54 protein-coding genes are annotated in these 56392 nt (G+C 62.1%); 18 read left to right on the top strand and 36 right to left on the bottom strand.

Translation table 11 applies throughout. The annotated features are described in order from the left end of the window. Window positions 1-345 precede the first annotated feature (345 nt). Window positions 346-2421, bottom strand: coding sequence for a TonB-dependent receptor (locus ACIQCS_RS21485; RefSeq protein WP_401531732.1), 2076 nt, complete (start codon window positions 2419-2421; stop codon window positions 346-348). A gap of 108 nt (window positions 2422-2529) precedes the next feature. On the opposite strand from ACIQCS_RS21485, the gene ACIQCS_RS21480 reads away from it, so the two are divergent. Both ACIQCS_RS21480 and ACIQCS_RS21475 read left to right on the top strand, forming a co-directional pair. Further along, window positions 2530-2757 carry a hypothetical protein gene (locus ACIQCS_RS21480; protein WP_401531731.1) on the top strand — a complete coding sequence of 76 codons (228 nt, stop codon included), beginning with the start codon at window positions 2530-2532 and terminating at the stop codon, window positions 2755-2757. A gap of 218 nt (window positions 2758-2975) precedes the next feature. Continuing rightward, window positions 2976-3326, top strand: a complete 351-nt coding sequence (locus tag ACIQCS_RS21475; protein ID WP_401531729.1) for a hypothetical protein — start codon at window positions 2976-2978, stop codon at window positions 3324-3326. Window positions 3327-3328: 2 nt separating this feature from the next. Here the strand turns inward: ACIQCS_RS21475 and ACIQCS_RS21470 are convergent, their stop codons facing one another. From ACIQCS_RS21470 to ACIQCS_RS21460, 3 genes are all read right to left on the bottom strand, one after another. Beyond that, a complete protein-coding gene (locus ACIQCS_RS21470; RefSeq protein WP_401531727.1) occupies window positions 3329-7066 on the bottom strand; it encodes a conjugal transfer protein TraG N-terminal domain-containing protein in 3738 nt (1245 codons plus the stop codon). Between the two features lie 8 nt (window positions 7067-7074). Then, window positions 7075-8499, bottom strand: a complete 1425-nt coding sequence (locus ACIQCS_RS21465) for a conjugal transfer protein TraH (protein ID WP_401531725.1) — start codon at window positions 8497-8499, stop codon at window positions 7075-7077. A gap of 400 nt (window positions 8500-8899) precedes the next feature. After that, the gene (locus tag ACIQCS_RS21460; RefSeq protein WP_401531790.1) at window positions 8900-9496 is read right to left on the bottom strand and encodes a hypothetical protein; all 597 of its coding nucleotides are present in this window, start codon (window positions 9494-9496) and stop codon (window positions 8900-8902) included. Window positions 9497-9560: 64 nt separating this feature from the next. Here ACIQCS_RS21460 and ACIQCS_RS21455 point away from each other — a divergent pair, with 64 nt between their 5' ends. After that, window positions 9561-9812: an AbrB/MazE/SpoVT family DNA-binding domain-containing protein gene (locus ACIQCS_RS21455; RefSeq protein WP_401531723.1), complete on the top strand. Its 252-nt coding sequence runs from the start codon at window positions 9561-9563 to the stop codon at window positions 9810-9812. A 64-nt stretch (window positions 9813-9876) separates the two neighbouring features. Here ACIQCS_RS21455 and ACIQCS_RS21450 read toward each other — a convergent pair whose 3' ends face one another. From ACIQCS_RS21450 to ACIQCS_RS21370, 17 genes are all read right to left on the bottom strand, one after another. Next, window positions 9877-10764 (bottom strand): conjugal transfer protein TraF, encoded by an 888-nt coding sequence (locus tag ACIQCS_RS21450; protein ID WP_401531722.1) that lies wholly within the window; start codon window positions 10762-10764, stop codon window positions 9877-9879. Beyond that, on the bottom strand, window positions 10761-11357 hold the full coding sequence (locus ACIQCS_RS21445; protein ID WP_401531720.1) for a S26 family signal peptidase: 597 nt from the start codon (window positions 11355-11357) through the stop codon (window positions 10761-10763). The genes ACIQCS_RS21450 and ACIQCS_RS21445 overlap by 4 nt, the downstream gene beginning before the upstream one ends. Further along, on the bottom strand, window positions 11329-12207 hold the full coding sequence (locus ACIQCS_RS21440) for a type-F conjugative transfer system pilin assembly protein TrbC (RefSeq protein ID WP_401531718.1): 879 nt from the start codon (window positions 12205-12207) through the stop codon (window positions 11329-11331). The genes ACIQCS_RS21445 and ACIQCS_RS21440 overlap by 29 nt, the downstream gene beginning before the upstream one ends. Further along, complete coding sequence (traN, locus tag ACIQCS_RS21435; protein ID WP_401531788.1) at window positions 12179-13267, bottom strand: conjugal transfer protein TraN; 1089 nt, start codon at window positions 13265-13267, stop codon at window positions 12179-12181. Before traN ends, ACIQCS_RS21440 begins: the two co-directional genes overlap by 29 nt. Further along, window positions 13267-15522, bottom strand: coding sequence for a hypothetical protein (locus tag ACIQCS_RS21430; protein WP_401531716.1), 2256 nt, complete (start codon window positions 15520-15522; stop codon window positions 13267-13269). Before ACIQCS_RS21430 ends, traN begins: the two co-directional genes overlap by 1 nt. A gap of 308 nt (window positions 15523-15830) precedes the next feature. After that, on the bottom strand, window positions 15831-16799 hold the full coding sequence (locus ACIQCS_RS21425) for a TraU family protein (RefSeq protein ID WP_401531715.1): 969 nt from the start codon (window positions 16797-16799) through the stop codon (window positions 15831-15833). A 38-nt stretch (window positions 16800-16837) separates the two neighbouring features. Next, the gene (locus ACIQCS_RS21420) at window positions 16838-17431 is read right to left on the bottom strand and encodes a conjugal transfer protein TraW (RefSeq protein ID WP_401531786.1); all 594 of its coding nucleotides are present in this window, start codon (window positions 17429-17431) and stop codon (window positions 16838-16840) included. Between the two features lie 267 nt (window positions 17432-17698). After that, window positions 17699-18142: a hypothetical protein gene (locus tag ACIQCS_RS21415; protein WP_401531713.1), complete on the bottom strand. Its 444-nt coding sequence runs from the start codon at window positions 18140-18142 to the stop codon at window positions 17699-17701. Then, on the bottom strand, window positions 18139-18462 hold the full coding sequence (locus ACIQCS_RS21410) for a hypothetical protein (protein ID WP_401531712.1): 324 nt from the start codon (window positions 18460-18462) through the stop codon (window positions 18139-18141). Before ACIQCS_RS21410 ends, ACIQCS_RS21415 begins: the two co-directional genes overlap by 4 nt. Further along, window positions 18459-20990 carry a TraC family protein gene (locus ACIQCS_RS21405; protein ID WP_401531710.1) on the bottom strand — a complete coding sequence of 844 codons (2532 nt, stop codon included), beginning with the start codon at window positions 20988-20990 and terminating at the stop codon, window positions 18459-18461. Before ACIQCS_RS21405 ends, ACIQCS_RS21410 begins: the two co-directional genes overlap by 4 nt. Next, window positions 20987-21787 carry a TraV family lipoprotein gene (locus ACIQCS_RS21400; protein ID WP_401531708.1) on the bottom strand — a complete coding sequence of 267 codons (801 nt, stop codon included), beginning with the start codon at window positions 21785-21787 and terminating at the stop codon, window positions 20987-20989. Before ACIQCS_RS21400 ends, ACIQCS_RS21405 begins: the two co-directional genes overlap by 4 nt. Further along, a complete protein-coding gene (locus ACIQCS_RS21395; RefSeq protein WP_401531706.1) occupies window positions 21787-23100 on the bottom strand; it encodes a TraB/VirB10 family protein in 1314 nt (437 codons plus the stop codon). The genes ACIQCS_RS21400 and ACIQCS_RS21395 overlap by 1 nt, the downstream gene beginning before the upstream one ends. Next, window positions 23100-23876, bottom strand: coding sequence for a type-F conjugative transfer system secretin TraK (locus ACIQCS_RS21390; RefSeq protein ID WP_401531704.1), 777 nt, complete (start codon window positions 23874-23876; stop codon window positions 23100-23102). Before ACIQCS_RS21390 ends, ACIQCS_RS21395 begins: the two co-directional genes overlap by 1 nt. Next, window positions 23860-24489 carry a TraE/TraK family type IV conjugative transfer system protein gene (locus tag ACIQCS_RS21385; protein ID WP_401531702.1) on the bottom strand — a complete coding sequence of 210 codons (630 nt, stop codon included), beginning with the start codon at window positions 24487-24489 and terminating at the stop codon, window positions 23860-23862. The genes ACIQCS_RS21390 and ACIQCS_RS21385 overlap by 17 nt, the downstream gene beginning before the upstream one ends. 11 nt (window positions 24490-24500) lie before the next feature. Beyond that, entirely contained in the window at window positions 24501-24767 is a 267-nt protein-coding gene (gene traL / locus ACIQCS_RS21380; protein WP_401531700.1) for a type IV conjugative transfer system protein TraL, read from the bottom strand. A 132-nt stretch (window positions 24768-24899) separates the two neighbouring features. Further along, window positions 24900-25214, bottom strand: coding sequence for a hypothetical protein (locus ACIQCS_RS21375; protein WP_401531698.1), 315 nt, complete (start codon window positions 25212-25214; stop codon window positions 24900-24902). 136 nt (window positions 25215-25350) lie between these two features. Continuing rightward, the gene (locus ACIQCS_RS21370) at window positions 25351-26178 is read right to left on the bottom strand and encodes a DsbC family protein (protein WP_401531696.1); all 828 of its coding nucleotides are present in this window, start codon (window positions 26176-26178) and stop codon (window positions 25351-25353) included. A 340-nt stretch (window positions 26179-26518) separates the two neighbouring features. Here ACIQCS_RS21370 and ACIQCS_RS21365 point away from each other — a divergent pair, with 340 nt between their 5' ends. The 6 genes from ACIQCS_RS21365 to ACIQCS_RS21340 all read left to right on the top strand — a co-directional run bounded on the left by ACIQCS_RS21365 (window position 26519) and on the right by ACIQCS_RS21340 (window position 31017). Continuing rightward, a complete protein-coding gene (locus ACIQCS_RS21365; RefSeq protein ID WP_401531694.1) occupies window positions 26519-26953 on the top strand; it encodes a hypothetical protein in 435 nt (144 codons plus the stop codon). 154 nt (window positions 26954-27107) lie between these two features. Beyond that, window positions 27108-27518: a transcriptional regulator gene (locus ACIQCS_RS21360; RefSeq protein WP_401531693.1), complete on the top strand. Its 411-nt coding sequence runs from the start codon at window positions 27108-27110 to the stop codon at window positions 27516-27518. Window positions 27519-27531: 13 nt separating this feature from the next. Next, window positions 27532-28146: a GntR family transcriptional regulator gene (locus tag ACIQCS_RS21355; RefSeq protein ID WP_401531691.1), complete on the top strand. Its 615-nt coding sequence runs from the start codon at window positions 27532-27534 to the stop codon at window positions 28144-28146. A 178-nt stretch (window positions 28147-28324) separates the two neighbouring features. Further along, on the top strand, window positions 28325-28462 hold the full coding sequence (locus ACIQCS_RS21350; RefSeq protein WP_401531689.1) for a benenodin family lasso peptide: 138 nt from the start codon (window positions 28325-28327) through the stop codon (window positions 28460-28462). A 117-nt stretch (window positions 28463-28579) separates the two neighbouring features. Beyond that, window positions 28580-29257: a lasso peptide biosynthesis B2 protein gene (locus tag ACIQCS_RS21345; protein WP_401531687.1), complete on the top strand. Its 678-nt coding sequence runs from the start codon at window positions 28580-28582 to the stop codon at window positions 29255-29257. Beyond that, window positions 29254-31017, top strand: a complete 1764-nt coding sequence (locus ACIQCS_RS21340; RefSeq protein ID WP_401531685.1) for an asparagine synthase-related protein — start codon at window positions 29254-29256, stop codon at window positions 31015-31017. Before ACIQCS_RS21345 ends, ACIQCS_RS21340 begins: the two co-directional genes overlap by 4 nt. Window positions 31018-31055: 38 nt before the next feature. On the opposite strand, the gene ACIQCS_RS21335 is transcribed toward ACIQCS_RS21340, so the two are convergent. The 12 genes from ACIQCS_RS21335 to ACIQCS_RS21280 form a co-directional block, all read right to left on the bottom strand. Beyond that, window positions 31056-33119, bottom strand: coding sequence for an Atxe2 family lasso peptide isopeptidase (locus ACIQCS_RS21335; protein WP_401531684.1), 2064 nt, complete (start codon window positions 33117-33119; stop codon window positions 31056-31058). Further along, window positions 33119-35674: a TonB-dependent receptor domain-containing protein gene (locus tag ACIQCS_RS21330; protein ID WP_401531682.1), complete on the bottom strand. Its 2556-nt coding sequence runs from the start codon at window positions 35672-35674 to the stop codon at window positions 33119-33121. The genes ACIQCS_RS21335 and ACIQCS_RS21330 overlap by 1 nt, the downstream gene beginning before the upstream one ends. A gap of 73 nt (window positions 35675-35747) precedes the next feature. Continuing rightward, the gene (locus ACIQCS_RS21325; protein ID WP_401531680.1) at window positions 35748-36818 is read right to left on the bottom strand and encodes a FecR family protein; all 1071 of its coding nucleotides are present in this window, start codon (window positions 36816-36818) and stop codon (window positions 35748-35750) included. After that, window positions 36815-37357, bottom strand: a complete 543-nt coding sequence (locus ACIQCS_RS21320) for an RNA polymerase sigma factor (RefSeq protein ID WP_401531784.1) — start codon at window positions 37355-37357, stop codon at window positions 36815-36817. Before ACIQCS_RS21320 ends, ACIQCS_RS21325 begins: the two co-directional genes overlap by 4 nt. 269 nt (window positions 37358-37626) lie before the next feature. Beyond that, complete coding sequence (locus tag ACIQCS_RS21315) at window positions 37627-38574, bottom strand: nucleotidyltransferase domain-containing protein (protein ID WP_401531678.1); 948 nt, start codon at window positions 38572-38574, stop codon at window positions 37627-37629. 45 nt (window positions 38575-38619) lie between these two features. After that, window positions 38620-39021 carry a type II toxin-antitoxin system VapC family toxin gene (locus tag ACIQCS_RS21310; RefSeq protein ID WP_401531677.1) on the bottom strand — a complete coding sequence of 134 codons (402 nt, stop codon included), beginning with the start codon at window positions 39019-39021 and terminating at the stop codon, window positions 38620-38622. Then, window positions 39014-39670, bottom strand: a complete 657-nt coding sequence (locus tag ACIQCS_RS21305; protein ID WP_401531675.1) for an AbrB/MazE/SpoVT family DNA-binding domain-containing protein — start codon at window positions 39668-39670, stop codon at window positions 39014-39016. The genes ACIQCS_RS21310 and ACIQCS_RS21305 overlap by 8 nt, the downstream gene beginning before the upstream one ends. 98 nt (window positions 39671-39768) lie before the next feature. Continuing rightward, entirely contained in the window at window positions 39769-40437 is a 669-nt protein-coding gene (locus ACIQCS_RS21300; protein WP_401531673.1) for a RadC family protein, read from the bottom strand. Then, window positions 40341-40811, bottom strand: coding sequence for a hypothetical protein (locus ACIQCS_RS21295; protein ID WP_401531671.1), 471 nt, complete (start codon window positions 40809-40811; stop codon window positions 40341-40343). Before ACIQCS_RS21295 ends, ACIQCS_RS21300 begins: the two co-directional genes overlap by 97 nt. 55 nt (window positions 40812-40866) lie before the next feature. Next, window positions 40867-41211 carry a hypothetical protein gene (locus ACIQCS_RS21290; protein WP_401531669.1) on the bottom strand — a complete coding sequence of 115 codons (345 nt, stop codon included), beginning with the start codon at window positions 41209-41211 and terminating at the stop codon, window positions 40867-40869. 488 nt (window positions 41212-41699) lie between these two features. After that, the gene (locus ACIQCS_RS21285; RefSeq protein WP_401531667.1) at window positions 41700-42263 is read right to left on the bottom strand and encodes a helix-turn-helix transcriptional regulator; all 564 of its coding nucleotides are present in this window, start codon (window positions 42261-42263) and stop codon (window positions 41700-41702) included. Between the two features lie 804 nt (window positions 42264-43067). Beyond that, window positions 43068-43664: a DUF3592 domain-containing protein gene (locus ACIQCS_RS21280; RefSeq protein ID WP_401531665.1), complete on the bottom strand. Its 597-nt coding sequence runs from the start codon at window positions 43662-43664 to the stop codon at window positions 43068-43070. On the opposite strand from ACIQCS_RS21280, the gene ACIQCS_RS21275 reads away from it, so the two are divergent. Beyond that, a complete protein-coding gene (locus tag ACIQCS_RS21275; RefSeq protein ID WP_401531663.1) occupies window positions 43654-43971 on the top strand; it encodes a hypothetical protein in 318 nt (105 codons plus the stop codon). The two genes, ACIQCS_RS21280 and ACIQCS_RS21275, sit on opposite strands and share 11 nt — an antisense overlap. A gap of 123 nt (window positions 43972-44094) precedes the next feature. Here the strand turns inward: ACIQCS_RS21275 and ACIQCS_RS21270 are convergent, their stop codons facing one another. Together ACIQCS_RS21270 and ACIQCS_RS21265 are read right to left on the bottom strand one after the other, a co-directional pair. After that, window positions 44095-44700 (bottom strand): OB-fold nucleic acid binding domain-containing protein, encoded by a 606-nt coding sequence (locus ACIQCS_RS21270; protein WP_401531661.1) that lies wholly within the window; start codon window positions 44698-44700, stop codon window positions 44095-44097. Window positions 44701-44917: 217 nt separating this feature from the next. Next, a complete protein-coding gene (locus tag ACIQCS_RS21265; RefSeq protein WP_401531659.1) occupies window positions 44918-45193 on the bottom strand; it encodes an HU family DNA-binding protein in 276 nt (91 codons plus the stop codon). 293 nt (window positions 45194-45486) lie between these two features. Here ACIQCS_RS21265 and ACIQCS_RS21260 point away from each other — a divergent pair, with 293 nt between their 5' ends. Both ACIQCS_RS21260 and ACIQCS_RS21255 read left to right on the top strand, forming a co-directional pair. Further along, window positions 45487-46404, top strand: a complete 918-nt coding sequence (locus tag ACIQCS_RS21260) for a toprim domain-containing protein (RefSeq protein ID WP_401531658.1) — start codon at window positions 45487-45489, stop codon at window positions 46402-46404. Between the two features lie 42 nt (window positions 46405-46446). Next, entirely contained in the window at window positions 46447-48465 is a 2019-nt protein-coding gene (locus ACIQCS_RS21255) for a ParB/RepB/Spo0J family partition protein (RefSeq protein WP_401531656.1), read from the top strand. 176 nt (window positions 48466-48641) lie between these two features. On the opposite strand, the gene ACIQCS_RS21250 is transcribed toward ACIQCS_RS21255, so the two are convergent. Continuing rightward, entirely contained in the window at window positions 48642-49490 is an 849-nt protein-coding gene (locus ACIQCS_RS21250) for a MucR family transcriptional regulator (RefSeq protein ID WP_401531654.1), read from the bottom strand. 180 nt (window positions 49491-49670) lie between these two features. Here ACIQCS_RS21250 and ACIQCS_RS21245 point away from each other — a divergent pair, with 180 nt between their 5' ends. From ACIQCS_RS21245 to ACIQCS_RS21220, 6 genes are all read left to right on the top strand, one after another. Then, on the top strand, window positions 49671-50252 hold the full coding sequence (locus ACIQCS_RS21245) for a hypothetical protein (protein ID WP_401531652.1): 582 nt from the start codon (window positions 49671-49673) through the stop codon (window positions 50250-50252). Between the two features lie 75 nt (window positions 50253-50327). Continuing rightward, window positions 50328-51524, top strand: coding sequence for a DUF932 domain-containing protein (locus tag ACIQCS_RS21240; RefSeq protein ID WP_401531650.1), 1197 nt, complete (start codon window positions 50328-50330; stop codon window positions 51522-51524). Window positions 51525-51803: 279 nt separating this feature from the next. Next, window positions 51804-52304: a sigma factor-like helix-turn-helix DNA-binding protein gene (locus tag ACIQCS_RS21235; RefSeq protein ID WP_401531648.1), complete on the top strand. Its 501-nt coding sequence runs from the start codon at window positions 51804-51806 to the stop codon at window positions 52302-52304. A 288-nt stretch (window positions 52305-52592) separates the two neighbouring features. After that, entirely contained in the window at window positions 52593-53411 is an 819-nt protein-coding gene (locus ACIQCS_RS21230) for a hypothetical protein (RefSeq protein ID WP_401531646.1), read from the top strand. 600 nt (window positions 53412-54011) lie between these two features. Next, on the top strand, window positions 54012-55478 hold the full coding sequence (locus tag ACIQCS_RS21225) for a hypothetical protein (RefSeq protein ID WP_401531644.1): 1467 nt from the start codon (window positions 54012-54014) through the stop codon (window positions 55476-55478). A 1-nt stretch (window position 55479) separates the two neighbouring features. After that, entirely contained in the window at window positions 55480-56337 is an 858-nt protein-coding gene (locus ACIQCS_RS21220) for a hypothetical protein (RefSeq protein ID WP_401531642.1), read from the top strand. The last annotated feature ends 55 nt before the right edge of the window (window positions 56338-56392 follow it).

Raw genomic sequence — 56392 nt, 5'->3', positions numbered from 1 at the left:
AGAGGGAATGGATGCGGGCTCGCGATGATGTGGGAACCGAGGGAGTTCCCGCGATGAAAATCGATCTGCGCCGTATCAACCACAATACAAAATTGATGGAAGAGTCATGGCCATGGGCCTAAAATGTCCAGCCTGGCGCTGCCTGTGTCACTAACCTTGAAATGCCCCCTCACTGGTGGAACGCTCAACCTACTGTGCGTCCCGTAAAGCTTGCTACATCGCAATAGCGGATCTTGCTGACGGTCTGATAAACGAGCCTGGTCAGAAGGCGATTGCGGCCGGCTGGATAGCGGCGTGTTGCCGCACGAGCTTGGCACAGACGACGCGATCTGAATAAAGGCGGATCTAAAATCCCGCCCGCAGCGTCAGCCGGGCGTTGATCGGCGCTCCAGTCGAAATGTTGTTGTTGTCGTACGCGTCCGAGAAATATCGCGTGTTCGCCACATTCTCGACGTTGAGTTGGACCTGGGTATGGCCTGACACGCGGTAGAATAACGCCGCATCGACCCGGGTATAGGCCGGGAGCAGCGTGGTGGTGGGTTCGGTGCGGATCGCGGCCCACTGGGTCGACTGGTGGACCATGCCGGCGCCTAGTCCGAAGCGAGGGGTTGCCTGCCAGCGCGCCCAGACCGAGGCGCGAGCGCGCGGCGTTTGCGCGAGACGGACTGCTTCGTTGCCACGCAGACGGGCGTCGAGCCAGGTGTAACTCGCGCTGACGTTCAGTGTTGGAAGCAACTGCCCGGTCACCTCTGTCTCAACTCCCTCCGTACGGGTCCCGCCGACGTTTAGCAGCAGGAGCGGATTGTTCGGAGCGGGCGTGGTCGCGTTGGTGCGATCAAGGCGGAAGGCGGCCACCGACGCGATCAGCGCGGGAGTGGGCTGCCACTTCGCGCCGACTTCGTAATTTTGGTAGGATTCGGGGGCGAGGTTGCGCTCGTCGGCAATCAAACCCTCGACGAACTGGTCGCCCGAGCGTGGCTGGAACGAGCGTGCATATGATCCGTAAAAACTGATCCTATTTGTCGGCTTGAGCACGATGCCCAGGCGCGGCGACAGCTTGCTGTCGGTGCGCGCGAACGGGCGGGCCGGGGAGGCGGTGAGATCGCGCCCGCTGAACGCGAACCGATCCCAGCGCACCCCCGCGATCACGTCGAGCCAGCGCGCGGGGCTGATCTGATCCTGCGCATAAAGCGAAAAGAAGTTGACCTGAGTACGCAAGTCGAACGCGACTTCGTCGAGCGCTACCGCCAAGGGGGTTGGTGCCAACACCGACACCGAGCCAGGCGTGACGGTCCCATCCACCTCGCGGCCAGCGCTCCTCTGCGAGCCATATTCCGCGCCGACCAGCAGCGTGTGCGACGCGCCGAATAGGCGTCCCTTGGCAACGATGTTCGACTGGCCGATCCAATTTCGACGGAGCGTCGCATTCGCATAAGCCGCGAGCGCGACCGTGCCGGCGGGGGAAGTCGCCGGGGCGTCCGGGTACACGTTGGCGTAGGATTTATCATATGCCGCGTAGCGCGCGGTGCTTGACCAGGTGATGCCGGGCGCTAGCTCGCCGTCGAGCCGGGCTGTCGCGATGTCGGCGGTAACGCGGGCGGAATTAAACCCGGGCAGGCCGAAGAAAGTACCGCGCCCGCCCGGAAGCGGCCTGTTTGCACCGTCCGGAACCCCGATCGAGGGCACGCCACGATCGGCTACGCGCGCGTCCTCGACATGCTCGTAGGCGAGCCCCACCCGCCAGGCTGGGCCGATTTGGGCCAGCAGTTGCGGGTTTACCGCCCAACGGTCACCGCCGAAATAGGCGCGATGATTTTGGAGACGCTCGTAGAACGCATCGACCCGCGCTGCCGCCGTGCGGCCGAGCGGCAAGTTGAGCCCCATGCCTACGTCGGCACCACCAAAACTGCTCACCCCCGCCTGGACCGCTCCCTGTGTCAGCCCGAGTTCGGGACGGACGGTCACACGGTTGATGACCCCGCCACCGCCGCCACGGCCAAACAACAGCGCATTGGCACCTTTGAGCACCTCGACCCGGGAGAGGTTGTAGAGCGGGCGGAAATATTCGACGTCGTCGCGGACGCCGTCGAGAAAAAAGCTCGCGGTCGTCACCTGTCCGCGGATCGCAATCTGGTCTGTATTGCCCTCGCCCTGGCCGATGGTGACGCCAGGCACGTAGCGCAGCACATCGGCAAGGCTGCGTAACGCGCCGTCGGCTATGCGCTCGGCGGTGACCACGCTCACCGCCTGAGGGGTGTCTTTGAGTCGAGTATCTGTCTTAAGCGCGGCGGCGGCGTCAACCTGGTAGAGTCCGTCCCGTTGGCCGGTCACGACGACCAGATCCTGCTCGCCTTTGTCGGTGGCGAGCGCGGTTAGCGGCAGCGCGCCCACAAAGACAAGCAGGAGACGGGGATGGAGCAACGGATGGACCTTTCAAGCTAGGCCAGTGACAGGCACTGCGCGGCACTGTGCTATCGCGAGTGATTAGCAACTGCAAGTGTTATGGCGTCGCGCCGGTGGTCGCATCGCATGCAGGTCGAAGCGCGGCACGTACCAGCCGGATCGTCCATCGCGCGTTCCGACCGCGCTAAAACGGCAGCGGCAATGTCCCCAATTCTCGACCATTGGTTGGATGGGTCCCAAAAACCACAGATCGACGGAAATGGCCGCGCACTTGCGATGGTCATCGGGCTCCGTATTCCCGGGGCCGAGGTGTTCAACCGCCTGCGCTATATCGCGAAGATGGGTGCGCGGTAACGGTGGATACCGAATGATCTGCCGCGGTGAATGGCGGTAAATCGGCAAACACGACGCAGGCTTGCGGCTGGCAGCTTACGTCTGCGACAAATGACCGGGATTCCACTAACTTAAACTTTGTGCTACAGGCGCATCAGAGCAATTAGGTTGCCAAGATTATGTTGGAGGAAGCAGCGCAGAGTACGGGACCGGCTGAGACGATGTCATCCCCGAGAGCGATGGATTGGCTGTGGCGGCCGTGGTACGCGAAACTCTGGTGGGCTCTGACGCTGCTTTACTGGCTCGGCCTCGAAGGCCTGATGCTGCTGCCCGCCGACCACCCGATTTTTCGCTGGTTTGGTCTGATCGAATTCCTAGTCCTGATCTTCAATCCGCTGACGGTGTTGGGCGTGCTTGGCCATGGCTATATGCGCGCCAAAGTTGCCTGCGGCGATTGGGAATATACATCGGGTATGACGACTCAACTCGCGGAGTGGAAAAGGCGCGAGCAACTCGATGCGGAGACCAACCCGGCCGACGTGCGATCTGGTGTGCGTCACTTACGCCACCTTGGGTTGATCAAAGACTGAAGCTACCGATCTCGTCGTTCTTTGAAGGTGGGATCACCGTCACCAAGGCCATGATCTCGATCGGCCCTTAATCGCCCGGTGTTCAAGATCGACGATTGCTCCGCAGAGACGATGGGAGCCGTGATCTGAACCGTCCCGCGGCCGGAATCTGCCTGTTCAAGATATCGGTTTCGCAGTCCGCCGTTCCCAAGCACGCTTGAGCTAAGTTCATTTGTAAATGCTTGCTCAGGCCTCGCCGAACGTGCGGCTACCCTTTCGGCCGAGGCGATTGCCTCGCGAACATTGTAGTTCACGATGTCGATCGACGAATTTGCGGTTACCGCCCATGATCCACGATCACTCGCATTGAGCCCAACACCGCCTGCCAGATTCCCCGATGCTCCTCGCCGTGATTGTCCTTGGCTGTTGCCGCCAGCACTTGATCCACCGCGCGAGACACCGGCACTCAAATCGGCTGAGATACTTTGGCTGTTCGCGGTTTGGTGCTCGGCTGACCGAGACAGCGATTTGCTCCAGCCGGTCTGCGCGATGATGGCGGTGACATCACGTTCCAGAGTGTCCGCGACCTGCGGCTTCAGACGCCAATTGCCCCGTCGATCCATCTCGAACCCGCCACGCAGCCAGTTGGCCATCGCGGCATGCCCTTCTGCCCCTCCGCCAAGAAAATGCTCGATCGTGTCCGGGCCCGCCTGCTTGCCGGCCTCGAACCGCGTACTGGTGTCGTTCCGCGCCGACCGGCTGAACCCGGTGCTGCTGGAGACCAGCAGATCATTGTGCGCGAAGCTCAGCCGGGCGTGCCCGCCATTGGCGACCGCGCCGAGCTGGCTTTCGTTGATGAGGCCGCCCCGCCACATATCGGCGGCGAGGCGCGGCGTGAGGTTGAGGCTGACATCGCCATTCTGATCCATCGCGATCTGTCGCTTTGACATGGTGATGCCGTGGGTCTGCAGCAGCGACTGAATGCGGGAAAGCCGCTCATTGTCGACGATGCGGGTGAGCCGCTGATTGCGCGCGCGATCAGCGACACCGGCGTTGCCACCTTCTGCGAGGTCGATCTGATTGCCGGCGGTGCCGGCGAGCGCGCGGATGAAGGAATCGAGCCGGGCGGCCTCGCGTACCGGCACACCCGCTGCCGCGGCACCTTCGGCGAAGCCGGCATTGTCGGCTTGCCGTCGCTGTTCGCCGATCCGCGCGGCGCTGCGCGCCCCATCGGAGCCTACCTCGCGCTGCGCATCGAGCTTGCCTGAGCGCTCGGCAAAATCATACCCAGCGGTCTCGCGGGTGCGCCCATAGATGCTGGTCCCTTCGCGAGATGCCTCAGCCGTGGCGCCGTCGGCGATGCCGAGCTGCACGGCGGCGCTGTAGCTTTCCATCGCGAGCAGGACCTGGGCCTCGTTGCGCCCGGTTGAACGCGCGAGCCGGCTGATGGCGCTGGATCGCGCTTCGCCGGACAAGGTGTTGATGAAGCCGATCCGGCGACTGGTTTCTTCGACCGATAGCCCGAGCATCTGTGCCGCCTGCCGCTGGCCGTGATTATGGCCGGTGCGGCGCGCCTGTTCGGTTGCGACATTGCCGCGTTCGACCGCGGCGACATGGCTCCCCGCAAAATCGCGCCGGCCTTCCATCGAGCCGACCTGAGTCTCGGCGGCGGTCAAGTCATTGCGCAGCATCTGTTCCTGGCTGAACGCATTGGCGGTGAGCTTGGCGAAGATCGGGTCGGCGCCAGCCTGGGCGATCAGGGTCGACGCCTTGAGCGCCGCATCTTTCGCGTCATAGCCGCCGCGCGCAAAATGCCGTTCGGCGCCCGATTGCATCATGTCATAGGCGCGCTGATCGCCGAACGCCTTCCACTGCACCATATTCTGGGCGAACGCCGCGAACGCGCGCTCGCCTGTCTGGCCTTCGCCAAAATAGCCGGTACCGAGGGCGCGAAGCGCATCCTGCTGCGCGTAGCTGTGGATTGCGCTGGTTGCGGCGTTGGCGCGGACTGCACTCACGGTGGCGGGATTGCTGAGGTCGCGACCGGCGAGGGCAGGAGCAAGACCGCCGAGGTCGCGCGCAGCGTCGGCACGGCCAAGTCCGAACGCAGCCGTGCCGGTTGCCCCGCCGCCATATTCGCCGAGCACCGCGCCCGAAGAAGCAAAGACCCGGTCGAGACCGAACGTACTGCGCTCGCCAAAATCGCCGAAGCTGTTCGCCGACGCCCGGCGGGCGAGCGTGCCGCCCGCCGATGCCTGCGCTTCGAGTGCGGAGGCATAACCTTCGCCGGTCGAGACGGTCGCCGCGGCCGAGCTCCCTTGACCCTGAACGCCGAGCGATCCGGAGGTGAAGGCAGTGAACACATTGCCACTGAACCGGAACACCGTGAACACGAACGCCCCGGCTAGCCCTGCGCCAGCGGTCCGGAACGAGCCGAAGATCCCGAGCGCCTTCATCGCCGCCGAGGGCGCGAGCATCCAGGTGCTCGCTGCGACATGGGTCGAGCGCAGTTCGCTCAGCACATCCATCGCGCGTCCGAGGGTCAGCTGGTAGATACCGGCGTCGATCACCCCCCAGAGTGCGACGAACACGAACAGCCCGAGCGCGAAGCTTGCGACCCTCAGGTTGATCGGGGTGAGGATGAACAGGAAGGCGATCGGCATCATCATCAGCATGATCGCGAACACCGCGGCGCGGATCGTCGGCATCCATTCATTGGCGGTCGAGAGCGTCGCAAGACCATTGGCGCCGATCGCGCGATTGGCCATCACGCGCGCCGCGGTCGCAGGCGAATCCTCGAACAATATGTCGCCAACCGTCTGCCCCAGCAGCAGCTGCGTCAGGAACTTCTGCCGGCTCATGTCGGTCTCAAGCATCATCCCGCCGAGCGCGTCGATCTGCTGTCGGCAGCGGTTCAGCTGGTCGGGCTTGGTGACGTCGAACCCGGTGCGTGCGCAGACCTGGTTACTATAGGCGTCGAACCGCGCAGGATCGGAAAGCTGGCCTGCGATATAGCCCCAGGCGTCGGTGCAGCTCATTGACGAGCCGGCCTTGTCGGTCGCGGTATAGACGGTGGAGAAGGTCGCCGGACCCGCCATTGCCGCGAACGCTGTGGCGAGGTCGTTCGAAGTGCGGAACAGCATATCGTCGTCGACGCCATATGCGGGCGATACCCGTGCGACCGGATAGCATTGCCGGACATAATCGCGGATCGTCGCGTCGAGAAAGGCATCGACGATCGGACTGCGCGGCGAGACGGCGTTGAGGAACAGGTCGAACGCGTGACCGCCGGCGCCGAACTCGAGTTTCGCGTTAGGATCGGTCGTATTGTCGTCGATCGTCTCGGCGAGTGCGCGTTCCATGAGGTTGGTGGTGCCGGCGACCAGCACGATCAGGTTGGGGACCCCGCCGACCGGCTGATAGGCATTGCGCACCCGGTCATAGACATGGACCGTACCGGTGGTCGCGATCATCCCTGCGAATAGCCCGATCCCGACCAGCATCTGGAACCCGAAGGCAACAAGGCCCATGCCCTGGCCGCGGACCGCGGCGAGTACCGTGCCGAACCCGATGCCGGCGACCGCAATGATCACCACTAGCGTTTCGTAGCGCGGATCGCCGAAGATCATCGCGACGAGCCGAAACGCATCGACCGTCTCGGAAAAGCCGTCCCAGGTGTGAAAGCTTGCATCGATCGCCAGCGCCGGGGTTGCGGCAACGAGGCTCGCGAGGGCGAGGGTTGCTTTGAGAAATCTCGGCATAACCCGCGTCACCGGTTGCGGCTGGCATCGGCGCCGGAAGCGTCGCGCGCGTCCCGGTCGCGCTGGCGGATGACGCCGGCATAGGTGACCGAGAGGTTCGCGGTTGAGAGCGCCGCCATATAGGATTGACGCATCTGCGCGCGCTGGCGCAGTACCTCGTCGCGCAGCTCACGGAGCTGCTCGATACCCTTGGTGAGGATGCGGGTCTGGCAGATGTTGGCATTGCCAGCGTCGACCGCGCCGGCACTGGTTGCGCCGCGTTCGGCATTTTGCAGTGCGAAATCGATCGAGCGGGTGAGGTCGTTGAGCATCTGATAGGCGAGAGTCAACGCGACGAGCTCGTCGGTGTCCGCGATCACGCTTCCGCTGACACCCTGACGCACGCCCCATTCGAGGAGGCGATAGACGGGAAGGGTTCGCACATTGGCGACGAACTGCTTTTCTTCCGGCGTCAGCGCGGCGCGCGTGCGGATCTTGGCCGAGATCGCCTCCATCCGCTCGCGCGCCAGGATCAGCGCGCCGCGTCCGCTCCCGTTGACCGAGCAATCGGCGCCCGTCGGCGGCAGGTTGAGCGCGCGTGTCGGCACCTTGCCGGTCAGGAAATCATCCGGGCTCTCGGTATCTTGCCTGGGACAGGCCGGGATCGCCGAGAAGATCGGGACCTTGTCATTCTGGTCCCAGCGCATGTAGATATCGCCAACCCGCGCGCGCATGACCCCGGTCCAGTCGCTCGCGCCCACCCGAGCGGCGGCATGCTGGAGCAATGAGCCCGTACGGAAGATGTCGGTGACCTCGGCGGGGCAATTGGCGAGGGCGTCCTTCAGATCCTCGGTCGGGTTGCCCTTGTTGGCCTGGATCTTTTCGCGGCTCTGTTGCCAGCTCTTGGCGAAGCCCTCGCGGACCGACTTGTAACCCGTCATCTCCTCGACGATCCCCGACATATTGTCGTCGCCCTTCGCGATCTGGACGAGGCGATTGGCGAGGCGGCAGTCATTGACCTGGATCGAATTGAGGAAGTTGGTCGCCGCCTCCATCTTCGAGATGATGTTGCCCATTTTCTCGTCGAGCGTTTCGAGGAGATACTGGAAGGCGACGGCTGGTGCCGCCTGGAGGATCGTCTCGAGCTTCTGGACCAGATAGTCGGGGTCGAGGAACGACATGCCACCAAGGAACATGTCGATCCCGCCGCACCCGGCTTTCACCTTGGGCAGGGTGATCGACATGAGATAGTCGTTGTGGACGTCGACCCGGCCCGACATGCCGCCCGCGGTCACATAACCGCGCGTCTGATCCTCGAAGCTTCCGGGCGAGGTATAGGTGACATTGTCGAACCAGCTTTCCGCCCAGCCTTGCGCATGCGCGGGACTGGCGATGGTGCAGGCGGCGACAATCAGGCTAGCGGCAAGGCTCAGGCGCGTGGGGAAGGGGGACATTCGGGGCTTCCTTGTGTTGAGGAAGACAGGAAGGCGCCCCAACCGCGCTTAGCTGTCTCGGTAAAGCTTTGAAAAAGTTTGAGATAGCGATCGATCGCGCTGGGTCGAAGGCTGATTTCAGCCCACCTCGTTCCGCAGATAACCGTGCAAATCGGGGATAGGACTCCATATTTGCAAGGATAAATGACCGCCGCATCGAGGCCGAACTGGCAGAGCTGATCGGTGAAACGCCGGCCGTCGCATCGCTGGGACAGAGGCAAGCCGATGAGACGACGCTTGCCTTGCGTATCGCGAAGATACGGCGCTCGCTTTACGTCGTTCCCGAGTCCGAAGCGGATCATGCGCGGAGTTCCCCGGCTCGGGGCAGCATGAGCAGTCGGAAAAGAAGACCGGAACCGGCTCATCTGCGTGCGAGACCGGATTTCGAGATCATGCGCCTGGGCGGGCTATCGACGATCCCTGTAAATTTGGACATGGCCCGCACGCCGACCGCGGCGCGTACGCCGGTCAACATCTTGGCGGCGAGATAGGCATTGCGGGCGATATTGACGTCGTGGTCAGTCCCGATGGCGATCGGCACTATCCGGTTGGGGTCAGAGGTCGATCGCACCCAAGCAACCGGATTACCGACCCATGGGAGACCCAGCCGGCCGGAGCGCAGCATTGCTTCGTCATTGCCGATCGTCCGTACCTGCCAACCATAGTGCGCTTTGAAGGCGAAGAGCCTGGTCCAGAGATCAGCGCAGGGCGCGCAGCCCGGCGCGGTGCTCATTTCGATCACATAGAGCGGCGCCTGTGCTTTTAGGGTCGGCTCAAAGTCGGGCGGGAACTCGCGTGTTTGCGTCACGCGGACAAGCCATGATTTGACTTCGGCTGCGGTGGCTACGGGATGGATTGCGGCTCGCGCGGCAATATCGCGCGTGACTAATTGGGCCGATGCTGAAGAGAGCGAACCACTGGCGACGAAGAGGAGCGCTGCCTCGACCGACAACGCCATACGCCGTACCAATGGTAACATCAGGACGGAGCGACTTATGCCGGGGAAAGAAAGGGAGGCGAGATTGCCGGTCGTCACCGTGGACGCCGAAGGAAGCATTACGCTCGATGAAAGCGTGCTCACGCATCTCGGCGCCGTCCCCGGATCGAGGCTTATTGCCTGTAAATTACCCGACGGCGCGATTGAACTTCGTGTGGATCGCCGAAGTGGCAAAATCTCCAAGGTGTTCGGCATCCTGAAACGCGAGGGCCAACGGCCTGTTTCGATTGAGGAGATGAATGAGGCGATCGAGGCGGGATGGGCCGGAGAAGTATGAGCGTCGCCTGCCGCAATTTCGTATCCGGCAGGAAGGCGACCGCGCCTGATTGCGTTGCATTTGCTCATCGCCGAGCCTCAGTGCCTGAAACCCGGCTTTCGCCTGTCGTTCTTGGATCCACGGATGACACCGGGCCATTGGCGAGCGCATCGAAAAAGCCATCCTCTTCGCCCGCCCCGGTCAGCCATTGCTCGGGGCGGATGTCGCCGCTGAGGAGTTTCGCTGCCTGATAGGCGGCCTGGGCGAGATTGGGATAGGTCTCGACCCCGGCGGCGATCACCATGCGCTGGGCCGAGTTCCGACGGATCACCATGATCGTCGGGGTCACCTCGACCCCGAACCGGCTCCCGAGATCAGGCCGACGATCGAGATCGATCTGGCTTGTCTGCCAGCCCATTTCGTCCTGGAACCGCTGAACGATCGGCCATTGGACGCGGCAATAACCGCACGTCGTCCGGCCAAACATGACGAGCGCAAATTCGCTGCTGCGCGCGCGCAGATATTGCCGGCGAACCTCGTCCTTATGGGCTCCCAGCACATCGCGCGCCTCGCCGATCATGGGATTTGCGGCCTTTGCGTTGAGCTCGGGATGAAGCAGCAGCGCAAGCTGCGTCACGCCGGCGAACGCGCGCGCCTTGCGCCGGGCAAAATCCTGCAGCCGCCAGAAATCGGCTACCGCATCGACCGTTAGCACCGTCGCGGCATAATCGCGCTGCTGGGTAATGAGCTTGGCGATGCGCGGCGGCGACCAGGTTGCGAGCACCGCCATCGGCGGGATCTCGGGTTTTGCAACGACCTCCTTGTCATCGTCGGGCGCTGGCGGGGCAGGGGGTGGTTCATACCACCAATAACCGCGCGCTTCGCGCGCGGCGGGTGGCGTGGTTTGCGCCGAGGTTGCTGCCGGGTTGATGCCAGCGATCACGGCAGCACCGACCAGGGCAAGGCGCCTCACAGCAATTTCTCCGCACGGGTGAGGCGCTCGATCGCGACCGGGCCGTAATAGCGGCTGTCGAAGCCGTCGGGATGCGACGAGCCGACGAAGATCGTGCCCGGTTTGATCAGCGCGGTGTCGGGCCGCCAGTGTGAGAGCGTCCGCCCATCGGCGGTTCGCGCCTTGCTGACCCCAAGCAAATGGCCGTTGCAATAATAATATCCGTCGAGCCCGCCCGCCGCGCGCGAGGGCTTCTCGACCATCGCGATCCGGTCGCCCGGCATGCACAAGGCATATTTCGTGACGCCGACCGGTCTCGGCCCGGCGATCGGATGCGACAGCGAGAAGGAGACCAAGTCGCCGCGGAAGATTGGACCGGGCGCGCGGTGGATCACCCAGGCGTCAATCGAAGGCGTCATCACCAGTGTCGCCTGGGGCATCGCCCACCAGGCAAAAAGACCGATCGGCAGTACGATGCCATAGGCCTTGAAAAGCTGTGCGGGCCGCGGCGGTTGCCCGAGGCCACTTGCGCCGAGCGCGACGGCCGCGCGGAGCGGCAGATCCTTCGCCTCGAGCGCAGCGCGCTTAGCGAGGTGCCAGACGAGCGAGAGCATCGCGCACATCCTCCTTTCCCCCGAGGCGGGCAAACTCTTCGAGCAGGCCGGAAAGCGCGGCATCGCCATAGATGACATGTGCGCTCGGCGGACTTTGGTCGTCGCGCTCGCAATAAGGCTGGGTGGGATCGCCCGGGATCATTGCGAGAGCAGGCACGCGCGTCACCCCATGCAGGCGGAAGACCAGCGGATCGACGATGATCTGGACATCGTGCATCGCGCAGGCCGGACCCTCGCAGCCAGGGGCGATGCGCAGGATCTGAGCCGAGAGCTTGGCCATCGGCGCGACCCTGCTCATGCCGCCCGGCATGCCACGGAACGCCATGACCCCATGGACGCGTTCGAGCTGCGTGGCATAGGTACGGAGGGTCGCGATCGGCATTGCCGATGACACCATCAACAACGGCATGCGGGAGCGAGTTACCGGCGCCGGCGCGGCGGCGGCCAGCGCGGCTGCTTCCGGTGCTTCGAGCCCGAGCGCTTGCGCGATCCGGGCGCTGGCCGCGCTGCGCTCCTTTATCAGTGCGGCGCGCGCAGCCTTGATATCAGCGCCGGCGCGCTTCTCCACGTCAGCGTCGACCGTACGGCGGGCGAGGCCATTGAAGGCGCGGCGCTGCATGATGGCGTCGGGCGCTGCCGGAAGTCTGGGCGAGTTGACCGGCGCGCGCCTGGCCTTTGTCAGCGCCTGTTTCATGCGCTCCATCGCGGCATCGCCTTCGGACTGGATCCTGGCCTTCGCGCCGGGAGTGGCGGATGGAGGTATGTCCTGAGCGCTGGCGGTCGTGGCCGGCAGCACCAGCGTCACCGCGACGAGCGCGCGACTAATGGTTGATCGTCTGCTGATACGCATCGATCTTGCCCTTCATGTCGGTCTGGATTTGCGTCTGGGCGCGCGTCTCGATCTCGGCATAATATTCCGAGAGATCCATTTTCGAGAAATCGAGCGCTTGGAATTCTTCGGCCGTAAAGCCACGGCAATAGGGGTTTTTCGGGGTGCCCCAGCCCTTGGCATTGAACGATTTGATCTGGGGCCGGCCCTGTTCCTGGATGATCCGCCCGAGCTTCGTATTGAAGCAGCAATGGCCCCTGGCCTTCTGGAGGCAGATCCCGAGGACGCTCGCAGTGCAATAGCTCCCGACCTCATGGCACATGCCCGAACCGCGGAGCATGCCGACCTCCATATCCTCCTGGTCGCAGCCCTGCAGCAGCACCTCGATCATGAAATTGACCGCAAGGCTGATCGCGATCGAGGTGGGATCGATGCCGGCGATCATCGCGTGCGCGCCGGAACTGGCGGCCTGGCTCGCGGTCGCGCCCGCCTTGAACGCGGTATAAGCGGCCTTCATGCCGGTGAAGACGCCGCGTGCGACCGCGATCTTGGTCGAGATGGAGGTGAGCGAGCCACCCATCCCATCTTTGACGATCTTGCCCTTGTCCTTGCAGCAATTGGAGAAGGTGGTGAACAGCCCAGCCGGGCGGCAGCGCGCGCCGTGCCCGGCGAAGATCTCGATCTGCCCGAGGCAATTTCCTTCGGCGTCGACCGGGCCATCGGGCAGCACGCCCGGATCGTTGACTGGCGGTGCTTCGACAATCGGATGGCTCGACGTATCGATGCAGGCGTTGGCGGAGCAGGTCGCCGGGCCGCCTGACGCAGGCGCCGCACAGGCATATTGGGGCCCAAGCGGGCATTGCATCGCGCCGGCGGCGTCGGCGATACAGGCGGTCTCGCCGATCGGGCAGGCATAGCCGCCGGTTGCGGTCAGATGGCAGTTCGCGGTCTCCCCCGTGTCAGCGGCATCGCCATTGCCGTTGAGATCGACCGCGCAGATTTGCTGGGCGGCTGCTGTTGCCGGGACCAGTGAGGTCGCGTTGAGCAACAGGCTTACGAGGACAGGGCGAGGCAAGCGCATCACCGCGGCCCGCTCGTGCAGACGAGATCGGTTCCGCCGAGCCGCATCGTCTGCATCATCACCACGGCTTCCGGAAAATCGTCGATGCAGCCGCAGCCCTGGACGAGTTCCTCGCCATCGCCGACCGGGCACACATTGCTGTCCTGGCAGGTGTGGTAGATCATATCCCAGCCGGCGGGGGTGTTCTGTTTGCCGCCCGTCACGCCATCGAGCGCGGCGGCATTATTGGTCTGCGGGCGCCGCGTCTTGCAGACCGGCTCGCACGCGCTGACGCTGCCGCGGTCGGGGAGCGCGAAGTTGCGTGTCGTCGACGAATAGCTTCCGTCGCTCGCACGAGTGCGATCGGCGAGCATCGCCTCGGTCGAATGATCGATGATCCATGCGCCGCGGCTGGTGTCGGGGTCGGGCATGCCGCTGTCGACGCGGCAGCGATAGCGCCGCTCTTTTTCGAAGAAGTCGCGGGCTAGCGATAGCGAACAGGCGCCGCCCGCGATGACGCGGGTCTGGGGCAGCGGGGTAAGGCCGGTACGAATACCGTTGACGATTGTCGCGACGCCATCGACATGTTCGTCGGTGAGCCGGCAGGCTGCGTTGCCGGCATAGCTTGCACAGCCATCGACCACATTCTCCGATGCCCGGCAGCTTGTATCGATGGCCGCATCGATTTGCGCATCGAGCTCGCCGTTACCGCCAACCGCGAGGGCAATCCTGATCTCGTGATCGCCGCGGGTCATCCACGGCTTGAGATCGAGATTGGGGGCGCCCTGCCAGTTGGTTTTCCGGTCACAACTGGCAGACGGCAATCCGGGGCTGCGCCAGGTCGACGGATCGGCATAGACAAGCTGGCCATCGATATAGACCTGCATCCAGTCATCCATCTCGTAGCGGGTGAGACGGATATCGGTCAGCCGATCGGGATCGATGACGCTCAGCCGCATCCGAAAATCGAATAGCGAGCAGCTTCCGCCGGTGAGTGAGTTGTTGACCGGCGATCCCATCTGGAAGGTGATCCGGTCGCCGCCCGGGCTGACATAATCACCATAGCCGCCCGAGGTCCGCGCGATCACGTCACGCGGTGTCGCGCCGGTAAGCCTGACCTGCCGCCTGACGGTACAGTTGCGCACTTCCTCGGTCCTGGACGTAGCGGCCGGGGAGCCGGCCAGCATCTGGAACACCGGGCTTGAGGCAGCCGCGGCGGCAGCATCGCCGGCGATCGCGGCCGGGTTCGCGCGGTAGGCGGTCTGGCCCACCGACGGCGAGGCGGTGCAGGCGGTGCTTTGCGCGCCGACATAAGAGATCACCGGGCCATCGATCCGCGCCTCGGCAATGCCGTAGCGCGGATCGGCGGTCGTAAGCGCGGCGACGACACCGCCGCCCAGATCCTTGAGGATTGAGGGCAGATTGGCGATCGCGAGCCCGCTGCCGCAGCTGTTGTTGATGCAATAACAGCCGGCAAGATCGGTCATCACCGCCGTTTCGAGCCTTGGGGCGGCGGAGCCGTCGACCGACCAGCGATAGCTGTGACAATTGTTCCAGGTGCCTGGGTCGCACGAGATGATGCCGTTGGCGCAGATCCCCGATACCGGAACAGGCAGGGTCGCGGTCGCGTCGAACTTGCCGTCGAGATTGGTGTCGCGACTAATGCGCACCATGTCGAGATCGCCGGAAGCGGCCGGCTGAACGAGAAGCTCGAGCAGAGTTGCGGTTTTCTGGCACGCGAGTGAGGGCGTGAATGTGCGGCTGGAATCCACAGTGGAAATCGGCTGGCCGGCGAGCCCGGGTTTCACATAGTTCTGGAGCAGTTTGTCGCTCGTCGATGACTTTGCGCGTGACGCGGCTGCTGCTGCGCGAGCGCGATCATCGCTCGATTGCGCGAAACCGGCATTTGGTAATGCGACCGCCATCAGGGCGAGGATCGAGCGCCGCTTCATGGTCGTTTGTCCAATGCGGACTGCACAGCGGCACAATTTGTGAAACCGAAGCTGAAAACGATCACACGCGATGTGGCGCAGGCTGACAATTAGGGCAGCGCAGGCCTCAATAGCGGCCAGCGCGGCCACGATCGGCAGCTGGGTATGGAACGCCGTGCAGCGATCGTCGAGGTAATTGGCCGCGCTGACCGCAGGAGCGGCGGATCCCGGGGAAAGGGACGCCGCCCCTTCAATCGCTGAATATGCTCCTTTGCGGGGCGGATGGCCAGACCATGGGCCGGGAAAGCTCGTCTGGGCACCGTAAATGCCCGACGATCCGCTCATGGCGCCTCCGGTACCCGTGACCGGCGTGCAGCTTGCGGTGCTCCGCAGGCGGCCTCCTTGTCCCGCACTAGTGCGGGACTCTCGATCGGCTTCGGGCGCCAGATCTTCTAAAGCGGTCGACGTGGTCGTAAGCGGAGGTAACCCTGGGGTTGCTACCCGGCTCAGCCACGCCGACCGTCCGGGCAATACCGTGCCGGGGAGCAGCGGCATTGCTCGAAACGTGTGCGAAACCTCCCCGCCATCGGTGCGCTGCGCGAATCGGCGGTGCGAAGTGGAGGGCCGCAATGGGCAACCAAATTGAGATTGAATCATGGCACCGACACCCCGGCGCAGCAAATCGTCTTTTCGAAGAGCATGAACTGGGCATTGTCCTTGCCCGGCGCGTGTTTGGCGCTGGTCCAGAGCGATCCGGGGCGTCCGACATTGACGCACTGGCCGCCTTTGACCGGCTCCATCAGCTGGAATTTGTAACGGCTCTTGGTCCAGACCGGCTGAGGAATGAACGAGCAACCGTCGGATGAGCTGATGGTGAGCGCACCAAGCCGGCCCATCATGAACAGCCCGCGCGCGGCAAGCCCCGCCCAGGCCTCGACGCTGTCGTCGAAATGGATGTCGCCGGCGATCGGATAGGTCGAGCCCCAGGAGCCCATGCACCAGAACAAGGGATCGACAACCTTGCCGGAGGCGGCTGCCGCGCTGTCGGCCATGCAGGCAAGGCCGGCGGCGGGATTGCCGAACAGGATCGCCTCCGGCTGGATGATCGCGCCCAGCGTCGCCGACTGCCAGGTCGGCAGGACCTCGGTGATCAGCGCGACATCGAACCCATTGTCTTCAAGGCACGGCAGGTCGGTGAACATGTCGAGCATCTTCCAGACCGGCGAGATGTAATAATGCAGCTGCGCGAACATCTTGCGGGTGTTCGTGCCGTCGGCAATGCTTGTCTGGCTGCCCTGGAGCCGACCGTGGGTCGGCATGATGTCGGCGCCCAATGCCATCATGCAGCCGGGCTCGGTCACCACGTCGATCATGCGGTTGGGTGACCAGAAGCTGACCTTGACCCCGAACCAGAAGGTCGCCCCTTTGCGGCAGGCGCATAAGGGCTTGGAGGTGGATTGGGCGTCGAGCGCTTTGCCCAACAGATCATGCGGACCGATCCGGACCCCGCCAATCGTGATCGGGAAGATGCACGACCAGCGCACCTTGGTGATGGGGTTGAAGATCTTGCCCGCCTCGCATTTGGAGGCGTGGGCGGGAGCCGCAGCGCAGAGCGCGGACATGGTCGCTGCGATCGAGACCGCGAGATGCCGGGCGGGCCTCATTTGCGCGAACCCTTTGCGATCCTGTCCGCATCAACCTCGGTCAGCAGGAGCTTCTGTCCTTGTTGAGCGACGATAACGGGGGCAACGCTGAGCCTGAGCCGTGCCTTCACACGCTCCTCGAGCAGGAAGATTGGCCGACCAAGTCGCTCACTCGCGCCGATCGGATCCGCATCTCCGGCCGATCCGGCTGCGAGCAGGATGAAATCGGTTGGGGCGGCGGTTCTGATGGCCCAGTTGAGATCGCGGGGGTGCACCACGATCAATCGCTGCGGCAGCGACACATAGGCGAGCGGGTTGAACGTATAGCCCTTGGCGTAAAGCAGCCGTCCATCGGGAAGGCGGATCTCGCCGTCGAGCGTATAGAAGGGGACAATGCTGCGGATGCGGTCGGCGGGTGACCGGCCAAGTACCGCTGCCTTCATCGCAGACCAGATCTGGCGCGGGCCGAAGGCTTTGCGCATATCGGGAACGCTCCCCGCGCGGCCCTCGATCTCGCTCAGCGCATCGGGCTCGGCGATCGGCCAGGTCCGTCCGATCGTGCTTGTATCGGCATAGGCCGACGAGGGTGCGCACATCGTCGATAGCAGCATTGCCGCGCCGAAGCGGCGGCGGCTGGTGGTGACTTCACCGGGCATGGTGATGCCCCCATCGTTGAGCGCGATCGCGACGGCTTTCACCGCGTATCGCGAGCACAAGTGCTATGATCGCCGGCACGCAAGTGGCGACGATCAACAGTCGCGCCTCATTTTCTGAACTGGGGAGGTACCAGGTAATCGTGGCCTGGATCAGCAGTAACCCATTGCTGGCGATGACCAGTCGAACCGCGCGCGAGGTCGGGGCCGAGGAGAAGATCCCGTTCATGCGCTTTTGCCCCCCTCTAGTTCAGAGGAGTCGCCGCGGATGCGCCAGTAGAGTTCGAAGACAGCCTTCGCGATTACCGGCGCAAGACAGATGAGGGCGACCCATGCGGCATATACGGTGACGGGCCCTCCCAATAACTGGATCAGCGGCACCAATGGCACGACTGCCCAGAAGGTCTGCAGGAGTGCGCCGATGATCAAGTACCACCAATTGTTACGGAGCGTCTCGTTGAGCAATGCCGTTGATCTGCGGATCACATCCGTCGCGGTCCTGAGATTGCCCACCATCAGGCCTTGTTCACGCTTCTGGAACCAGAGGAGCTGGGCGAGATAGGCATGCGGGCTCTGCCCGGGACTGCGATCGAGCCCGATGTTCGCACCCAGTTCGTCGATCAATTCCAATATGTGAGGATGCACATGGCTTTCGATTGGATCGGTCATTTTTGCCTCCATTGGCGAAGCCTCGAGACGATCACCCCAAACGCGCCTGAAAGGCCGATCAGCAGCATGCCGCTGACAAAGCAGGCGGCTGCGATCAGCACGCCGGCACGGATCACCTGAATCGTCGGCTGCCGGAGTGCGAGACCGGCGGCGATCACCAGACCGCCGAGCATGCAGGTCTCGATCGCCACCAGCCGCAGGCGCCAGAGGAACGCAGCCGCTTCGGCGCGCTCGGCGACGCGCGCCTCGATCATCGCCTCGATCGCCGGGTCACTGTCCCAGTCGAGCTTGAGCTGCTCGCCATTGAGCGGACGCATCATGCGATCCTCCCTGCAATGCTGGTCGAAGCCGGTGTTCCGAGCACCTCCGCCGGATTGATGCCGGCGAGTTCGCAGATCGCCTCGAGCGGCGACCGGCCGGCGCGCAGGCGCGCCTCAAACGCGGCGACCTCGTTGGGCGCTGAGGTGTTGATCCAATAAGAGAAGGGATCGACGACCAGCCGGGCGATGCCGAGCCCGAGCGGTGAGTCGATAAAGACTTCCGAATAATTGGGCTTGGCGTTCCTCACCGATTTCAGGAGGTCGAGGACGAACCCCGAATAATCGAGGATCTTGTTCTCGACCGCTTTGTCATAGGTCGAGCCCTGCAGGAGGAAGCGCGTCGCGGCATTTTCGAGGATGACCTGGCCCGTCCCGCCGAACAGCAGGAGGTCGTTCATGCTCTGCAGCACAATCCCGAACGATCCCTGATATTTGCGCGCGCGGCGATAACCCTGGCCGAACGCCTCGGCGAGCCGCGACAGATCCTGCCCATCGCTCCTGGTCATGAACTGCGCCGCCTCGTCGCACAGCACGAACCGTGGCCGGTCGCGCGCCGAGAGGTAGAGTTCCTGGGTGACCGCGTTCACCACCACCATGACGATGACGTTGAAGAGGTCGGGGAGTGCTTTCAGCCGTTCGAGCTCGAGGACGACGAATTCGTCATGGGAGATATCGAGGGTGGAGCGGCCGTTGAAGAAGTGGCCATAGGCCCCGTCCGACCCGAAATCCCTCAGGTTGAAGGCAAGCTCGCGCGCCGTCGGCACGAGATGCTCGACGCGGTCGAAATCGCTCGTTGCATTGTCCGGGTAACGGCCAAGCCATTCGCGGACCGCATCCACGCCATGATGGCCGCGCCTCGTATCGACGGTCCATTGCACCGCGGATTTGAGAAGGTTCCATTCCGATGTCGTGACCGGTTTTCTGGTCGAGGCATTGGCCATTTCAGCGACGATCGCGACCGCCATGGCGATCGCCGATTGTTTGTCCTCGCCGTCGAGCGCGAGGCCCATGTCGAACGGGTTGAGGACAAGGTTTTCCTCGCCGATGTCGATATAGCGGCCCGAGCAGAGCGTTGAGAGCTTGCGATAGCTCCCGCCAATATCGATGATGCGGATGAGCGCGCCTTGCGCATAATATTGCTGGCAAAGGTTATTGAGAAGGAAGCTTTTCCCCGCGCCGCTCTCGGCCGAGACGATGAAATTGTAATTGTTGATCCGGGGATCGAACAGGTCGAGCGTGATGAGCTGGCCCTTGCGCCCGACATAAAGCAGCGCCGGGCGGCCCCCACCGCGAAAGTCGGTCTGGACTGGTGCCATCACCGCGGCGGCGCGGGCCGGCATGCGGAAGTCACGCTCAAGCAGCTTCAGCGTCCGTTTTTCAGGATAGAGTCCAAACGGCAGGCTGGCGGCGAGGAGGACGGGCAAGAGATAGCTCTCTTCCTGCACCATGAACGGGAGCGGCTCGGATTCCCAAAGCCGCTTGGCCCGCGCCGCCATCTCGCGCGCCTGGGCGCTGTCGCGGCCGAACACCCAGACGGTCGGGATCACCGAGACAAAGCGGCTGTTCGAGACCTCGTCGAGGATCCAGCCGATCTCCTCGATCTGCTTGCCGACCTCGACCGCGAAGCTTCCGGCCGCCTTCTGCGCCGAGAGGATCTGTGCACGTTTGTGCACCTCGAACTGCGAGACATCGAACAGTACCGAGAGGCAGTAGAGGAATGGTCCGCCGATCTGGTCACTGTCTTCCGCGCTCCCGCGCATCCCGCCCATCAGGCGGTTGGCGCGTTCGGCGGTAATCCGCCGCGCGGGCGCCTTGGGGGTCAGGCAGCGCGCAACCTGGTTGCCGAGGAAGAGTTCGGGGCCATCGAACAGCAGATCGGGGCCGGCATCGATGATCTGCTTCCTGATCGCCGGCGCCGGCCTGTCACCGGCGGCGCTGACGAACACGCCTGGCGCATCGGCGAAAACGCCGTTGAAGATCCGGCGATAGAAACGGACGAGCTCCTCGGGCGGAAGCCGGCGGATGCCCATTTTGGCGAGCTGCTCCTCGACCTGACGCCTGAGGTCAGCGCCGAGTTTCACGCGCGTCTTGACCGCGAGGAACAGCCGGAAATCGCGCACCGGGATACCATGGAGCGCACCAACCCCGGCCGTACCACTTCGGAGATAATCGGCGGTGCGGCGGGCCGATGCCTGGACCAGGGGATCGGGTCGGGTCTTCAAATCAAGATAGGCGTCGAGCGCGCCGTCGATCAGCGGGTCGGCAAAGCTGATCAGCTGCAGCACCGTCCCTTCGGGGAATTGCACATTGAGCAGCCCGAGCAGGGCCTGGCTGACATGGGTGAACATGTACGCCGAGGGCGTCAGCTCCCATGCCTGGCCCCAGCCATCGTCGATGCACAGGAATGCCTCTTCTTCCTCGACCCAGGCGACGAGCGGCAGGAAATCGGAATAGGCATCGCGAGCAACCGAGGCGTGGAGCCGGCGGAACGAAAGGCCGCTGTCGGCCCCCGATGCGCGCGGGCTCATGACCGGGGTTCCGGGCCTGCATCGCTGTGATCCGCATTGGGCGCATTTGGTGTGGCTGGGGATGGCGCCGTGGGCACGTCTGCGTCGCGGATCGCCTCGCGCGCGTTGTCGGTGGCGGCATGATCTACGGTGAGTGCAGGCGGGCTGGCATCCGCGGAGATCTCGGTGCTGGTGGCGCCCGTATCGCGGGCCGTACGCAGCACCGGCGGATTGGGCGCGCGGCCGACTGGCTCGACGAGATAGTCGCCGACCACCCAGGTCGGGCGGCCGAGGATCGAATAGACGAACCGCGGCATATAGAGCCGGTCGGGGCGCTGTCGGTCGGCATAGGGGAGGATCAGGGTCCGGATCGTGCGCGATGGCTTGAGCATCGGCGATGCCGGGCTATCGATTGCAGCAGTCTCGCCGAAGCTGGCGCGTGGGACCGCGGGAACGGGAGCCTGGCGATCACGGGCCGGCTTTGCCGGCGTTGCTGCAGTTCTGGCATCACTGACCTGGCGGCCTGAGTTCGGCGCCGCGCCGAGCAATTTCCTGTCGCGCGTGACGGCTGGATCCGATCGCGGCGCGCGGCCGGCGACGGCGTCATTCCACGCCTGCTCCGGATGGACGCATTGGCCATGGTCGGAATTCTTGCAGCTGAACTTCTCGCTGTAAGGCGACAGGAGTGATCCGAGGGTCGCGCATCCGCCCAGGGCAAATGGCAGGGCGAGAACGAACGCTGTCCTGCCGCGCAAATTGCGTGCGCGCCGATAGTCGGATTGTTCCGCCATTTTGGCTTCTCCGATTGTCGCGGGCATCAGAATTTGCTCCCCGCGCTGGGTTTGATCTCGAGCGCGACCCCTTCCTGGATCACGACCACCACATCCTTGGCGGCGCCGACCTCGACGATCGGGCCAGCCTGGCGCGCGAGATCGAGGTAGAAATCGGTGAGTTTCTCGGACGATTTGGAGAGCCCGCCGGCGATGCCGGTCTTCGCCGCATCGCCCGCATCGAGCGTGCGCACCGTGCCGAGCGCGGAGGTCGAGGTCGAGCCGAAGGTGTTCTCGACCGATTGCGAGATACCGCTCAGCGTGCCGGCGATGAACGCGCGGGCCAGCGTCGCGCCAGCGCGCGTCACCACTTTGCCCGACAGTCCCTTCTTGCCGTCGGTATCGACGAAAAAGCCTTTGACCGGCTGGTCGACGACCGAATGCTCGTCGAAATCGACGCACGACAAGGTGACGAGCTGGATCTCGACCCGTTCCTTGGCGAGACTGCCGGTTGCATTGCCGACGACAAAGCAGCCGGCGAGATTGGCCTTCACCTCATTGGGAAGCACGGCCGGTGCCTGGACGCGGGCGATGATCGGTTCGGGATTGCTCGTCGCATCGCGGCTCGCCAGCGCATCGACCCCGGTCAGGAGCCGCGCCTTCATGAAACCAGGCGGCAAGTAAATCGTCCGATTCTTTTTTTTGGCCGCGGGCGAGCCATCGCCACTGGCCTTGGGCACGACCGGACTGGTCGCCGAGCCGATCGTGCCGACCGTTTTCTCGACCGGCGGTGCGGGTGGGGCGGCAGGCGCGGTCGGCGGCGGCGGCAGTCGGTCGGCGTCAGCGCCAATGTCACCCGTCACGGGTGGGACGGGCAGATGCGGCGCGGCGCCGGGTAAAGCGGGCGGCAGATCGCCATCCGCGATGCCGGGCGGCAATCCGTTCGTCCCCGGCGATTTGCTGCCGGGGACGACCTTGCCCTCCTCGATCGCGCTGATGCGGTCGCCGAGCAATTGCTGGCCGCTGAGGATTGCCTTCAGATCCCCGCGCAATTTCACCTCGAGGCTGTCGCCGCGCAGACCTGCGCCCATGTCGAGTTTGGCGGCTTCGGCGGCGGGTCTTGGCGCTTCGTTGTGCCCGGTCGCGCCATAGAGGCCGAGGCCGAGCAGCCCGACGGCGGTCGCAACCCCTGATTGTTTGGCGCGGAGTTTCTGTTTGGCAGAAAGTCGCGCCCACTGCGCCTTCACGTCGAGAAGCGCGGGACGGGCGCTACCTGAAACCACCTCGGGTGGACGGTTCGCCGACGCCTCGGGTGAGGGGGACGACTGATCACCAGCGCCGGATTTGTGATCGCTCGCCATCACCGAGCGACCCCGCGGCGGATCACGACGAGGCGTGTTGTCTCGCCTGTGGCGAGCCTGGTTTTCTCGGCGGTGATCGCAAAAATCCCGGCCCCGAGCGCTGGATCGACGAGATCCTGTTCGCGGATCGAGACCGGCTGCGCGGCGCTGGCGAGGTATTCCGATGCGTCGAGGCCAGAACCTTCGATCGCGAGGCGCCGGCGTTCACGAATGCTGAGAGCGGGAAGGGCAGTGATACGGAAAGTGGCGGCATCGGGTGCGATCTCGGTGAAGCTCGCCGGGATACGGTCTTCGAGCAGCGCCAGCGTGATCGATACCGCGCGCTCCTCTTCGACCAGCGGGCCGAGGAGATCGGTATTGGCACGCGCCTGCTGGCGTCGGCCCGGCTCGAGGATCACCGTCTGCGCGGGGATCTCGGCCGGCTCCGCATAGAGCGGATAGGTCGCGCCGTTGCACAGGACGTAGAATTCTGCGGGCTGGGTGACGAAGGTCCTGGTGACCTGCCCCTGATCATCGGTCTCGCGGACGAGGAACTTGATCCATGCGTCCGAGCCGCCTTTCTCGACCGCGAGGCCCTTCTCGGCCGAGAATTTGACGTCCTCGATCTCGCCGCCCTCGCAGACGATATGATTGATGTCCCGGTTGGAGAGGCGGATTCGGCTGGTCTGGTCGGGCAGCGCGTGGATATTTTGCGCCGCAGCGGGGAGAGCACAGGTGAGCGCCACCATGAGTGGGAGGACGCGCGCGATCGCGCCCCGGCTAGCGAGCTTCGGCATCGAACTGCTCCTCGGTGAGGCGCGTCAGCCAGAAGCGACCGTGGTCGATCGCATAGCCGATGCGGATATTGCCCCGGAATTTGCGGATCACCCCGCCGATCACGCGGACCTTTTCGACCGGCACGACGATGTCGTGCGCGGTCCAGGTCACCGACTGGTCGCCACGGATGTAGGTGGCGATCGACAGGGTCGGGTTGTTGGCGAGCTCGTCGAGCACTCGATTGAGGCTGTCGCGCATCGCATTGTAGGCTGACGGGTGGACGATCGACAGCAGCTCCTGGAACTGCCGGTCGGCGGAATAGGTCGACCATGTCCCTGAGAGCGCGATGATGTCGCGCGTCATCGTGCGGATATAGGCTTCCGACGGCTTGTTCCCGGTGATGTAGAGGTCGCCGCCCGCGCCAAACGGGACGACCACGGTCCGCGCATTCTGGTTGGTCGAATAGATGACCGCGCCGAGCACCGCGCTCACCCCGAACAGGCCGGCGATCGCCGCCTTCAAGAGCCGGTTCTCTTCGAAGAGGTTAGCCGAGCCCTGGAGATAGCGATGCAGCCCATAGCTCGCCGGCTTGGCCGCGAGCGGGTCACTGTCGGGTGAGGGACGCATGAACATGCGCATCCCCATCACTCGCAGAACCGGGTCTGGGTCGGACCCGGATAATGTTTGAAGCCCACCACGCCCCAGCGCCACGCAAGGTGCGCGAGATAGCCGCGTGGTTTCGAGCGCTTCCAGGGAATGAAAAGGAGGAGGGCAAGGATGAGCGCCCAACCGATCATGCCGCCGACGATCGCGGCGACGAACACCGTCGAGGTCGCGAGGACGAACTCGTCCGATCCGAACCACAGGATCTGGACGGGACGGTGCAGATATTGCGGCAGACGTTCGTCCATCGCCCTCCTCCTTCCGCTTCATGATGCCCGCAAAGGACATCGGTCTCCGGGGACCGACCATCGGCCCCCAGCTCGTGGGCGGCGCGAAATCCGCGCGCGGGCTTCAGCCCGGGCGTGAGTGCGCCGCGGGTGTCAGACGATCATCCCGAAGGTCTGGAGGATGCTGTCCGCTTTGATGAGGCAGACCGCCGCGACGATCGTCGGGATGCCGATCATGATGTTGGAAAACAGGCGAGAGACGCCGAACAGGAAGGCGGCAACGCCGCCAACGAAGCCCAGCGGGCCCTTCACGCCCTTGTTCACGACAATGTCGTAGATGTCGTAGCCAAGATCGCCTTGCGCCGGGGCCGAGAAGGCATGGGCGGGCCCGGCGATCACGGCCATCGCGGCAAAAGGGAGGGCGACATTGGCGACGCCAAGCGCCCGGGATCCGAAATTTCGCATCATTGCTAAGCTCCATTGGCTGGGAGCCGTCCGATCGATTTCAGCCGGGGCGTCGGTGGACGGCTCCTGACGAGCCCGCCGTCTCCGGTTTTGCTGGATCTGGTGTTCGCGGCGCCCGCGGCGCGAAAGATCGCTGCACTCAGTTGTCGGCGCCGGGCGACGCCTTCGAGGCGCCTTGGCGATCGAGGAAAGCCTCGAGCTCTCCCTGCTGGAAGCCGGAGACGAGCTTGCCATCCACGATCAGCGTCGGCGTGCCGGTGATCCCGATTTTGGCGACGAGCGCGGCATCGGCTTCGACCCTGGCGTGCCCCTCGGCGCATTGTCTGAACACCGGCGGGGTTTGCCCGGCATAGGCCGCTCTGAACGCCGCCTCCTTGTCGCTTGAGCAGAGTATGTGCTCGGCCTTCGCCGCGGCGGATGGATGGATGCCGCTCACGAAGAACACGAGCCGGCGGACCTTCTTCCCCTCGACCGCCTTGGTGTTCCAGAAGCGCTCGAGCGCCTGGCAATAGGGGCAGTCCGGGTCGGTGAATTCGATCACCGTTGGCGCGCCTGCAGGCCCGATCGCCAGCGCTTTGGTCGGATCGATCGCCTTCAATCGCTTCGACGCCCCTTGTTCCTGCGTCAGCGCTGTGAGGTTGATGCCGTTCTTGTCGTAGATCGAGGCGAAGAGGAGATGCTCGCTCTCCGGCGCGTAATAGATGATCCTGCCTCCCGCGTTTGCCTGGTAAATCGGACCCTTGACCGGGGCCGGCCCGAAATCCTCGAATTGCAGGTTGGCGAAGCTCTGATGGAGCTGGCGCTCAGCAGCCTCAGCTGCAGTACCCAATGCCGACAAGCCCCGCGTGATGGAGGTCTCGCCTGCACCAGTGACCGGCGCGGCTTGTGCTTGCGCCCCGCCAGGGAGCATAACACCCGCCACAAGAGCGACGAGCAGGCCCATATTGCTGGTTGGCGTTCTGGTCATGGACGCATGTCTCCACTTTCGCCCGCTCGCGGGTGCTGGGGATGGAAATCTGGCGAAGGGCAGGCCGTTCGTTCGAAAAAGGGCGCCCTGGCTTCGTCGTTTCGACACGGCACGGATGGCAGCGGCGAGCGCCGCCCCGCAAGGCAGGAGGAAGTTAGTTTCCGGTTTGAGGCAGTGTATTGCCGATTATCGGAAATGAATTTCCGAAAACCGGAAATACATTTCCGGTTTCACGATCTGTTCTCGTGACGGCAAAGCGCTCGTAAACCGCCCCGCAAGACGGTTTGGGGCAGAGCAGGGTCGCTCGATTCGGTTTTCAAGCTGGAAACGGAAAACGGCGATGGCGACTGGGATACGATCACGAGCTTTCAAGTTGCAGCTTTCAGCTGAAGGAATTCAGCTGTTTCTGCGCGGTCATTGTCGATTGTGCCGACTGGTAGGAGATCTCCTGCCGCACGGTGCAACGCTATATGTCGCTGTAGCCGGGCTCCGGCACGCGAGCGGCGAAACAATCGCGGCCTGTCTGCTCGATCCTGAGCTTGACCGCCTGGGCGGCAGGATTGTTCGTTATGTCGGAACGTCGCCCGCGCTTGCAGATCACGTCGAGGATGCAATCGCACGCGCGACGACCGCGCAACCAGTCCATCCGACTCCCCAGGTCTGGAAGACCTTCCTCGTAGCTCTCATGCTCCTTGAAGAGCGCGATGACCGTCGATTGCTGAAAATCTATGACGAGGTGTGCGGCGAGATTGGGCGGTCACCATCGGATTGTTAAAATTAGTTGCGCGTGCGAGACTATTTTCCCGTGTCACTCGGAAAATACTCTCGCGCGCGCGACAAGACGAGAATTGACGACATGATTATTGTACAACATCATCTCTGCGGGCTGTGAGTTTGGATCTTTGAGGCGCTGCCACGGAGTCCGGCAGATGACGCTCCAAAATCCAAAAACGACCGACAGGGAAGATTTTGCGTCGATCAAGGAGCTTTCCGGAAAGCTCATCGAGCGACGAAGGCGCCGGGACAAGATTCCGCAAGCGCGTCTCGCCCAAAAGACCGGGCGTAGCGAGCGGTGGGTGCGTGAAATTGAGGCCGGTGCTGCGACGTCGAGGTTCGAGGATCATATTCGCTGTGCGCATGCGCTGGCGATGACGACCCCACACCTTTTTATTCCAATTCTCGCAATGGAGCACCAAATGACCGTACCGCGCGAACTGTTGCTGCAGGATGATCTCTGGGAACTCGAATGCGAACTCCTTGATGTCGTTGTTCGTCACCAGAACCGCATCACGTCGAGATTGAGCGCACAAGCTGGCCTTAGTCGGCCGGGCGAGCGTTGAGAGCGAGGCGGGGATGGCGCCGGAAGCTGTCGCCGCGGAGCGGGCCTATCAAATGCTCAAAGCCGATGTTGTCGCAGGCCGGTTTAAGCCAGGCGAGACCATCGTTGAACGCGTGCTGGCTGCCGAACATGGAGTGTCGATCGCGCCATTGCGGGATGGGGCGCAGCGCCTCCTGGGCGAGGGGCTGCTCGAACCGGTCCAGCGCGGTGGATACCGCGTGCCGGCGATTTCTGAAGCCGAGCTCCGTGATCTCTATCAATGGCACGAACACCTGGTTCGCCTGATCGTCAAATTGACCGATCATTCGCTGTTCGACGCACTATCCGTCGGGGAATTCGACGCCCTTTCGGGCGACAATGCCGCCTCCATGGGAACCCGACTTTTTCGTTCGATTGCTGCGCTAAGTGATAACCGGGAGCATGCGCGGGCGCTACTTGCCGCAAATGATCGTCTACAGCCGGTCCGGCAACGTGAGTCGGTGGTCCTCGCGAACTTGACGGGGGAACTCGAACACCTTCGAAATGCACTCCTTCGCGGTTCGGATCATAACCGTTTTGCGGCAATTCGAGCCTATCATCGCCGAAGAATTCGCCGCGCCAATAAGATTATCGAGGCGTTAGCAACGTAGCGAGAAGGGCGATTTGTCGCCGGGAATTCATGTGGTCCGCGAATGTCGCGGTCCTGATCTTTATCAGTTTCAAAGAATAGTCGCCCGAACGAGACCTTATAAGATCGCAGCCGTCTGCAAGGCCTTGCTAGAATTGCGATGGCTGCAATGGTGCAGCCACTCTGCAACGGAGGTACATATGGACCGGTATGACGATCGCGATATCGAGGTGATCGATCTGGGCGCCGCAAGCGCCGAGACCAAGGGGCCGCTCGGCGGACACTTCGACGGCGTCTCGGGCATCACCAATCCGGGTCTGTCCGACGCGGACGATTGATCGCCTTCGAGGGCGCGCGGCGAGGTGGTCGCGCGCCCTTTCGCCCCTGTTGGTGCTACCTGCCGCCTGCCCGTAGGCGGTAGTACAAAGCGCCCACCCGCACAAATGGAACTCGCCATGGCTGCGCTCCGATTGGCCGACGCGATCTACGCTTGCGATTTCCAGTCGGGAACAGTCGTCCTCGATCTGAACGCGGATCGATATCTTCTGATCAGCGGCTCGCTGGAAGAGGCGATGAAGGTCGCGATTTCCGGCGGCATCCCGACTCGAAACCAGGAGGTGCAGATTGGGAAATTAGTCAGCCGAGGCATTTTGACAGCCGAACCGATGCCGGTGACGAAGGATCGCGCGCCCGCGCCGCGCCGGGGGCGACGGCCGACGGCGGCGCTGACAGGTGCTCCGACCAGAGTTTGGGTCGTGTCAGCTGTGGTCCGGATGATCGCCACCATGTACGAGGTGCGGAAACGTCCGATACGGGAGATTATTGCCGAACTAATTGAGGCCAAAACCCGCATTAGCACGGGCGGCCCCCGCGAACTGGATGGCTTGTCGCGGATATCCGGAATATCGACGGCTGCTCGCCTCATCGATTTCCTGTTCGGTGCCAATCGCTGGTGCTTGCCCCGATCGATCTGCGCGATGAGAATGATGATGGCCGCCGGCTATGCGCCGCGGATGGTGATCGGAGTCGTCGACCGACCATTTCAGGCACATTGCTGGGTCGAAATCGGCAAGTTTACCGTCACGGATGCCCCGGATCGCGTTTCGCCCTTTCGACCAATCCTGACGATATGACCGTCGGACGCTGCCTTGCGGTAATCGCGGCGCGACCGGGCGATATAGTTGCGCCGGAGATCATTGCGCGCCTGTCGGGCGTTCATGCGCTCCAAATCCGGTACCGTAGCGCGAACATGATGGTCTGGACTGACGAGAGTTTACCAGCGCTGCCGCTCGATCCGGACAAGGGGATCGTGATCGGGGCCGTCTTCGAGGGATTGTTCCCGGCGAGATCGGTCGACCGGTTCGACCAGCGTCAGGTCGCGACAATCGGCCAAACTCACGGGCGATCCCTCCACACCGATATGTGGGGTGGTTTCGTTGCTTTTCTCGCGTCGCGAGCAAATGAGGAGGTGCGCGTTGTACGGGACGCTTCGGCGACGCGTCCGATCTATTTTACGATGTTCGGGCCCTGTGTTGTCATGGCGACGAGCGTGCGGGACTTCGAACTGCTCGGCGCCGCGAAGCCGGCGATCGATCTCGCCTACCTTGCCGGTCATTTGCAGATGCGGGGATTTCGGTTTCACCGAACGGCGCTCGAGGGAGTGGAAGAGCTCGGGCCCGGTGAACACCTTGTGATTGCGGATGGCACCGCACGTCGCGAGCAAGGATGGTCTCCCTGGGATTTTGCCGCCCGGTCCGTCCAAATTGATGATTGGCGCGAAGCAGCGGAGGGGCTGGCGGCGACGGTGGACGCTACGATTGGTGCCTGGGCGTCGTGTTATCGTCATGCGCTCCTGGGGGTGTCGGGGGGGCTTGATTCCTCGATTGTCGCGGGGGCGCTTCATCACGCAGGGGTCGAACTGACATTGCTTAATCTGCTGAGCGTCGAGGGGTCGCTCGGCGACGAGCGGCACTATGCCAACGCGCTTGGCGATAGCCTCGGCAGGGAAGTCCGCAACGCGACCGAGAGCATCGCCAGTATCGATATCCTGCGGTCAGACGCAGCCCATCTGCCGCGGCCGCTTTCGCGTGCCTTTTCGCAGTCGGGCGCGCGCAACGTGAAGGAATGGGCGGAAGCGGTCGGCGCTGATGTGGTGTTCAGCGGCGGCGGCGGCGACAACGTCTTTTGCTATATCCAGTCCTCGGCGCCCGTCGCTGACCGAACCCTCTCGCGTGGCGGCCCATTCAAATTCTGTGAAACCGTGAGGGATGTGAGCGCGCTAAGCGGGGCCGGCGGGTTCACGGTTGCGCGTGCGGCGGTGAGGCGGCTCCGACGACGCCATCCCGGCTATATGTGGAAGCCAGACTTGTCGTTCCTCCGCGGCAGGTACCGCACCGTCGAATTCGATGTCGGATGCCACCCCTGGCTGGCTCCCACAAAAGAGCGTCTACCGGGAAAGCTCGAGCACATCGGGTTGCTTGTCATCGTCTCGAACTTCACTGAAGGCTTTGGCTATGAACGGAAATACCCGGTCATATATCCGTTACTGTCCCAGCCCGTGGTCGAGTCGTGCCTCAAAATCCCGTCGTGGATGTGGTGCCGCGGCGGCGTGAACCGGGCGGTTGCGCGCGATGCCTTTCGCAACCGGTTACCATCTGAGATCATCGAGCGGACGACAAAGGGAAGCTTCGATCGCCTGGCGATAGAATTGATCGAGCAGCAAGGTCGTGAAATCGAGGATCTCCTGTGCGGCGGTTTCCTGTCGGATGCGGGGTTGCTCAGAACGGATGAAATCCGACGCGCGTTGCGCCAACCCGGCATGTACGATGACCTTGCCTGGGCTCGCATATTGGCGCTCCTCGACGTCGAGGCCTGGTGTCGCAGCTGGCAATAATGCTCTGCGCGTGAGCCATTCGCGCGTGCGCATCGGCCTTACGGTGTTTTCGCTTCCGGCTTTGGGAGAAGCCAGCGAGTGAACCAGTCGATCGACCGTCTGTTGCGCCAATATTGGTGAACGGGCTGACCGCTCGCCATATGGCCTTCCGACGGATAGACGTACATGTCGACGTCCTTCTGCGCGTCCTGCAGAAACGCATATTGCTGCAGACAGAAAAGATATTCATTTTCAGGTGGTTGCATGAGAATAGCGGCGTTGACCGCCCTCGCGTTCAGCGCAGGCGACGTCTCTTTCCAGATATGGTCGGAATCGTCGAGCGGCTTCGGCAGCCCGATGACTTCATAAACCGCCTTGCGCCACGAATTGGCCGCGGGCGCGACGAGCGAATAAGTGCCCGGATCGATGGTGGGGCCCGATCCGATAACCGCGGCTCGAAACAGATCGGAATGGCTCACCGCATAGGTTGCGGCATTGGCGCTGAAGCTGTGTCCGGAGATGCCAACATTCCTGGGGTCGATGACGCCCTTGGCGGCCAGCTGATTGATTGCGATCTGGTACGATGCCAACATGTCCTTGTAGGGCTGCATCGTGAGAATGCGATTTTGCGCGTCCCGCTGCGCGAAAATATCGTTGTTCGTATTCATGCAGAGCGCAGCGATGCCGTGTTGGGCAAGAATGAACTCCGGCGCGAGCCACGCCGTGCCGCCCTGCAGGAAACCTCTGCAACGATATGTCGTGATGACGAGGGGAGGCTTCCCGGACGTATTCGTGTCGGGGAGAACGAGGACACCGTTCCACAACCGCCCTGCGCTATCTTTCCATTCGATCAGCTGAGTGGCCGGGAATGACTTCGATGCCAATGCGGCATTCGGATCGGTAAGAACGGCCTCGCTTCCGCTATCGAGATCAATCCGAACCAGGCGGGGAGGGCGGGTCGGTCCGGCCTCGACGCAAAGAAGCTGATTTCCCGCGACTTCGCATCCGCGACCGCTGTAGATTGAGCCGCCATCGAGCGCGCCGCTTGCAGGCCGGATCGTGCGGGACTTGCCGGACTTCGGATCCCATGCCTCGATCGCCGTTCGCCCACGAACGCCTGGTTCCGAAAGAACGACGATCTCGTTGTGGCGCTGGTTGAAGGTGACCTGTCTGATGGCGTTTGGCGATCCGGCGCAGAAGGCTGCGTCACAGATCATATTGCGCCCATCAGCGAGGCGCGCTTCGATCCTATAGGTTCCGAACGGGCCATCCGGGTTAGCCTTCACCAGCTGGCGAAGAACAATGCGAGTGCCGCTCGCCCCAAGCCGCAACTCAGCGGTCCCAGAAATTGCGTCATGGGTTTGGAGCGCGTGAACGTCTGGCGGCACGGAATTGGAGGAATTGCGCGTCGGCAAAACCGGCGCGGTGGCGAGTTGCACCTCCTTCTGGCGCAAGTCGCCGCGCCACGCCTCATCGACCACCTCATCGCCAACGCGCCTGATCGTCGTGGTGCGCTCGCCAATTCGGAAATTGTCGATAAGGGGTAGGCCGTCGGTGATGACCGAGCGGTCAAAATGGATTCCCCGCGCGCTCTCCGCAGCCTGCTCGCGATCGATTTCCGCTCGCGGGTTGCGAACCTGATAGGATAAGGTTCGCCCGTCGGCCGACAGGCTGAAAGCATCGACGTCAGCGGTATCCGCCGTCACTTCCACATCGGCGTCCGTCGTCAGTCGATGAACCTGCACCCCGGAGCTCGATTCCACGAGCGCATAGAGCGCGGCGGAATCAGGCGCCCATTGGCTGACGCCGTCCTTGGGAACGCTCATCAGCGGGATTACAGTCGGCGTGAATGCTCGCCCGACCGGTTGCGCTTCGTCCCGCCCCGAGATGCGCTGGATATACCATTGGCCGGATACGGCGTTGCTGGCGACCGATCGGGCGACGACGCGAAATGCCACCCAATCGCCATCGGGCGATATCGAGAGACTATCGATCTGGCGAGTTTCGACGATGTCGGTGATGGTCGGCTGCGATGGGTCCCGCGTCGCATCTGCGGAGGCGGGTACATCCCACAGCAGAACCAGTGCAACCCCGGCCGAGCGAAGGAAAGCTGCGCGGACCATCACCATTCCTTCGTGATGGCAAAATTGACGAAGCGGCCGACCGGGGAATAGTTCAGCGGATCATAGGGCGTGTCGTAGACGCCGGTGGTCTTGATCGGCTTCGGGCTCGCGTCGAGGATGTTGAGTGCCGAAAGCGAGATGTCGATCCCACGCAATGGTCCCGACTTGTCGGTAAACCGATAGCGTGCAGAAAGATCGACTGTGGTCATCGGGCCCGCGCGCCCGGCGAGGCCGATCCGGGTGTCCTCGACTGGTCCGGTATAATTGACGTAGGACGTCAGCGTCAGCCCGTTCTGAGTCCAGCTTGCACCGGCGCGCCCGCGGAAGTGTGCGGGGTTGAAGACGGTACCAGCGAGTTGGACAGGCGGGAGGTCTGCGGTCAGGCGCTGATTGCTGTCCAGATAGGCGCCGTCCGCCGTCACCTGTACCCGGCCGCCACCATGTGTCGAGAAGCCATATTTGAGGCTGAAATCGACGCCGCGGATTGATTGGCTTACCGCATTGACGTTGCTGTCATAGACGATCGCGGCGATATTCGTTGGATCGTATGGCAGTCCGGTATAGTTTGTAAAAACACGGCTTCCGATTGCCTGCGCCACGTCGGCGGTCGACGGCGAATATTTGACGAAGCTGCTATATTGCGGATCGCTCAGCGCCTGGGAGATATAGGCGACCGGCGCGACGATGCGCTGGTTATAATTGACGTTGAAGTAGCTGATTTCCAGCGACAAGCCCTGGATCGTCGGCGGGTGCAATGCAGCGGTGATCGTCCAGGTTGTCGCCCTTTCCGGCTTCAGGTCCGGATTGCCGCCGTTCAACAACAGCACCGGTGCCGAGGCCGGATAACCCGTGCCGCCAAGCGTGCTGACATTGTAAACATCGGCATATTGGAATGAGTAGCGCTCGAAGAAGGTTGGCGCCTTGAACGATTTTCCCCACGATGCCTTGATGTCGAGGAGAGCTGACGGCGAATAAATGATTCCGAATTTCGGCGTGGCGATGCTCGCGATCCCGCGGTAATTCTCATATCTGATCGCGGCGTTGAGATTGAGCTTGTTGATTCCCCGGATTTGTTGCCCGGGCGAAACCACGGGAATGCTCATTTCGCCGAAGGCGAAATATGTCCCCTGCGATACATCGATATTCTGAATGTCGCCGGACGTCCGATAGCCGTGGTAGCCGGTCGAGCGATAACCCGTCCCCACTGCGAGTTTGATCGCGCCTGAGGGCAAGGTGGCGAGATCGCCGTCGGCGGACACCTCGATGCTCTTGAGGTCGTTGCAATAGCAGCCCGCGGTCAGTGAATGGAAACCGCCGAAGGCCTGGTCAAACGTGTAGTAACTGCTGTCCTTGCTGTAGACGCCAGCGATCTTGGCCTCCCATCCCGATCCGAGATCGATTTTGAGGGAAGGGGCGATCGAGAGCGACCGGCTGCGAAAGGACAGGATCGCACCGCTCGTGGTGGGATCGCCGGCAGCGGTCAGCGCATATCCACGCGAACTGGAGCGGTTGTTATAGATCGCGTCGATGTCGAATTCGATTCCGGGAAGGAGCGTCTGATGCCCGGTGAAGATGACATTGTGCTGGGTCAGTCGGGGCAGGAGCGTCAGTCCCGGCGAGGCGGCGGCGGCATAGTCGCGCTCGCTCGCAAGCAGCGGCGAATTATGCGAGAAATCATAGGCCAGCATGACGCCGCCGCTGCTCCAGGTGGTTCCGCCCACCGCGCCATATTCCTGCTGCTGGTTGCCGCCATCGGTTGATGCCCCGAACCGCGCTGACGTGCTGAGGCCGCGATAGTCGCGCTTCAGGATGACGTTCGCCACACCCGCGACAGCGTCTGACCCGTAGAGCGCCGAAGAGCCATCGGCGACCACCTCGATCCGGTCGAGCGCGGCGATCGGGATCACGGAGAGATCGATTGCCTGATAGGCGCCGCTATAGGCCAGGCGGTGCCCGTTGAGCAGCGTCAAGGTGGCGTCCCCGCCAAGGCCGCGAAGATCGATCGCCGACCCCGATCCGATGTAGTTTCCCTTCTTTTCGGGTGTCGTGATATTGGAGCCGGGATTTTGCGCGCCTCCGAAATTTTGCGGGATGGTGCGCACGACGTCGCCGAGACTGACCTGTCCTGAATCGACGATCTGATTGCGGGTAAGGCTGATGACCGGCGAGGTTATCGGCGCTCCGCGCAATCGGGTTCCCGTGACCACCACGTCGTCCTGCGAGGTATCAGCTTCGCTCGTCGCATGGCCGCGAACGAAGATTGCGCCATTGCTGACCTCGATACGGAGGCCAGCAGGGGAGGTTATGGTGCGCACGGCTTCCTCGGGCGAATATCGACCCTGGAGTGCCGGAGCCGTGATGTTCCGGACGTCCTTGGGCTGGAATAGTATTTCGGTATTGGATTGCTGACCGATCGCGAGAAGCGAGGTCGCGAGCTTCTGTCGCGGCAAATGATATTCCTGCGGCGAGAGGTCCTGGCAATTTGCCGGACTGCTCATTGCGACCGTGATCGCGGAAGCCGCCAGGTTCAGGTTCCAGCGATTGAAGGTGCCCATGTCCATCCCCCCTTTTGTGGGCCGCGCGTTAGTCGCGCGGTGTTCGGGAGGATGGATGCGCTGATCAGGGAAATTATGAGGGCGGTCGACACCGCACGACAGAATTTTGTGTGCAGCGCTGCCGAAGGACATAGCCGCCGTCTTCGTATGACACCGCAAGCTTCAGGAATTCGGCGATCTTTTCCGCCACCTGCCGGGTCTCCTGAAGGTGGAACGTACCTGATACGCGGAGCGCCCCGATCTCCCGCGTTTTGACCGAGATCGGCTTGCGCGCATAACGGTTTGCGGCGTCCAGCACGCGCGACAGCGGAACATCGTTGAACGCCTCCACCCCTTCCGGCCACTTCTCGTTGCCAGGCTGAGTGGTTCGTTGGGGCGTGCCATTTTCCGCATCGACATAGAGCTGATCACCGGCAGCCATTCGCGTGAATACGGCGGGCATCGGACGTGGAAGGCCAGGGGAGGCGGACGGCAGGTCGGGCTGGCTTTGGACGTCAAGTGCGCCCTGGACGAGATTGATCGCGACCCGCCGAGTGGGAAGCAACGCCACGTCGAAAACGGTTTCCTGGGCTCTGACGACGGTCGTGTCGGCGCGAACGACAAATGGTCGCTTCTCGCGCGCGACATAGAATCGCGCCCGGCCGTTCATCAATCGGAGTCCGCGCTCGGCGGGCGTATAGGAGGCAAGCACCACGCTGTTGGTGTCGAGGGCGAGGCGCGATCCATCGGATAGGGCGAAGTTGCGGATTTCGCCGACACGCGTGGCGTATCGCGCCTCCATCTCGTGTCCAGTCTCGCTAAGTATATGCATGGTCAGGGCAACACCCGCCCCGCCCACCCCGGTCGCTGCGACGAGGCCAATCAACAATTTGTGCCGAAACGGCCTTTTTGTGATGCGATCCCCTGAATCGGCGCGCGTATCGTCATCGGTCGCGTGTTGAGGAGCATCCTTGAGCAATTTGCCGAGATTAAAAGTTTCCGCGACGCTGTTATATGCGCTGATGTGAAGAGCGCCGCGGGCCAGCCAGGCATTGAAATCCGCGCGCCGCGCATCGGCTTCCGGACCCCGCATGATGGCAAACCACTCTGACGCCTCGTCACGAAGCTGGCTGCGCGAAGGTGTCGGGTTGGATTCGTCGTTCATTCTTGCCCCAACGCGGCGTCGAGATGCGCCAGTGCGCGCGCCACATGATATTGCACCGTGGGGATACTGACCCCCAATCGTTCTCCGATTTCCTTGTAGGTCAGTTCTTCAACGCGATGAAGCAGAAACACCTTCCGGGTCTTTTCCGGAAGCTCATTGAGCGCCTGAGTGTAGATTTTCAGCACTTCGCCAGCCTCGATCCGGTGCGATTGTTCCGGTTCGATTGACGGCTCCAGTTCTTCGACCAGCGGTGCATATTGATAGAGCGCGCGGGTCCGGAGACGGCGTGTCCGCTCGAACAGAAGGTTCTGCGCGATCCGCCTGAGATAATGCCGTGGATCGAGGATTGGACGGCGCGACATTTGATGCGCCAGACGCGCGAACGCCTCGTGGACATAATCGCCGGGCTCGTCGTCGCCGCGCAGGCGGCGCCCGAAAAATGCAGCAAGTCCCCTGGCTTCGCTGCGATACATGCTTTCCAGCGCCTTATGATCACCGTTCTCGGATGTGCGATCGGCATCGCTTACAGGAGCAGCTATTTCGGCGTGCGCAGAACGAGGTCCGCGTGCAGGTGGCGGGGGGCGCATGGTTTCACAGTTCCTCACAAGCGGCAGCAAGCTGTCCCCGGCGAGCCGGAGCGAAGCTTGTGAGGTGGGTCGTCTATGTCTCCGCGGCGGAGATGACGACTACTCGACCCGTATGTCGAGTTCCGATCAACCTGGCAGGGTAATCCTGTGGGCGGCTGCCAACTTTCCAGCCCGTTCTGGCAGTTATGAATCCAAAGAGAGGCATATTCAAGCCCTCGGCTTCATCCGCTTGCCGGCGGCGATCCTTTTGTTGCATCGGCCGCGGCCTTCAATGCGGCTAGGTGCTCGCTACAAACTTCATGCACGATCTTGCCAAGCACCTCGATCCGAGAGCGGATCCAATCAAGTTCTTCGACCGAAATGCTGAAATGCTTGGAATACTGCGCCTTCCGGTAAGCCTCTTTGAGCTTTTGAAACATGGCGCGCTCTGACTTTGTCTTGCGGGGCCATGCATCGAACAAGCGTTTGTCGAGCCTTTCGGCCATTCCACGAAGAAATAAAATATTGGGGTTGTGTGGGGCGTACAAGCTCAGTGTCATAAGAACGCAGCGATACAATCTATCGGTCGCCAAATTATAATCAAAAGCAGTATCTTTATTCCATCCTTTATCATAAGATACGTTTGCTAAGTAGAATCGTCTCATTGCATCAGGAAAGAACTCATCAAAGTTATCTTGTGCTATTGAGTATAATCGCTCAGGGGTCTTGGGTTTTGGGTCGGCGAGTTCGCGGTCGTCGGATTGATAGAGCGCAATGCCGTCCTTTGCGATCTCCATCATCAAAATCCGTCCATGCGAGAGGTCATCATTCACCTCCTGGAGTGTATGGACGATGAAATTGACCGGCGTACGAATGATTTTCTCGATCGAAAACGCGTCGATCAGTCGATATTCGGTCTTCTCCCAATAGGTAGCGCGATCCGTCATCTCTTTCTGATCGACGATCACGAGAATATCGAAATCAGATTTATATTCATTGGGGTCTGACGGCGCATCGACCCAGTCGCCGCGCGCATATGAGCCAAACAAGATGACCTTGAGGATGCGTGCGGATTTGCGTGGACCGGTCGCATTTTCTGTCGCTTCGCGAAACCCCCGAAACAGCATCTCGACGACGCGTTCGAGTTCGCGCTGCTTGACCGCGGGGAGATGATCGAGATCGGTGCGCATATTTTCATTCCAGCATTCGACAGGGTGCTAGCGCAACCCCTGGTTTCACCTGACGACCTCAACCTCGATATCAACATCGAGTTCGCGCCAGGCGTGATCGGTCGTTACCGCCACCGCTCCCTTAGACTGCGCCAGAGCAAGACATGTGCGATCGCCGAGCGACAGGCCGGCCTTGCGGGTATGAGCGCGTAGTGCGCCTCCCAGGTCGGCCTGCTCGCGGTCAACCTCGATGATATCGATATCGAGGTCCCCAAGCATTGTCTTTGCTTCCTCGGCGTCGACCCCGCGATCGACCAATTTGGCGAATACCTCATGGTAGTTCACTGCCGAGACCAACGCGCGGGTAAGGCGCTCCTCGACGCGTTCGGCGCCGGGCTCGCCAAACATGACGCAGAGGAGGGCGGAGGCATCGAGGACATAGAGACGCTCGCTTGTTTCCTCAGTCACGTGATGCCTCGGCGCGACGTTCCGCGATCAACTCGTCCGATACAAGACCATCTTTCGGCGCGAACTCACGCAAGCGCTCCTGCACGCGCCGAAGCGCCGAGCGGGCAGGGCGGATACGCACCTCGTCGCCCTGCATTTCGAACAGTACGGTATCGCCATTTTGAAGGCCAAGGGAGCGTCGGATCTCCGCGGGCAAAGCTATCCGCCCGCCGGCGATTATCCGTCCACGAAGTACGTTCATCGGACCAATCTCATTCTTGGTACTGAGATATTTGTAGTACCACAGGTCGTCCTTGGGCATCAAGAGTACGGAAGTGCTCGAGCCCGGTAGGAGCTCGTCAGAAACCGCGCGATAAAGGACGACCGCGGCATCCAACGCCTTTTCGATCATTTCGCGGGTCGCTTCTGTCAAATGTAGATCGACGCGACGATGGTCACCGTGAGCCGGTTCACGCTTCACGATGCCGAGCTCGGCCAGGCGAGCGGATCGTCGATGGGCATTCGCTGGAACATTGTCGATCGAGAGGCACGATTGAAAGATGGTCCGCCCTTCGGCCTCCGCAAGATAGAGTTGAAGCAGAAGTACCCAATAGGGGCGGGCCGAGAGCTGCTTGCCGATCTTCTGTTCGAGTACTTTATCAAGGCGCATCAAGGCTCTACATGCCGGCGCGCGAAAGGTGACAAGGTCGCCATCCGTCCTGCGGTGGTCGTCGACCGGTGTGCCGATCAGTGGTCTCTGAGGGCGGTTCACAGCAGACCTGCGCGGCGGAAGCTCGTGCAGCCGTTCTTTGCCACAACGAGGTGATCGTGCACGACTATGCCGAGCGAATGCGCTGCACCGACGATGTGTCGGGTTAGTTCGATGTCCGCCTTTGATGGTGCGAGATTGCCGGAAGGGTGATTGTGGGTGAGGATGAGAGCTGTCGCGCCCAGTTCCAGGCAGCGCTTCACGATTTCGCGCGGGTAGGGGTGAACCGCTGAGACGGTGCCGGTCGCCATCACCTCGTCTGCGATCAGCTCATTCGCCGCGTTGAGGAAGAGCACCCGAAATTGCTCGATCGGCTCAAAACCCATGCCGCAGCGAAGATAATCGATCACGGCGGGCTCGGTCGAAAGGATCGGGCGCCGGGCAATCCTGCCGCGTAACATGTGATTGATCACGAACCATACCGAATGAAGGGTCCGTTCGATATCCGGTTCGCTGCCGAGGATGGCGGATCGATCGAACGGTGTTGCCGACAAAGTATCCCCAATCGATCCGAAACGTTCGATGAGGCGCACGGCCAGTTCTGGCGCCCGGTTCGGGTGGGTAATTGCGATCAGGTCTTCCAGGGCTCGTCGACACCCTGGCGTTTCAGCCGTCTGCGATGTCGGAATGTCCCGGCGACCAACATGCCCTGAATAAGCCAGCTCCATAGGGCCGTCGCATTCATATAGGCCTTCCAATGGACACTGGGCGCAATGACTGTGCCGACGTGGATGATCACCTCTGCTGTCAGCAGAGCTGCGACCCACAGGGGCCAGAAGCGTGTGCTTCGAACGGAGATCCATAGAAAAACCCCCAAGACGACTATGTCGATTTCGAGGATGCCGGGTTCGACGTGGTAGAACCGCGTCCCAACTGGGCCGATGACCAGCGCGCTGGTCACCGCCCCGACGAACAGGGTGACCGCCCCGAATCTTTCGGGGCGGCCGCCTTGCAGCAAGCCGTAGGCGGTGCTGGCGATCAGCAGCACCAGGAACGCGTCCTGTCTCGTCGCCAGCGCGAGGAAAGCCTGGAGTCTCGTCATCTCGCTACCGGAGCAGGAGCGACCGGGAATCGTCAATAATTCCGGTGACTAAGCTTTATGCCGCACGCAGGTGTCGGCGCCGCGGCGCCAGTTCGGCCTTGTTGGGCTTGATGAGGTCACCGTAGCTGATTTCAGCAAGGCCGATGTCGTCGCTGGCCTGTTTGAGGTTGGCGTGGGTGATGACGATCTTCCCGCGGGTCCTGGCGATGAGCTTCATCGCAGCGGCGGAGCTCGTGAGCGCTTCCTGGCCGATGACGGCCGAAAGACCGACATCAAGCCGGGCAAGCGGCAGCGCTGCGTTCAGTTCGGCGATCCGTGCTGCCGCGACATCGAGGGCTTCCTCGGCGGCGAAGAGCCTCTCGGCAACATTTCGGGCAATGGCTTGGCGTTGAGCACGCATAGTTTTCCCATTCCCGCCTTCAGGAGCGAAGGCGGGCCTTTTTGCTGGACTGTGACAAGGTTGCTGCGCTGATATCTGGGCAATGCGCCCAGAACTGCGAGCTGGTGAAATCGACGCTTGAAGATGCATCGTTTCCGATCGCGATTGCGATCAGGTGTCTCCCGGAATTCAGGTCATGAAGCTTTCTCCCGCCGGCTCTGAGCAAACGGGGATCCGAGAGGAGAGGCGCGTTTGGCGGCGCTTATAGCCGCCCTCGCGCTTTCCCTGGCTGACCCGTTCGTTCGCTCGAACAATGACGGGACGACGAGACGCCAAATCAGCGAGGCTGCCTAGGTATAGAGAAAACACAAATATTTATATTAATAAAATCAATAATATAGTGAGTTCAGTCGAGCGCTCAGCTGTGCAGGTGGTGCTGTGCCGGCCCGGCTCATCCGCGCGGCTTGTGGTCGAAGGCGGAGGTTTAGCGCGTCCCCGGTCGGGCCGAATCAGTGATTCAGGCTGCTCAAGGAGGAGAGTAGGGATAGGGCCGAGCCAAGGGCAACGAGCGCTGCCGCCGCCATGATCGCGATCGTGTTGAAGGTCACCCTGAGCGAGAAACGATTGGTCGGCTTTCCTCCCACGCGAAGCGGCACGTAGCTGGTGACGGGAAGAGCGCCATCCAAGACCGTATATACTTCCTGCGGCTCAGCGAGGGAGTGAGGGGCCCGTGCATCGTTCAAGCGAGCCACGGCTTCGCCTTCGTCGTCCCGAACTGATATTGCCGGATGTGGCGACGGAGAGAGATCATCGTTCCGCCGTCTGGCGCTACCCAAAGCCTCCCATTCGGTGAATAGCCGACCAACCTGAGACCGATACGGGCCGCCAAGTTCAGTCCGGATGTCGAAGACGATTTTGTTGACAGCCGATTCGCTGAGGTCGGTCCGCTGCGCAATCTCTTTTGAGTTATAGTTGCGGGCGACAAGTCTCAGACACTGTCGCTCACGATCGTCGAGGTCGGCGAAGCACGCCTCGCAATCAGCCACCGTCAATCGGCCAGCGCGTTCTTTCATCTCGACGCCTACTACCACCGCCAACTGGCTCGACGGCACCGAGCGAGATGTCGGCCTACTTCTGCGTAGAATGTCATCATATTGTAACGAATTGCAAGGACCTAATCGGTCCAAATTGGACCTCCCCGCCTCTGTGTCGCAGCTTCCCGCACCAGCCATTTCGTGAAACAAAGTCGGTCCGGCCCGCTTTGCCCAATTATTGAGCAGTTCGCTGCTCGCGGCATCGAGAGCATTGGCGCGATGAGCCGTGCCACGGGCGGCTTCCCCGAGGAGGGCCGGCGAACCTTCTTCAGGGGCAGGGAGAGCTTTTCTCTATGCGCGTCGTGGCGGGTCGACTCGCGTCAGTTGAAGCCTTGGTGGCGGGCCACAATTGACGGGGAAAAGCCGCAGGAATTATGCGGTTTCTCCGCAAGAGCATTGGGAGGCAGCGCAACTGCCCTTTGCTGCCTGGTACGGGCGTCACTGCGATGATCGAGAAAAAGCTATATTTCTCTGTTGGTTAAATTGGAATCCGAGTTTGCGCCAGATCGATCTGGGCGGGCTTTCCGGCCGCCCGGATTTGCGCCCATCAGGGGCATATGATGATTTGGTCGGGCCGCCAGATCTCGGCGGCAGGGGCGTGGAACCCCGTGCAGAGAGCGGCTCCGTTGGAGGTGATGTTGAAAAACATCATCTCCAACGGGGCTTGGCAGCCGCCGATGCGGCGGCGAATCCAGATTGGCGTTTACATAAGTGCGGTGCCGCTCGATGAGGCGGGTAGGGGCTTGGGCCGGCTGAAGGAGCGGTTCACAAAAAAATGGGCGATCAGATTTCGCTTATCGCGGTTGATCGCCGGCTCGACCAGTTCCGCCGCGCCGAGGCCGCCTGGCAGGCGAGGATGAACCCGAACAGGAGCGCGGCGGCAACCGCATCGACATAGGGGAGTAGCTCGGACTCTTCGTTGACGTCGATCTCGGCATGGGTGGGGTCCCGGGGGTCGTATCGGACAGGTACGGACGTCCCTGCCGGCGCGCCGCGGAAACGGCGAGCGCGTACCTCGCTTTCAGCGACAACGTCTTTGGGATCGAGTGAGCCATCCGCCGGGAGCGTGAAGCGATACTTCAGATGGAATTCGACCCCCCATTTATATTCGAGTTCATAATGCTCGATTACGACGCCTTCGGTGTGGTGTGCGTTAGCGAGAAAATCCTGGCGTTGCCGATATTGCTGCTCGACGATGGCGGCGGTTCCGCCTGCAATGAGCAATGCACAAACCAGCCCAATGACGAGGGATGATTTCTCGCGGCGGCGGATTGCCACAGCGGCGACGAGCAGGGCAAACGCGCCAGGTCCGATCAGGATAACCAGCAGAATCGTGATGCCCGGATCAAACAGGTCCAGGGCAAAGATCATGATCATCATGAAGACTGAGGCGAGCCAGGTCCGGGTCAGCCTGCGTGTCAGCGCTGTACGTGGCGCCTCAATGACCTCCAACGCTGAGTTCAGCAACGTGTTAGCCACGTTTCAGCGCGACCAGCTGGAGAATCCCCATGACGAGAAATACGGCGCCGAGCGCGTACAATCCGGGGTGGTGGAAGAAGACGAAATTGATGAACGCGAAGGCGAAATACATAAAGGCGCGTGCCCGGCGATCCATGGCATCTCCCTTCGGTCTCCGGCCGCCTGCTATTCCGGCGACCCCGACATTACCTCGAACGCATTGCTTTGACTGGCAATAAAAATTGCAGCCAATTTGAATTGAACGAAAAATCGATTCCTTATCACGCCTCGGGGCCGGCTCTTGATCTTGCCATCGCCGCAATATTCATCGTCTGGCGGCTGCAATGCCGGGTTAGCGAAAATTCCGCGATTTGACCTTGATGCCTTCGGTCGGCCGCCCTGGAATTATGCCCGACCCGAGCCGCAGGTCGGGGTCGAATAAATCGCGCGCTTTGCGCCCCAGGGCATGCTCGGCCGGATCGCGCGGGTCCGGCCCCATGCCATGCTTCACCACATCGGCCCGCCCGACCGGATAGAGGCCCGCCGCATCACCCCGGTCGCCGATGGTCGCGAGCAGGCCGGAGAGGTCATCGAGCCGTTCGGCCACCACATGGATGACATCGCCCTCGCGCTGCACCTGGCCGCGCACGCCCATCATCGAGGCGCCGAGCACAACCCGGCGATGTTTCTCAAACAATTTGGACCAGACGACGAGATTGGCGATGCCGGTCTCGTCTTCCAGTGTGATGAACATGACGCCTTTGGCCGATCCCGGTTTCTGGCGGATCAGTACGAGGCCTGCGATATCGACCCTCCGCCCGTCCTTCATGTCGAGCAGCGTCCTGCAGGGCACGATCTTCCGACCTGCAAGCTCGTCGCGCAGGAACGACAGCGGATGCGCGCGGAGCGAAAGTCCGGTGGTACGATAATCCTCCACCACCTCCTCGCCCGCCTTCATCCAAGAATCCGCAGGCCAACCCATAATCGGGTAATCTTAATGCTTTGCATCCAGTTTGCCGTAGCGCGTGGGCTGGCTGTCGGCCCCTGATATCCTGCTGTTGGTCGAACCGTTACGACGTGCGTTAGGTTGAAATCGAGGAAGTTGTCCTGGCCCGCTTCAACACGGCGCCGATGCGATCCCGGCCGTGGTCACGACCGGGATCGCCGCTCGAAAATCAGCCGTTCAGGCGATCCTTCACGACCTTGGACGGGTGGAAGGCAAGTTTCTTCGCAGCCTTGATCTTGATGGTTTCGCCGGTCGCCGGGTTGCGGCCTTCGCGCTCGGCGGTTTCCTTCAGCTTGAACTTCCCGAAGCCGTTGAGTGACACTTCGCCGCCCGCGGCCACCGCGTCGGTGATCGCGGCGAACACGGCGTCAACCAGCTTGCGCGCATCGGTCTTGGTAATGCCGTGTGAGGCGGAAATCGTTTCCGCAAGATCGGCATTGGTCATCGATATTCTCCCTCGGGAATCAGTGGGTGAGCGCTCCTTGCCGAGTGCATGATTGGCGTCACGCTTTGCGCGACGGGCAAGACGGCAGAAAAACAGTCACCTGATGAACGTTGCCGCGCATCGGAACCGCCTGTCCTCGTCCGGGCAGGGGAGTGGGAGATAGTAGGGCGCGGAAGCCTGCGGCGCTGCCTGCTTTGTGGGTCTGCTTGCGCTTCAAACCCCGTCTCACGCGCTGTGGCTCGGCCAAGCGGTTGCACATCGCTGCCGCACTGCACTTGTCAAAGGAATGATCGATGGCAGATCATGTCTTTCGAACTGGAAATGCCGAGCTTGAAGCGCTGGGCCGCCAGGTGGTCCAGCGCCTTGGCGGCATCTGGAAGCCGGGGGGTGGCATGTGCCGCTGTCCTGCTCATCCCGACCAGCATCCGAGCTTGTCGGTGAGGGTCGGCGACCACGCCTTGCTCTTCAAATGCTTTGCCGGGTGCGACACCCGTGACGTTATTCGTGCAATTCTTCTGCTCGACAAAGATGCACTGCATCATGGGCACGGATCACCTGAACCGGGCTCGGCACTAGGTAGCGATTTCGCCGGCCGGTTGCGCGCCCTTCAGATCTGGGACGGAGCGCGGCCGATCGCTGGGACGATCGCCGAGCTTTATCTGCGGCGTCGGGGTATATCGATCCTGTCGCCGGCGCTCCGCTTTCATCCGCGGACGCCGTTGGGCCGCGGCGATGACGTCGATTTTCGGCCAGCCATGATCACTGCGCTCCACGATCACGGACGTTTCGTTGCCATTCAGCGGACCTTCTTCGAGAGCGGCGAGCCTCGCCGTGCGCGCGATCTCGACAATTCGCGCCGGATGCTCGGACGCCCGTTTCGCGGCGCGGTCGTGCTGGCACCGGCTACCCATGAGCTCGGGCTCGCCGAGGGCATCGAGACCGCCATGTCGGCGATGGTCGTGCACGATATGCCCGTTTGGGCGACGCTCGGAAATGAGCGGATGGCGCATGTCGCGCTTCCCGTCACGGTGACCCGGCTCTTTCTCTTCCCCGACAATGATGTCGCCGGCGAGATCGGTGCGGCCGAAGCGATGGCGGCTCATGCGCGGCCGGGGCGCTCGATCAAAACGCTGTGGCCGCCCGATGGCTATAATGACTGGAATGACCTCCTTCGGGAGGGAGGGAAGGGAGTGGGGGATTGGTGGCGGTGAGTGGCCTGACGGTCGGGCTCACGCCGCCAGGAGACTCTGATCATGAACGATCTTCCCATCCTCGTCCCCGCGGCGAACCTCACCAAATCGCCGGGCAATGTCCGAAAGGCGAGCGACGCGTACGCCGACGCCCAGCTCGAGGCGAATATCGCCGCAAAAGGCGTACGCCAGAATCTGATCGGCGTGCCGGTATCGCGCAAAAAGGGGCATTATCGCATCATCGCGGGCGGTCGCCGGCTCGATGCCGTGCACCGCCTGATCGAGAAGGGCGTGTTCGGTCCGGACTATGCACTGCCGGTCCTCGTGCTCGGCGATGCCAATGACGTCGTCGAAACCAGCCTCGCGGAGAATTTCTTCCATCTCACCATGAACCCCGCAGATACCTGTCGCGCCTTCCAGGATGTCATCAAGGCCGAAGGCAAGACGCCCGAAGAGGTCGCGATCAGGTTCGGCCTCACCGAGCGGTTCGTGCGCAGCCGGTTGAGCCTCGCCGATCTCGCCGACCCGGTGTTCGATGCGTTGCGCAACGGCGAAATCACGCTCGGCGTGGCCATCGCCTACGCCAGCGGCAGCAGCGATCGCGAGCGCCAGGCCGAGGTCTTCGAAGCGCTCAAGGGGAGCTATTACCGCTCGAACGCCGACCATATCCGGCGTGAACTGGCGCAAGGCACCTATGTCGGCAGTGATCCCAAGGCGCAGCTCGTCGGGCGCGATGCTTATCAGGCGGCCGGCGGTCGGTTCCACGGCGACCTCTTCACCGATGCCGCGACCGAGCGCTGGATCGATGGCGGGATCCTCGATCAACTCGCTGCAGACAAACTCGCCGCCGCCGCCGAGGCCCTGCGCGAACGCGAGGGTTTTGGTGAGGTTCGCGTACTGTCCAGGGCCCAGGTCGGCTATAGTGACACCTGGGGCATGCGGCCGGTTACCGGCGAGCAGCCCGAGCTCACGCCTGAACAGGCAGCGCGGATCGAGGCGATCGAGGTCGAACTCGATGCGGCCCGCGAGGCTTATGACGCGACCGACGACGATGACGAGTCGGAACAATATGCGCAGGTGATCGAGCTGCTTGAAGCGGATCTGGACGAAATCGAGAATCGCGCGCCGATCCTCACTGACGAGGAGAAGGCCGGAACCCTCGCCTTTCTCGTGATCGGCCACGATGGGACGCCGCGCATCCACGAGCAGCTCTATGTCCTCCCGGTCGATGACGACGGATCGAGCGCGGAAGATGATGGCGAGGAGGGCGACGAGGGTGACGACACCGGCGAGGCGGCCGATGCCGATCGCAAGCCGGTCGTCGCCTATAGTCAGCGCCTTACCCATGAGCTCGCTGAGATGAAGGCCGAGATGCTCCGCGTGCATGTCGCGAGCGACCCGCGCTTCGCGCTCGATCTCATGACTTTCTGGATGGCTGACAAGGCCACCCGCAACTACGGGGTCTATGATCTCGCAACCGAACTCAGGGCCGATGCGGCATCGTCGCCTCTGGCCGGCTATGAGAGCAATACGCCCGCCGGCGAGCAATGGGAGAAGCTCGGCGAGGCACTCGATCGGTCCTGGGTCGATGTCGGTGACTGTGCTGAGCGCTTCGATGCCTTTCGCGCCCTCGACGATGGTGCCCGCGCCGCCTGGCTCGGCTGGCTAGTTGCGCGGACGATCGTCGCCGTACCCGCCGGATCGTCGGGCGAGGCGCTGATCGATCACCTCGGCACAAAACTGGAGATTGATGTCGCGCTCTGGTGGCGCCCGACGGCGACCAATTATTTCGACCGTATCAGCAAGGGCGCGATCCTTGCCCATCTCGAAACGATCGGCGGGAAGGCGCTCGCCAGTCGCTACGGCGCGTCGAAAAAGCATGAGCTGGCGAGTTCGGCCGAAAAGATCTTCGCCGGAACCGTGCCGATCGAGCCCGAGATCCGCGAGGCGGCGCTCGCTTGGGTGCCCGATGTCATGCGCTTCACGCATGTCGCCGATATTGACGAAAGCCAAACCGAGGCCGAGCCCCTGAGCGATGTTGTCGAGGCCAAGCTGGATGAGGCGACCGCCGAGGCTGCCTGATCTCGCCGCCTGACAATTCGGGGTCGTGGTCATCGCCACGGCCCCGCTTTTATGTTGCTTCTTCGTGCGCCGTCGGTCCCGCCGACGTGATACCCGACCGCAGCATGAGCGCACGCGCGTGAGCGGCGATTAGGGTCCGCAGCATGACAAAGATGCTGCCGCGGACCCATTATATATTACGCTTTGCCGGACTCGCCCTTGAAGCGCGGACGCAATGTCGCACGCTTCTTCGGCGCCTTCGCTTCGACCGAGGCGAGGTCGGCGGTCACAGACGCTGCGGGCTTTGCCGCTGCCGCCTTCTCGCGCGGCTTGCGCGCTGGCTTGTCGGCCTCATTCTTCACCGGAGCAACGGTCGGTGCGGGTGCTGCCTCAGCAAGGACCGCCGGGGTCGCCGCTGGTTTGGATTTCGCCTGTTTGGTCGGTGCCTTCCGTTTGATTACCGCCGGCTCCTTCGCTTCCGCCTTCGCGGCGCGGACTGACTTCTTGGCCGGAGCCGCTGCCGGTGACTCTGCCTTGCCGCGGGGGGCCTTCACGACGGGCTTATCAGCGGCGACGGCAACGGCCGGTGCACTCGCGGTCACAGGCGCAGCAACCTTGGCAGGTGCAACGGTCGTCTCGACCTTGACCGCGGGCTTGCGGCCGAGCCCAAGACGTTGGGCGACTTCACGGCGCGATGCCGAATAATTCTCCGCGACCAGAGGATAGTCATGCGGCAATTTGTAACGCGCGCGATATTGCTCGACCGTCAGGCCGTGCGTCGAGATATGACGCTTCAGCGTCTTGTACGGCTTGCCGTCGATCATACTCAGAATATGATCAGGTGAGGCGAGGCTCTTGCGCACCGACGTTGCGGCCACGAACTCTTCCGCCGCTGGTACCGCCGGTGTCGCTTCGCCGATGAGCGCCTTGCGCGTCGTTTCGATCAGTGCAGCGAGGTCGGCCGCCGGCACATTGTTGTTCGACACATAGGCGCTCAGCAATGACACGGTCATCGCCATGACATCGGGTTGAACCGTCTCGGTCATCAATATTCCTTGTTCGAGAAGAGAGGGAGAATGAGGGAATTGTCAGTGCCGCAGGGATGATTGCACAACAATGAATGTAATTCTGCCAATTTCCGCCCGCTGAGTCAAAGGGAGAGGAGGTGGGCCGGTTCCAGTAGGCGTGCCGAATAGGTCTGCGCGCTGTTTAAATGGAGCGATGTCATGAAGAACCACCGCGATGAGTTTCGCCCTCTTCCAGATCAGCAACGTCGCTCGCCGCGGCTTCATCCTGACCCAATAGCCGAGCCCGATGATGATATGTGGCGGGCGCTAATCGACTTTCGTGCGCGGCATGGTCACCAATGGAAAAACAAGCTCACAATCAAGTGGATGACTGGCGAGGATGAACGCGAACCGCACAGCGTAGGGCTGCGCCGGGTTCGCAATCATCTCGGTCCATTCTGGCTGATGGGACTTGCAAAACCGGCGCTCGACCTTGCCGCACGCCGGATCATCAATCTCGCATTGCTCCCTGAAATGGCGGCAACCATCCTCCCGGGAGAAGGCACGCCGATCGTGATCAAGCGCGGCGAGATGGGCTATTGGCCCATGCCGGACGGAATGACCGTTGACAGCATCAATGCCGCGTTCGAGGCAACGGCCCCACAGGTCGCCGCGATGAGCGCCGGCTCGATATTTGGATGGCATGTGCCCGGCGCGAACCCCAATATCTACGATACCGATGGCAATATCACTCGGGCGAAGGATGTTCGATCGACCGACGATCGCGACGACGCTGACTGAAGCGGGAGGGAAGGGGGCGGGAGGTGATTGCCGGTCCGGAATTTGGTCCGGGCCGCGCAATCAAAGGATTTTCCCATGACCATCATCGCCGAAGCGATCGACACACCTGCCGCCTCAGGCGCCTATCGTGTCGACATTTCCCGCGGTCAGAACATCGGCCGTGTTTCCTCGGAATGGTTCACCCGTCCCGATGACGAGAAGTTCCTGGCGCTCGATGATCTCTATGCGAGCGTGCGGCAGCGCGCCGAGACAGCCACGACCCGTGTCGTCGAAAGCAAGGAGATACGGGTCGAGGCGAAGATGGATGATGCCGAGCGCCTGACCTTCATCATTCCCGATGAGGAAGAGCCGCTCGCGCCGACCAACTGGTCGTTCCGTCAATTGTCGACGCTTGTTGGCGCGCCTGCTTCCTATCTGCGGACATTGCCCGCCGCGCTCGCCGGCATAAACCTCCAGCACGGTCTCCTCAATCATCGCGGGGAGCAGGTGAAATTGCTCAAGACCGGCGATGGCCGTGCCGAACTGCGCGCGGTTACCGGGCCCGACTACGGGCGGATCTGGGATCATGAACTGGTCGCCGCGGTGATGAAGATCGCCGGCAACGGCGTCAGCGATACGCGTTGGAAGGTGCCCGGCGTGCTCGACTGGCGGTCGATGCACTATAATCCTTATGTCGATGTCACGCGCGACACGACGACGCTTTATGCGTCCGACAGAGACGTGTTCGTATTTTTGGTCGACGACACGCATCCGATCGAGGTCGGGAAACTGCCGAACGGCGATCCCGATCTCTATTTCCGTGGGTTCTATACGTGGAATTCGGAAGTCGGGTCGAAAACATTGGGAATTGCGACATTTTACCTCCGCGCGGTGTGCGCCAACCGTTGCCTATGGGGCGTCGAAAATTTCGAGGAGATCTCGATCCGCCATTCGAAATTCGCGGCCAATCGCTTTGCCTATGAAGCCGCCCCGGCGCTCGAAACGTTCGCGGAATCCTCCGCGAGAAGCTTTGTTGAAGGCATCAATTCCGCACGTGCCCGCATCGTCGCGCGGAACGACGAGGATCGCGAGAGCTTCTTGCGCAAGAACGGTTTTTCGAAGAGCGATACCGTCCGAATCATTCGCCAAGTGCTGGACGAAGAAGGCCATCCGCCGACGAGCCTGTTTGATTTCGTCCAAGGCATTACCGCCCATGCGCGCAGCAAACCCAATCAGGACGTCCGCCTCGACATCGAAGGCAAGGCACGCAAGCTCTTCGCACGCGCCGCCTGATGAAGGCACGAGCGCAATTGTAACCGCATTGTTACCACGACGGCGTCGGCCGAGTCAGGCGCCGTCATTTTCGCCGTCATCGTGTCACGGCGTCATGCTGTTACTTCCCCATGCGGCAACTACGCGGGCACCGCGCATGCCCCGTGCGTCTCATGGTGCAGGAGCGTTTGCCCGGACCGACCAACTCTTGCCTTGGTGACCTGTCGATATTCGCAAAAAGGGGGAGGGGGTGGGGCATGGTCGGCCGGTGAATTGGCACCGGTGAACCGGAGACCTGTCATGGCAACCGATCGTGAAGCCCGTGAGCTCCTCGCCGCGGCGCTCGACCTATTCAACGACCGTCCGAATTTTGGCCTACGGCGCGACCCGCAACAAACCAGTTACCGGCTAGCGGCTCGTATTTCGGCGTGGCTTTCGGTATGGAGCGATGCGCCTCATCCCGCAATCGCGGTCGCGCGCGATCGATGGGACAAGGTCGATTTCCTGCGGGTCGACGGGGACGAGCGCATCGTCGAGCACAGGGCTGATGGTTATTGGGTTCGCGCTTGGATTCGGATCGCCTTGTCCAATGTCGGCGAAATGGCTCCGGAGCTCGCAGCGCGTTATCGCGATGCGTGCGAGGCTTTGCCCGAGCCGTCGCGCTCGATCCTTGCCGCGCATCAGCAGGACGGCCTTGATTACCGCGCGGTCGCGTCGCGCTTCGACATCACAGTCGATGAGGTTGAGCGCCATATCGCCAGCGCACTGATCGGGCTCGTCAAGGCCCTCGGCAAGCTGTGACTGCTCCGCTGCGATGCAGCAGATGCGCCTTCACATGCCGCGCAGCGGTCGCATCTGACCTCCGCTATGTCGACGGGCCTTGGGGAGATTGTCGTCATTCCCGGCCAGCGTCGAAAGTAGGCTATCAGCCGAATATCGGACGTTCCAGAATAGAGCAAACTCCGGTAGGCAACAGGAATGGCTGGCCGGTAGCTGCGTAACGGCTAAGCAGTGTTAGCGGACATCGCGCTTCCAGCCGCAAAGACTGCGCGAACCATGATAGGTTCCCGCCTTATTGAGGGGGTATCCATGCAGAAGCGAACGCTTGCGGAAATAGCCGCAACATGCGTTGTCGTCGTGGTCGGGTTTTGGATCTGGTTCCGACCGGCGCCGCACGTGGCGCTGGCGCCTCCGGCCCGTATTTCCCAGCCCGGTTTGACGCTCTGGCTCGCCGGAGATCAACCAAGGCCGGGCTCAGTTTATAGGGTCTGGACGGCAGATGGCGTCGGTCGCGCCGATCTCATTTCCAACATGATCGCCGATCGTATTACACCAGTGCGCGGTGCGGCGGCCGATGTTTCCGTCCTGATCAACGATGCACGTTTACTCCAGGCGACGGCAACTCTAACAAGCGCTTTCAACGCGAAGGTCGGTGCCGATATCGGAAAAAGCGGATCGACCACGCTCGCGACCAAGGGCACCGAGGTGTTCCGTATCCCGGATCGCAGCGACTTTCTCGTTACGCTCCAAGCTTGGGACGGAGCCAAGAAAAAGGATGAGCGCGAGGCCAATCTCTTCTCGGAAATCCGGCATCCCGTGCTCGGCAGTTTGGAGCCCGACCCAACGGAAGGGGCTCGCTACGTCGTGACGGAAGTCAGACGTGTCGCGCAGTTCAAGTACGAAGTTTTGAGCCGCGAGCGGGATCGGGCCGGATTTGACTGCAAGGAGGGCGGTGACGGTAGAGGCTGCGGCACTATTGGCGTCGGTAGCAATCTTCGAGCGGTTGACGGCCGAGAAGCGCATGAACCGCTGGTGGCTTTCGTCGCGCTGAAGCGGATTGGGTACAAGAACGGTGCGCTCTATTACGATCCGATTCACGAAGCCCCCGTGGTCATCGCCGGGAACTGATCTGCCGGTGAAGCAGCCCGGCGGAGACGAAAGAGTGGGGTGGATCGTAAGCCAATCAAGGCGCGGCATTCGATTGTCACGGCGTCGCTGCACTTCCCTCTAGCCGGTCGTATCGCCAACTTGGGGACGGCAGCAAAATCACAGGCGCGGTTGTGATTTGAGCGTCCGGTTACAGCTGAGGAAAAATCTCGGTCGATCGGCGGCTATCGTATGTTCACCTCGCTGAGCTTCTTGTGCGGCCACGCCGTGCAAGTGATCGACGACCGCGCTGTTGCCAAGCGCACCTCGGCGGAATTCCGCTCGCCAGCTTGGATCACGCGGCTGGGGGCGCTTCAGCCTATCTCCTAAACAGAAAACGTCCAGATTTTTTCATGTCTCTCATTCTCCGTTGAGCGATATGAGATGTAAAGTTATACAGAAGCCGCACGAAGATTGTGCCGAATCGAAGCCAAAGCGTGTTGGCATCGCCGTTCAACATTTCAACCATTTTGGATGTATTTTCGGATCCAGATTATTGGGTGGCTGCTGCAGAGATTAGTTGGACGACTTCAAATTCGATTGTAAGATGCTCACGCACTGGTCTGCTTTGGGGGAAGCGTCATGACAAATAGCGGTGCGCGACGTCGCGTCCTGGTTTTGGCCTGTCTTAGCCTGCTGATGACCACAACAGCCTGTGTGACCGTTGATCTGCCCGATCGGCACAACGGAGCGATCATCAACCCCAACGCAAGCAACAATCCTGCGAAATATAGTGAGGCGATGGAGAATCTGCAGACCGCGCGCAGCAAACTTCTGTCTCATGCCCGAACACTCGAGGCCTATGACGCTGCGACACGCGTAGTCGTTATCGCCGGCGTGACAGGGGCCGGCATCGTTGCCTCAACCCAGACGAAGCCAGCACGCGATATCGGCAAATTTCTGACTGGTGCGGCTGTTGGCTTCATCGCAAACCAAAACGTCAACCCGGTCGCGATCTCCCAAGTCTACCGTGCAGGCGTCACCAATCTCGAGTGCATTCGCGCAGCGGCGTTGCGCGCACATGGCGATGTCGACGGCGTGCGGTTCGACATTGCCAGATTTCCCAACCTTGAAGCCGATGTCGAGAGTGCGATCGCCACGCTTGAGCAGGACATCACCGAGATCGAGGCGCTTCCGCTGACGACCAGCATTCTCGACATGCAGGCGACGCTCGAGAACACCCACGACGCTGTCAAGGCTGCGCGGGTATCATTGCGGGAACTGCGCCGATTTAACGCGGACAGCGCAAACGATACGCTCGTCGGGGAGCGGGTGCTTGCCGGTGTCTCCGGGACGATGGACATCGTCAATTTCCAGGCACAGCAGCGCACGCCGGATGTCGCAGCAATCTTCCAGTCCGGCGCAATCTTCAGCAGCGTGTTCACGCAAGGTGCCGACTGGACCACCCAAATCGCCAATGCGAGGTCGACCATCAGCGGCGCATTTGACAAACTGCAGAGCGTCCGAACAAAGGACGGCGAGACCCAAAAGGCGGAGTTGAAGGAACGCCTGATACGTCATGCGCTGGCGCTTAAGGTAGCCCTGAACCGAGTTCCCGATCTGTCGGTCGAAGGCGGACTGACCACCATCTCCCAATGCCGCACGATCATTAGTGTCCTGCAGCCCGTGACCGTGTCGCCGAACCCGATCGCACTTACCGCAGGCGGCGACGCTGTCACGATGAAGCTCGGAGGGACTGGACCCCATGCCGCAGAGGGTCTGCCGACCCTAGTAAGCTTTGACCCAACCTCCTCAAAGCTCAAGGCTGCAGATGCTGCCCCAGCCGGCGATTATTCGATCCACTTTGTTGATCGGAACGGTGTGGCCTCGCCAGATATTCAGCTCAAGGTCACCGCGAAGGCGGCGGGTCCCGCAGCCGCACCGGCCGCAGCTCCTGTTGCGGCCGCCGACGCGCCGGCTGCTCCTGCCGCTCCCGCTCCCGCTCCCGCTCCTGCTCCTGCTGTCGCTGCACCCGCTGCCCCGGTTGTGCTCGGCGGGCCGCCGCCAACGCCACCAAAGGCGGACGACTCCAAGCCGAAGCCGAAGTGAGATGGCGCGCGGCACCCGTATTGCCCGGCGCCCTCAAGGCGGAGCCGGATATGCCTATGGCTTTGCTGCCTTCGCGCTCTTGGTCGGGCTCGTCCTCCTGCCTGCGCTCCTGCGTTTCTCCGCTCCGAAGGTCTTCGCGCACTGGGATCCGACAGCGCGGCAGCTTGTCCTCGCCAGCACGCTTGGTGGGCTTGCCGCACTGACCGCCGGATTGGGATTGTCGATGCGCGATGATCCGTTGGCCATCCTGACAGCGGGCAGCAACCGTTACAGTCTCTCCAGACTGCAAATGGCTCTCTGGAGTTGGCTGATCCTGTCCGCCGTCATCGCTGTTGCGATATGCCGTTCCTGGGGGTTCGGCGGTGCCACATCAGGCACTGCGCTGCTCGTCGAACTGGATCCCAATCTTCTTGCGGTCATGGGGCTCAGCTACTTTACCGCCGTCGCCACGCCAGGTCTGCTTTCCCTCAAGTCCGTCGGTCCCGACCAGCCAATCGCGCCGGTCATCAATCGACCGAATGAAGAGCCGCTCGGAGTCTGTGGCCGGCTCGTCTATCGTCCGTCGAACTTCAAAGCCCGACTGATCGATTTGATCGAGGGGGATGAGGCGAGCAATCGCGGGTCGATCGATCTGTCGAAACTTCAACAACTCATCATCACGTTCACCCTGGTCGCGGTTTATGCGATGATGCTCTTCCAGATGTTTGCCGGCAGCGAGTTCGTCATCTCGGCCGCTGGTACGGAAAAGGGATTCACCAAATTACCGCCTTTTTCGACCGCGCTCCTCGAACTGCTTGTCAAAGGGCCCCGAACTTTCCGCAGATGTGGGCGCTTAAAATTCCCTATGCTGGCGGTTTGAGCTATGCGGTGATCAGCCGTATTCGGGATCGGGTTTTCCTTTCGTTGGCGGGCGG

Origin of the sequence: Sphingomonas sp. NPDC092440, from assembly GCF_044754985.1 — a bacterium.
Lineage (GTDB): Bacteria > Pseudomonadota > Alphaproteobacteria > Sphingomonadales > Sphingomonadaceae > Sphingomonas.
Note: the sequence above shows the minus strand (reverse complement) of the source record. Positions and strands in the feature narration are given on the sequence as shown.

Coding starts and splice junctions, on each gene's coding strand:
- ACIQCS_RS21480 (WP_401531731.1), top strand. CDS start 2,530: ATGCAGGTCGAAGCGCGGCACGTACCAGCCGGATCGTCCATCGCGCGT.
- ACIQCS_RS21475 (WP_401531729.1), top strand. CDS start 2,976: ATGGATTGGCTGTGGCGGCCGTGGTACGCGAAACTCTGGTGGGCTCTG.
- ACIQCS_RS21470 (WP_401531727.1), bottom strand. CDS start 7,066: ATGCCGAGATTTCTCAAAGCAACCCTCGCCCTCGCGAGCCTCGTTGCC.
- ACIQCS_RS21465 (WP_401531725.1), bottom strand. CDS start 8,499: ATGTCCCCCTTCCCCACGCGCCTGAGCCTTGCCGCTAGCCTGATTGTC.
- ACIQCS_RS21460 (WP_401531790.1), bottom strand. CDS start 9,496: ATGGCGTTGTCGGTCGAGGCAGCGCTCCTCTTCGTCGCCAGTGGTTCG.
- ACIQCS_RS21445 (WP_401531720.1), bottom strand. CDS start 11,357: ATGCTCTCGCTCGTCTGGCACCTCGCTAAGCGCGCTGCGCTCGAGGCG.
- ACIQCS_RS21440 (WP_401531718.1), bottom strand. CDS start 12,207: ATGCGTATCAGCAGACGATCAACCATTAGTCGCGCGCTCGTCGCGGTG.
- traN (WP_401531788.1), bottom strand. CDS start 13,267: ATGCGCTTGCCTCGCCCTGTCCTCGTAAGCCTGTTGCTCAACGCGACC.
- ACIQCS_RS21430 (WP_401531716.1), bottom strand. CDS start 15,522: ATGAGCGGATCGTCGGGCATTTACGGTGCCCAGACGAGCTTTCCCGGC.
- ACIQCS_RS21425 (WP_401531715.1), bottom strand. CDS start 16,799: ATGTCCGCGCTCTGCGCTGCGGCTCCCGCCCACGCCTCCAAATGCGAG.
- ACIQCS_RS21420 (WP_401531786.1), bottom strand. CDS start 17,431: ATGCTGCTATCGACGATGTGCGCACCCTCGTCGGCCTATGCCGATACA.
- ACIQCS_RS21415 (WP_401531713.1), bottom strand. CDS start 18,142: ATGACCGATCCAATCGAAAGCCATGTGCATCCTCACATATTGGAATTG.
- ACIQCS_RS21410 (WP_401531712.1), bottom strand. CDS start 18,462: ATGATGCGTCCGCTCAATGGCGAGCAGCTCAAGCTCGACTGGGACAGT.
- ACIQCS_RS21405 (WP_401531710.1), bottom strand. CDS start 20,990: ATGAGCCCGCGCGCATCGGGGGCCGACAGCGGCCTTTCGTTCCGCCGG.
- ACIQCS_RS21400 (WP_401531708.1), bottom strand. CDS start 21,787: ATGCCCGCGACAATCGGAGAAGCCAAAATGGCGGAACAATCCGACTAT.
- ACIQCS_RS21395 (WP_401531706.1), bottom strand. CDS start 23,100: ATGGCGAGCGATCACAAATCCGGCGCTGGTGATCAGTCGTCCCCCTCA.
- ACIQCS_RS21390 (WP_401531704.1), bottom strand. CDS start 23,876: ATGCCGAAGCTCGCTAGCCGGGGCGCGATCGCGCGCGTCCTCCCACTC.
- ACIQCS_RS21385 (WP_401531702.1), bottom strand. CDS start 24,489: ATGTTCATGCGTCCCTCACCCGACAGTGACCCGCTCGCGGCCAAGCCG.
- traL (WP_401531700.1), bottom strand. CDS start 24,767: ATGGACGAACGTCTGCCGCAATATCTGCACCGTCCCGTCCAGATCCTG.
- ACIQCS_RS21375 (WP_401531698.1), bottom strand. CDS start 25,214: ATGATGCGAAATTTCGGATCCCGGGCGCTTGGCGTCGCCAATGTCGCC.
- ACIQCS_RS21370 (WP_401531696.1), bottom strand. CDS start 26,178: ATGACCAGAACGCCAACCAGCAATATGGGCCTGCTCGTCGCTCTTGTG.
- ACIQCS_RS21365 (WP_401531694.1), top strand. CDS start 26,519: ATGGCGACTGGGATACGATCACGAGCTTTCAAGTTGCAGCTTTCAGCT.
- ACIQCS_RS21360 (WP_401531693.1), top strand. CDS start 27,108: ATGACGCTCCAAAATCCAAAAACGACCGACAGGGAAGATTTTGCGTCG.
- ACIQCS_RS21355 (WP_401531691.1), top strand. CDS start 27,532: ATGGCGCCGGAAGCTGTCGCCGCGGAGCGGGCCTATCAAATGCTCAAA.
- ACIQCS_RS21350 (WP_401531689.1), top strand. CDS start 28,325: ATGGACCGGTATGACGATCGCGATATCGAGGTGATCGATCTGGGCGCC.
- ACIQCS_RS21345 (WP_401531687.1), top strand. CDS start 28,580: ATGGCTGCGCTCCGATTGGCCGACGCGATCTACGCTTGCGATTTCCAG.
- ACIQCS_RS21340 (WP_401531685.1), top strand. CDS start 29,254: ATGACCGTCGGACGCTGCCTTGCGGTAATCGCGGCGCGACCGGGCGAT.
- ACIQCS_RS21335 (WP_401531684.1), bottom strand. CDS start 33,119: ATGGTCCGCGCAGCTTTCCTTCGCTCGGCCGGGGTTGCACTGGTTCTG.
- ACIQCS_RS21330 (WP_401531682.1), bottom strand. CDS start 35,674: ATGGGCACCTTCAATCGCTGGAACCTGAACCTGGCGGCTTCCGCGATC.
- ACIQCS_RS21325 (WP_401531680.1), bottom strand. CDS start 36,818: ATGAACGACGAATCCAACCCGACACCTTCGCGCAGCCAGCTTCGTGAC.
- ACIQCS_RS21315 (WP_401531678.1), bottom strand. CDS start 38,574: ATGCGCACCGATCTCGATCATCTCCCCGCGGTCAAGCAGCGCGAACTC.
- ACIQCS_RS21305 (WP_401531675.1), bottom strand. CDS start 39,670: ATGCGCCTTGATAAAGTACTCGAACAGAAGATCGGCAAGCAGCTCTCG.
- ACIQCS_RS21300 (WP_401531673.1), bottom strand. CDS start 40,437: ATGGAGCTGGCTTATTCAGGGCATGTTGGTCGCCGGGACATTCCGACA.
- ACIQCS_RS21295 (WP_401531671.1), bottom strand. CDS start 40,811: ATGACGAGACTCCAGGCTTTCCTCGCGCTGGCGACGAGACAGGACGCG.
- ACIQCS_RS21290 (WP_401531669.1), bottom strand. CDS start 41,211: ATGCGTGCTCAACGCCAAGCCATTGCCCGAAATGTTGCCGAGAGGCTC.
- ACIQCS_RS21285 (WP_401531667.1), bottom strand. CDS start 42,263: ATGAAAGAACGCGCTGGCCGATTGACGGTGGCTGATTGCGAGGCGTGC.
- ACIQCS_RS21275 (WP_401531663.1), top strand. CDS start 43,654: ATGATCATCATGAAGACTGAGGCGAGCCAGGTCCGGGTCAGCCTGCGT.
- ACIQCS_RS21280 (WP_401531665.1), bottom strand. CDS start 43,664: ATGATGATCATGATCTTTGCCCTGGACCTGTTTGATCCGGGCATCACG.
- ACIQCS_RS21270 (WP_401531661.1), bottom strand. CDS start 44,700: ATGAAGGCGGGCGAGGAGGTGGTGGAGGATTATCGTACCACCGGACTT.
- ACIQCS_RS21265 (WP_401531659.1), bottom strand. CDS start 45,193: ATGACCAATGCCGATCTTGCGGAAACGATTTCCGCCTCACACGGCATT.
- ACIQCS_RS21260 (WP_401531658.1), top strand. CDS start 45,487: ATGGCAGATCATGTCTTTCGAACTGGAAATGCCGAGCTTGAAGCGCTG.
- ACIQCS_RS21255 (WP_401531656.1), top strand. CDS start 46,447: ATGAACGATCTTCCCATCCTCGTCCCCGCGGCGAACCTCACCAAATCG.
- ACIQCS_RS21250 (WP_401531654.1), bottom strand. CDS start 49,490: ATGACCGAGACGGTTCAACCCGATGTCATGGCGATGACCGTGTCATTG.
- ACIQCS_RS21245 (WP_401531652.1), top strand. CDS start 49,671: ATGAAGAACCACCGCGATGAGTTTCGCCCTCTTCCAGATCAGCAACGT.
- ACIQCS_RS21240 (WP_401531650.1), top strand. CDS start 50,328: ATGACCATCATCGCCGAAGCGATCGACACACCTGCCGCCTCAGGCGCC.
- ACIQCS_RS21235 (WP_401531648.1), top strand. CDS start 51,804: ATGGCAACCGATCGTGAAGCCCGTGAGCTCCTCGCCGCGGCGCTCGAC.
- ACIQCS_RS21230 (WP_401531646.1), top strand. CDS start 52,593: ATGCAGAAGCGAACGCTTGCGGAAATAGCCGCAACATGCGTTGTCGTC.
- ACIQCS_RS21225 (WP_401531644.1), top strand. CDS start 54,012: ATGACAAATAGCGGTGCGCGACGTCGCGTCCTGGTTTTGGCCTGTCTT.
- ACIQCS_RS21220 (WP_401531642.1), top strand. CDS start 55,480: ATGGCGCGCGGCACCCGTATTGCCCGGCGCCCTCAAGGCGGAGCCGGA.